Below are 53,102 nucleotides of genomic sequence, written 5' to 3' on the forward strand. Positions count from 1 at the left end.
TCCTAATCTTAAACTCCCTAATTTAGAATCTTATCCTGATTACAAAGAATCTTTAAAAGAAAAAGAATGTCTTACTTATAAACTAGGAGAAGCTTTTATTAAAGCAAGTAAAACTTGGTATAAGGGTGGATATGTTAAACTATGGTTCAAAGTTAGGAGATTGAAAAGAGGAATTTATACAAAAAGGATATAAGATGATATTTTTACATCGCCAAAATAATTTAGAGTTTCCTATTGAAAATTATGGTATAGAAATTGATTTGAGATACAATGGAAATTTAGTATTAAACCATGATCTATTAGAAAAAAATTCTTTATATCCCCTTTTTGAAGAAAAAATTCAATTTATGACAAATATTCCTATTATTTGTAATATAAAAGAATCAGGATTAGAAGAAAAGGTTATAGAATTACTCAGTGATCATTTTGAATATTATTTTTTAGACTCTCAAATTCCAGATATTTTAAGATTATCAAAAAATGGATATCAAGGTAAATTTATCATTAGAATTTCGGATGTTGAGTTTTATAATGAAAGACTTATGGGGGTTGCTAAACCTAAATATGTTTGGGTAGATTATTCACAATTTTCTAATTTTGATATTCAAAATTATCAAGAATTTATTTACAGTATTAAACCAAAGCTAGGGCAGGTTGAGCCCATATTGGTTTCTCCAGAGCTGTATGATTTATCATATATAGAGTTTATAGAGCCTATTCAAAGTATTCTACCAAAAGGGTTTTCTGTATGTACCAAAAAACCTGAATTATGGAGTTTTTATGTTTAATTTAAAAAATATAGCAGAAAAATATAAGCTTGTTATGGTTGATATTGATAATACTTTATTTAATTATACTTTTGCACACAAAAATGCCTTAGAAGCTGTAATGGATCAATATGGTTTTACACTGCAAGAGTATAATCTAGCAAAAATGATGATTGAAAAAAGAAATTTGTCAGCAAACCATCATAAAAAAGAATTATATTTCAAAATCATTTGCGAGAATAAAAATATTCATTTTTCAAAAGCTAGTGAAATGTTTAATCTTTACACTTCCGCTTTTATAAAAAATTTAAAAGTAGATAAAACAATGTCTGATTTTTTATTTTATGTAAAAAAATTAAATAAAAAAGTTATAGCTATTACTAATTTTTATTTTATAGAGCAAATTTATAAGTTAAAGTGCGCAAATCTTATAAATATGATCGATTATGTAGTATGCTCTGAAGAATTTGAGCTTGAAAAACCAAATAAAGCTCTTATCAACAGAGCCTTGGAGTTATATAAAGATTTGATCGACGAGGAAGAAATTGTAATGATCGGAGATTCTGTTGTAGATAACTTTTTGGGGAGGGGGTGTAGGATAAATTACTATCCTTATAATTGCTCTAAATTATTGATTTCTATTTCTGGAAAAAGCGGAAGCGGAAAAACCACTTTAAGTAAAGCTATTGATGAAATATATGAAAGTTTTATTATTAGCACGGATGGCTATCACAAATATGAAAGACATTCTAAAATGTGGGAGAGGATCACGCATTATAATCCAAAAGCAAATAATCTTGTTCAATTGGCTATGGATATAAAACATATTTATCAAGATATCGGAAATAAGTTGCATATACCAATATATGATCATAAAAGTGGAGTGATTATTAAATCTAATGAGATTAAAGTTAAAGATTTGGATATAGTAATTATAGAAGGTTTACATACTTTATATCAAGAGGTAATAGGTGATTTTGTAAAGATAAAAATATATATCGATTCAGATGAAGCAGATAATCAAAAAATCAATAGGGATAGCAAGGAAAGAAACTACGAATACTCAAAAATTATTAGTACTATACAAAAACGAGAAGAGGACTATAAGAAGTATCTCGAAAAACAAAAGGATAATGCTAACTTTTTGATTTTAATTAGAGAGGGTATTTTTAAAATTCAATTAAAAGATATACTATTAAACGATTATTTACAAAAAGAATATACAGGTAAATATGAAGATTTAATTTGCACTGTCAAAGATATTTTTAGTTTAATTTTAAGAAATCGGTGGATAATAAAAAATGATTAATGATAGAGAAAGACTAGATAGTTGTATTAAAGATTATCAAAAGCTATGTAAGATTTTTGGAAATATTTTAGATGCACCATCAAAGGGTGGAAATATTTCTATCAAAGATAATGAATATTTCATTATTAAAGCTTCGGGTGAAGATTTAAAAAAAGAACATAAGATTTCTATTTTTAAAAATAATGTTAATTCTTTTTGTTATTATAAAGATTATTCTATGGATATTATAAAGCCATCTATGGAAATTAAAATGCATTGGGTATTTAAAAATAAATATGTAGCGCATTATCATCCTGTTTATATTTTACCTTATTTGTGTGCTAAAGAATATAATTTTACAAATTACAATGTGATTGATTTTGTTTTACCTGGAAATGATTTATGTGAAGCGCTGAGTAAAAGTTATTCTTATCAAGCAAAAGGTATAATATTGCTACGAAATCATGGTGTTGTTATTTATGCAGAACAAATTCAGGATATATCGGAGTTGTATAATCAATTAAAAAATGATTTTTTTGAGGAAAATGATTTTGTATATACTCCAGATGATGCAGTTGATAAGACTAATGGGGAGTTGTGGTTATTTAGAAACGCAATTGAAAATATTGCCTTAAAGAAACAAATCAACTTAGCCCCATTAAAAGCAAATGAAATTTATAAATTATTAAATTTGCCTGATGAAAAATATAGAAAAAAAATTATGGAAAGTGAGAGTTAGAATGAATATTATTATACCTGCAACTGGAATAGGCAAGAGATTTAAAGAAGCTGGATATAAAGAATTAAAACCTTTTATTAAAGTTATGAAAGATAAACTCATTCTAGATTATGTGATTGAGTGTTTTGATGTTCAAAATGATATTTTTTATTTTATTGTCCAAGAGTGTGAGAAAAGTAAATTTGAAGATTTTGTTTTATCTAGAAAAATTAAAGCAAAAATTATTATTTATAAAGGGGAAAAACTAGGACCTGCTGGAAGTTTATATGGTGTGGTGTCGCAGTTGCAAGATATGCTTGATGAGGAAGTTATTGTTAGTTATTGTGATTTTGGACAAGAATGGAATTATAAAGATTTTCTGCAATTTGTGCAAGAAAACCTAGATGCTCAAGCTATAATTCCTTGTTATACTGGTTATCATCCTCATTTATTGCCTTTAGAAAATGTGTATGCAGCATGCAAGGTGTATGATAATACTTATAAAGTTTATGAAGTTATAGAAAAATATAATTCTAAGAATAAATTTGAAGAATATCATTCTTCTGGTATTTATTATTTTAGAACTTTAAAGTTAGCTATTGAAGCAATAAAAAAACAAATAGAAGCCAAAGATATGATTTCTGGAGAATATTATGTGTCTATAACTAATAATTATCTAGAAAATGTTTTATGCTATCCTTTTATAGAAAAATTTTATCAATTTGGTACTCCAAAAGACTTTGAATATGTAAAAGAAAAACTTAATTCGCAAGATGTTAATAATGAAAAAGTAAAAATACAAAATACTATCATATTATCTGCTGGTAGAGGAGAGAGATTTTTAAATCTTAATTTTAACCAGCCAAAACCATTTTTACCTCTTGGTAATTCGACTATCGTAGAAAATATAATTAATACTTTAAAAAATGTCGAGACTAATATCATATGTGTTGGTGCACAAGATCATGAAAAATATTGGGAAAATATATCCAAAGAGGTAAGATTTGTCAAGCCAAATAAAATTGGTGCAGCATATTCTTATAAAGAGTCTTGTGGAGATTTAAAAGGTGATGTGTTGATTCTTCCTTGCGATTTAATTGCGAAACATATTAATGAGGAATTTAAAAGCTTGCAAAAAGAATGCGAAATTATTATATTTGTTACGCAAGCTTCTAGATATAATATGAATAATCCACATTATTTTACTTGGGTAAATGGAAAAGATGGCAAGGTAGATACTATATCTGTTAAAAATAGATCAAATGATACAGACTTAGTAATGATAGGAAGCTTTTATTTTAAAGAAAATTCTTTATTGTTAGAATATATAAATAAAATATTTCAAGAAGATATAAAAACTAATGGCGAATTCTATATAGATAATGTGTTTGAATTATTAATTAAAACACATAAGGTGGGCTATATAATTGTTGATAATTATTTTTCTTTTGGAACTCCAGATGAATATTTAGAAAATGGGTATTGGTTTGGTCTATTGGAAAATGAGGTGAAAAATGCTTTCTGAATATGTTAGTATAGAAATTTATGAAAATATATTATATTGCAAAAGATCTTTTTGTAATAGTTTTGCAATTCATGAAGAAATAATAAATATATATAAAAAAGTTAAACATGAATGGGGGGGGGGGATTGGATAGGACAAAAAAATATTAAGTTGGATTTTGGCATTGGCAAAGGTAATATTATTTTTTTTGAGGGAATAAGCTCTAATGTTAATATTCAAATCAAGGGAAATAATAATATTATTTTTATAGGCAATAGAGTTCGTAATGCGCATGTAGAAATTTTTTCCAACTCGGTTGTATCCATTGGATCTGGAACTACTTTTAATGGATGTCATTTGAGAGTGTGTGAGTGTAAAAATATATTTATAGGGTGTGATTGTATGTTTTCTTCAGGAATTCTAGCTACGACTACAGATCATCATTTAATTTTTGATTGCTATACTAAAATAAGAACAAATAAAGCAAAAAGTATTTATATAGGAGATCATGTTTGGATTGGACAAAATGTAAGAATAAATAAAGGTACAAAAATATTTTCTGGGAGTATTATAGGAGCACATGCTGTTTTATCATCTAAAGTAATTTATTCTAATTCGGCTTATGCTGGGAATCCCGCTAAATTAGTTAAGGAAAATATATTTTGGGATAGAAAAACTATGGACGTATTTAATGTTAATGGAAAAATTATCCAAGAAAATAATAAATATTTTAATGATAATTTTATATTTACGTATGACAAAAATGTTTTTATAGATTTTGATGAAATTGAAATAAAATTAACAAAAAATATTTTATCGTTGCAAGATAAATTGGTATATATACTACAATGTAATTTTCATAAAAACAAAAATCGTTTTTCTTTAAAAGTATTTAACTCTATAGAAGTATTAAAATCTCGTATTCAAAACCAACTTTCTTATAAATTAGGTAAAGCTATGATAATAAATTCTAAATCTATACTAGGTTATATGGGATTGCCTTTTGTATTATCTTATATAACATATAAACATAAACAAGAACAAAAAATCTATCAAGAAAAAATAAAAAAGGATCCTTCTTTAAAATTGCCTCCATTAGAAGATTATCCTGATTATAAAGAAGCTTTAAAACTTAAAAATCATCTTTCTTACAAACTAGGAGAAGCTTTTATAAAAGCAAGTAAAACTTGGTATAAGGGTGGATATGTTAAGTTGTGGTTTGAGGTTAGGAAGCTAAAGGGGGAGAGGAAGTAACCCTCTATCACCTAAAGAGCATTTTATTTTGAAGGCTGTGGGCATATAAAAAAGAATTTCTATGTCCAAACATAATTGATTCTATGTTATGAATAAAATGCAATTGCCCAAAAAGCGTGTTAATATTATCAAAGAATCTTTGACATTGCATAAATAGTGGCGGTTTCGCTGCGTAGAATGTTGGAGTGGATAGTGGTGTATTTGGGGTTATTCTTTAGAAGTTCTCTTTCTTGTGGGCTAAAGCCACCTTCAGCACCAACTAAAATGGGAATTTCTAGGCTACTCTCTAGCGCTTTTCCGCCAAAGTCTAAAACTCCAGTATTAGGATATTTTCCCAAAACTTCTTGTAGGTTTTCTAGCATTTCAATTTCTAAGAGTGTGATTCGACCGCATTGCATACAAGAATTTTCTAGAATCTTTTGAATCCGCTCCAAGTTTAACTTGAAATTTTTTTGCGAGTATTGTGCATAAAAAAAGCTAATTTTAGAAATGTTAAGCTCATTAAGAAAGGGCAGTGTTTTTTCGATAATTTTGGGATCAATCATTGCCCAGATTAGATGCCCTTTGGGTGGATTTTGAGGCGGTGTTTCAAGCTTAGATTCTAGCCTTAGGGTGGCATATTTTTTGCTTAGTTCAGCAATGCTGTAAGTGTAGCAATAATAGTCCCTAAGATTTCGTAGTTGCAATGATTCTGTTTTTTTAGCACGCCTTGAGTGAAAAAGGTGATGATAAGCCTCCCCTTCTAATATCAAGGATTCATTACCAGCATCTTTGTGGATAATAAATTGCATTTTAACTCCAAAGAATAAAAATCAATCCAAAGGCACAAAAATCAAAAAGGTATTTTAGCCTTGCCCATTTAAAAAAGGATTCTCTAATAGCGGAGTTAGATTCTACTCTAGTCATTTTTTGTTTTTTGTGGCGTTTGATTTCGGCGACAAAAACAATCAACCACAAAATAACCATGGCAAGGATTTTTAGAGTTAGGATAAATCCAAGGGTTGCCCAAATGACAAGTCCGCTAAAAAGACTCGCACTTAAAAAAAGATAATATGCAGGAGTGGCGATTGCAAGGATTTTTAGCTTTTTGGTGTGTGAGGGGTAGAAAAAAAGCGCATAAAGATTGATAATAGGGAATAAAAATAAAGGCAAACAAAGCCATAAATGGTAAGTTAGAAGTTCAGCGATGATTGATTCCAAAGAGAGCCTTTTTGTAAAATTTTGGAAATTGTAGCAATAAAAGCATGGCTTGTAAAGTCATATAGGCTTTAGAATTTGGGCTAGATTTAGTTTGTAAGATAGGGGAGAATCTTGCTCCATTCTTTTAGGAGCAAGGGGAGAGTGTATTTTGCATTAGCGGGGCTACTTGAGGGCAAGGCAATGTGTGGGAGCGGGATAAAATGGCAAGAATGGGGGAGGCAGAAAAATTGGCAATAGAGTTGAGAAGCCTTTTGCCCATTGGTAAAAATGGCTTGTATTTGCGTATTTAAAATGAGTTGATGAATAGGGTTTGGTTGGAGCATTTTTAAGGTGCTATCGCTAGAGTTTTGGATATGGCAGATTTTTGCAATATCAAAGAGTGCAATATGGTGGATTTTGAGAAAAGCCACTTTGTCTTCTTTGGGTTTATTTTGAAGGGGAAAATCAAATAAGTTTTCTAGGATTTTCCAAAAACGATTTTGTTTGTGTGCGTAATAAAAAGATTCTTGCCTAGAGGTGATAGAAGGAAAAGACCCAAGAATCAAAACTTTAGAATCTTGGAAAATAATTGGCTTAAAAGGGTGGCAAAAGGCTTTAGAATTGATCATAGAGTAGCTTGGTTGCCATAGAAAAAGATACAATAACAATAAGGGGTTTGATGATTTTGATTCCATATTTGATAGCTGCTCTTGAGCCAAGATTTGCTCCGATAAACTGCCCCATTGCCATAACAAGCCCGATTCCAAAGAGCATATTTCCGCCAATGGCAAAAAATATCAAAGAAGCAAGGTTGGTTGAAAAATTATAGAGTTTTGCTTCAGCTAGGGCTTTAGTAATCCCAAGTCCTCCTAGTGCAATGAGGGCTAACATTAAAAACGATCCTGTGCCTGGACCAAAAAATCCATCATAAAATCCTATTCCTGCAAGGGCTAAAAAAAGGTAGGCTTTGTGGATTTGTGTGGCTCTTTGATCTTCGCTAATTTTTGGAGAAAAGAGAAAGTAAAAGCCAAAAATCATAATCAAAAAAGGCAAGAATTTGGAGAGAAAATCGGTGTTAATAAACTGCACAGAAATAGTTCCTAGACTTGAAAAAATAAAGACTAAAATAGCAAAGGGAAGGCATTTTTTTAAGTTTAAATAGCCTTTTTTGTAAAAATGTCTTGTCGCAGAGAAACTTCCAAATGAGCTTTGGAGTTTATTGGTTGCAAGTGATTCTAGGGGTGAGGCCCCAGAGAGTAGAAGCGCAGGTAGGGTGATCATTCCTCCACCTCCAGCAATTGAATCAATAAAACCTGCTAAAAATGCAGCAAGAAAGAGCAATATAAGAGTGCTTATTTCAAATTCCATACAAATGCCTTAAAAATTTTTAGCGAAATTATAATCCCAAAAAGTTTTTTTATCCCTTATTTGGCTTTAAACATTGAGAGCAAAAACTAGGGAATTATTGGGGATTTTTATATTCTTTATTTTTATAAAAACAGCTTTAGCTATAATTTCAAAAAAATAATAAGGCAAAAAATGACTTATGATGTGATTGTAATTGGTGGTGGGCATGCTGGTATTGAAGCCTCTATCGCCTCAGCAAAGCGAGGTTGTAAAACTTTGCTTTTGACAATGCTTGTAGAGCAAATTGGCGCAGCAAGTTGTAATCCTGCTGTAGGTGGGCTTGGAAAGGGGCATTTGGTAAAGGAAGTGGATGCATTAGGTGGGGTAATGGGCTATATCACTGATAAAAGTGGGATACAATTTCGTACTCTTAATGCTTCAAAAGGTCCTGCGGTGCGTGGGACTAGAGCGCAAATTGATATGGATAGATATAAAATTATCGCGCGTGAAATTTGCTATCAAACTAAAAATCTTGAAGTCTCACAACAAATTGTAGAATCGCTATTGCTAGAAAACAATTGTGTAGTAGGGGTTAAAACTAATGTTGGAAAAGTCTATCACTCCAAAAAAGTGATTTTAACCACAGGAACTTTTTTGCGTGGAAAGATTCATATTGGCGAGAATATCTCTAATAATGGTAGAGCGGGAGAACCACCCGCAATGGAGCTTGGAGAATGTTTAAGGGAATTAGGACTTGAAGTGGGGAGGCTAAAAACTGGAACTTGTGCTAGAATTAAAGCAAGCAGTATAAACTTTGAAGCCCTAGAGAAGCACTATGGCGATATGCCACCCCCGTTTTTTAGCAAACAAACTCAAAAAGAATTAGGAAATAAAGAGTTTTCTCCCACTCAACTCCCTTGCTATGTAACTTATACTAACGCCAAAACTCACGAAATTATCAGAAATAATTTTCATAGAGCACCAATGTTTATAGGGCAAATTGAAGGGATTGGACCGCGTTATTGCCCAAGCATTGAAGATAAGGTGAATCGCTTTAGTGATAAAGAGCGTCATCAGCTTTTTTTAGAGCCACAAACGCTAGAGGCTAATGAATATTACATTAATGGCTTGACAACTTCATTGCCTTTTGATGTGCAAGAAGAGATGATTCATAGTATTGAAGGCTTAGAAAATGCAGAAATTGTGCGTTATGGCTATGCTATTGAATATGATTATATTAATCCCACAGAATTAAAGCACACGCTAGAGACTAAAAAAATTAAGAATCTCTATTGTGCAGGGCAGATTAATGGCACCACAGGCTATGAAGAGGCAGCAGCGCAAGGTATTTTTGCAGGGATTAATGCTAGTCTTAGTGTTCAAGGAAAAGAAGAAATCACGCTAAAGCGCAATGAGGCTTATATTGGCGTGATGATTGATGATTTGGTAACAAAAGGAACCAAAGAACCTTATAGAATGTTTAGTTCAAGGGCAGAATATAGGTTGCTTTTGCGTGAGGGAAATGCAATCTTTAGGCTTGGAGAATTGGCTTATGAGCTAGGCTTAATGCAAGAAGAAGAATATCAGGCTTTATTGCAAGATAAAAGCGATATTCAAAAAGGTTTGCAATGGTTAGATTCTACTGCACTTACACCTACTCAAGAGATTTTGGCATTTTTGGATTCTATTCAAGAAGAAAAAATTAGCGATAAGACAACTTGGAGAACAATCGTGGGGCGTAGGAGTTTTGATTTGCCTAAGCTTTTGAAGCTTGGAGAGATTGTCCAGACGCCTTTTGCAAAGTTTTCACATCGTGCTTTAGAAGAAATTTTGGTGGAAGCAAAATATGCAAATTATATCCAAAAGCAACAAAGCCTTATTGATAATATGGATAAAATGCTAAACATTAAGATTCCAGCTGATTTTAGCTTTGATATGATTCCTGGATTAAGCTTGGAAGTGGTGGAAAAACTCAAAAAATTCACTCCCAAAAGTCTTTTTGAAGCAAGTGAGATCAGTGGAGTAACTCCTGCTAGTTTGGAAGTCTTGCAACTCTATATTCATTTGCATCACAAGAAAAAAGCCCTAGAATAGGCTAAGGAAAATAACTAAACTTTATTTTAGTGAGATTGCGTTAGAATCTCATCTTAAATTATCTTTAGGTGTAAAATATGAAAACCACAAAAAGCCTTTTTAAGACATTTTTGATTGTTATGATCTTGTCTTTTTTGTCATCTTCTGTGAGCTTAGCTCAAGAAACAAAGGGAGAAGAATCGCGTTTAGATTCTTATAACAAACTCCGAAAAGTGATTGGAACGGTGGAGAAATATTATGTTGATAAATTGACTTTAGAACAGATTGTTGATAAAGCAATTGATGGTCTATTATCAAACCTTGATGCGCATTCCGCATATTTGGATGAGAAAAAGTTTGAAGAGCTTAAGATTCAGACTAATGGGGAATTTGGTGGTATTGGAATTACCATTGCGCTCAAAGAGGGTGCTTTGACAATTATCGCCCCTATTGAGGGAACTCCAGGTGATAAAGCAGGATTAAAAAGCGGAGATATTATTTTAAAGATTGATAATGAAAGCACTCTGAATATGAGTATTGATGATGCGGTTAATCGTATGCGAGGCAAACCAAATACAAAAGTGCAACTTACAATTGTAAGGAAAAATAATCCAAAACCATTGATTTTTGACATTACAAGAGATAATATCAAAGTAGAAAGCGTTTATGTAAGAGGGATTGAAAATACCGATTATGTTTATGTGAGAGTTACTTCCTTTGATAAAAATGTAAGCCAAAGAGTGGAGGATGAGCTTAGGAAGTTTAAAAAAGTTGATGGAATTGTGTTGGATTTGAGAAATAATCCTGGAGGGCTTTTAAATCAAGCTGTGGAATTGAGTGATTTATTCTTAGAAAATGGTGTGATTGTTTCCCAAAAAGGTCGCATTGAAGATGAGGATATCGTGTATAAAGCTAATAAAAGAACGCCTTATGCAAAAGTGCCTTTGGTGGTGTTGATTAACAATGGAAGCGCAAGTGCTAGTGAAATTGTTGCAGGAGCGATTCAAGACAATAAGCGCGGGGTGCTTGTTGGGGAAACAACTTTTGGAAAAGGTAGTGTGCAAGTGATTTTGCCAACAGAAGAAAAAGAAGCTTTGCGCTTAACTATTGCGCGTTATTATTTGCCAAGTGGAAGAACGATTCAAGCAGTTGGTGTAACACCAGATGTGGAAGTAGGACCAGGGGCTGTCCCAGTGGATAATGATCGCATTAGCATCAAGGAAGCTAATTTACAAAAGCATTTAGAGGGTGAGTTGCAAAAGGTCGGTAGCAAAGAAAGCAAATCTAAAAAGAAAGAAGATAAAAATATTATCACACAAGAAACTATTTTTTCAGACATTCAGTTAAAAAGTGCCATTGATGCACTTAAAGTTTTTAAAGTAGTTGATTAAAGGAGAAAATATGCAAGTAGAACAAAAAGAAATGATGTATGAGGGCAAAGGAAAGAAACTTTATAAGACTAGTGATGCAAATTTAGTGATTGCAGAGTTTAAAGATGATTTAACGGCTTTTAATGCAGAAAAAAAGGGCAGTGAAGAAGGGAAAGGGAGTTTGAATTGTAAGATTTCAACAGAAATTTTTAAATTACTCCAAAAAAATGGAATTAAAACGCATTATGTAGAGACTTTGGGTGATAATTTAATGCTTTGCAAAAAAGTGCAGATTATTCCTATTGAAGTGGTAGTAAGAAATATTGCCACAGGATCTTTAAGCAAAAGATTAGGGATTAAAGAGGGAGAGAAACTGCCCTTTGTGCTTGTAGAATTTTATTACAAAGATGATGCATTGGGTGATCCACTTATTAATGATGAACACGCCTTGATTTTAAATTGTGTCAAGAGTGTGGAATCGCTAGAAACTTTGCGAAAAATAGGGCGTGAGGTTAATGAAATTCTGCGTGAGTTTTTTGATTCTAAGAATTTACTTTTGGTGGATTTTAAGCTTGAATTTGGCGTGGATAATGAGGGGAATATTTTATTGGCTGATGAAATTACGCCTGATTCTTGTCGTTTTTGGGATAAAGATACAAAAGAAAAATTAGACAAAGACCGCTTTAGACAAGATTTAGGAAGCGTTAAAATGGCATATGAAGAAGTTTTAAAGCGAATTTTATCTTAAGGTGATAATATGAAAGTAGAAGTGATTGTATCATTAAAAGAAGGGGTGCTTGATCCTCAAGGCAAGGCGATTTGCCACGCTTTATCATCATTGGGGTATGAGAGTGTAAAAAATGCAAATGTAGGCAAAGTGATTACCTTGGAGATGGTAGGAGAAGATAAAGAAAAGGTTTATAAGGAAGTGGAGGCAATGTGTGAATCGCTTCTTGCAAATGTAGTGATAGAAGACTACAAAATTAAAATGTAAATAAAGAGATCTAATGAGTGTTGCTATCTTACAATTTTTAGGAACAAATTGCGAATATGATATGCAGTATGCCTTTTCTTTGTTGAAAGTGCCAACGCAAATAGTTTGGCACCAAGAAACTAAATTACCAAGTGAAACTAAGCTTGTTGTGATACCTGGTGGATTTAGCTATGGGGATTATCTGCGAAGTGGTGCGATTGCAAGGTTTGCGCCTATTATGCAAGCTGTGGTGGAATTTGCCAAAAAAGGTGGTTATGTGCTTGGAATCTGCAATGGATTCCAAATACTTCTTGAGAGTGGATTATTGCCTGGTGCAATGAAACGCAATGAAAACTTACATTTTGCTTCCAAAGATGTTTGCTTAAGAGTTGTGAATAATAACAATATTTTTTTAAGCAAATTTCAAAAAGATGATTTGTTGCAAGTGCCTATTGCTAATGCTGATGGTAATTATTACATTGATAAAGAGGGCTTAAAAACGCTAGAGCAAAAAGATCAAATTTTATTAGAATATGTTGGTTATAACAATGGTTCTTTGAGAAATATTGCAGGAATCTGTAACGAACAAAAAAATGTTTTTGGGCTAATGCCACACCCAGAACGATGTGTAGAGAAAATTTTGGGTGGTGATGTTGGATTAAAAATGTTAGAAGGTTTTTTAGAGATTCTATGAGATTTTTACTTTTTTTCTTTTGCATTATTGGGCTTTTTGCACAGGAAACTTCTATGTTTCCACAGGATTCTGATGCCTATACTCAGCCTATGCAAAACCAAAATTCTCCCCAAGGTTTCTTACCTGCTACTCCTGCGCCCATTGAAAAAGAATCATCTTTAAACACTCCCTTGGTGCAAGAAAAAGATTTAAAAAATCCCTTTGAAAAATCGCCACCACAAGAGGATTTAATTCCTTTAGAAAATAGCGATTCTAATCAAGCTCCAAATTCTATTCAAGAGAATTATCAAGGCACCTTAACGCCTAAAAATGTTTATTTGAGTCTTGTTAGCCCACTTCAAAATGTTTTGTATGTCAAGCAAATTATTCCTATTGAAGTAAAGCTTCTAATTTTTGGTGAATATTCCAAGATTACTACAAATTTTATTGCCAAAGATTCAAGTGTTAGCGTGTTAAATCCAGAGGAAAATTGGATTTTAAATCAAGATTCAAGCTTAAGGAATACCTTTTATTTTAGGATTGAACAGGTGAATTTTACGATTCCTAAAATAGAAGCTATAATTCAAACTAGCGAGGGAGTATTAAGGGAATCTGCAGAAACTATTGTTGGTAAAGCTGTGCCTTTAGAGCGAAAGGGTAGCTACTCACAAGTGGTTGCTAATGATCTTAGGATTGTCGATACTAAAATCACAAGCTATGATTCACAAAGTAATTTAGCAGTTTTTCAGCTACAAAGCACGATGGGGAATTTATTTGATTTCCATTTGGAGACTTACGCACAGCAGGGAATTGAGAGTAAAAAGGGAGATTATAAAGAATCAGAGATTTTTTATTATGCAGTAGTGCCTAAGAGCTTGGATAAAATATCTTTTGATTATTTTAATGTGCAAAGTGCCAAATATGTAGAATTACACATTGATAATTTTTCACAAGACGATCGTGTTAGCACACAGAGCGATATTAGACCTAAAAATACTCTGCAAATTTATAAAATTCTAGCTACAATTTTTCTTATTATTGTCTTTTTGGGATTGTATTTGTATTATCGCAAAAAGCTGTTTTTGGTTTTGGGAGCTATTGTTTTGGCTGTTTTGATTTATTTATTGTCTATTAAAACTTCTGCTACTTTAAAGACAGATGTAGAAATTAGGATTCAGCCGACTTTTAATTCAACGATTATTTTAACAACACAAAATCCTATGGAGGTAAAGATTCTTTCAGATAAATATGGCTATTACAAAATATTGCTTGAAGATGATCGTATTGGATGGGTGAGAAAAGATGGTATCCAAAATTAGAGCTTTTAGTGCAGTGATTTATACTATGGTGGTAATACCCTTTAGTATTGCCTTGATGTATTGCTTCCAGAAATCTCATAGAAAGATACGCATAGCAACTGCTAAAGCTTTTATGAAGCTCTTTGGAGTAAGGGTGCAGGTGTTTGGAGAGATAGACAAGGAAGCAAGAATTTTGGTGATGAATCACCAAAGCTTTATGGATGTGATTTATCTAGAAGCAACACATCCTAATAACTTGTGTTGGATTGCCAAAAAAGAGCTTGGCAAACCTTTTTTGTATGGTCATGCTCTAAAAGCTCCTAAGATGATTTTGATTGATCGAGAGAGTAAAAAAGAGATGGTGTATCTACTTAAAGAAGCTAAAGATAGGTTGCAAAATGAGAGAACTCTGTGTATTTTCCCAGAGGGCACTCGATCATTAGGTGGTGAGAAATTTTTGCCTTTTAAAAGTGGTGCCAAAGTGCTTACAGAGCATTTTGGGCTTAGAGTGCAACCAGTGGTTTTTTGTGGAACAAGAAAATGTTTGGATATAGGTGCGATGCGTTTTGATAATGAAGCTTTTATAGTGAAATATTTGCCTTCTTTTGTGCCAGAAGGTGAGGATTGGTTTGTGGAGTTAAAAGAAAAAATGCAAAAGGAATACACTAGCCTTTATTCTCAACTTTTTGCATCGCCAAACTCGTAGATTGCCTAAGTAGAGTGGGCTTTATGCTGTAATTTATTTCAAAATGGATAAGTAAAAAATGGAAAAAACAAGAAAAAAAACAAACAATGGATTTGCCGAATTTGGACTTAAGAGTAAAGTTTTAAAAGGAATTGATGAAGCAGGATTTAAAGAGCCAAGCCCTATTCAAAAAGAAGTTATTCCGGTAATTTTAGATGGGCTTGATGTGATTGCACAGGCGCAAACAGGGACAGGAAAAACAGCGGCTTTTGCTTTGCCTTTGGTTAATGATTTAAGACATGATGGCAGTGTTGAGGCTTTGATTGTTGCGCCTACAAGGGAGCTTGTAATGCAAATTGGCGATGAGGTTTTTAAGCTTGGGAAATACAATAAAGTCCGCACAGTATCGCTTTTTGGTGGGCAACCTATCCGCCGTCAAATTGAGCTTTTAGAAAAGAAACCTCAAATAATCATTGCAACACCAGGGAGATTATTAGATCATTTGCGCAATGGGCGTTTAAAGGATTTTGATCCAAAAGTGGTGGTGCTTGATGAATCAGATGAAATGTTAGATATGGGCTTTTTAGATGATATTGAAGAGATTTTTACTTATCTGCCAAGCGATCGCCAAACTCTGCTTTTTTCAGCGACGATGCCAACACCTATTAAGCATTTGGCGCAAAAGATTCTGCATAATCCAAAGCTGATTAAGGTTACTCCAAGCGATACGACTAATCAAGACATTTCGCAGCGATATTACATTATCAATGAGCAAGAGCGTGAAGATGCGATTGTGCGTTTGATTGATAGTGAGATGCCAAGCAAAGCTATTATTTTTACTCGTATGAAAAAAGAAGCAGATTTGCTTTGTGAAAGGCTTGTTAGCCGTGGTTATAAGGCGGGAGCTTTGCATGGAGATATGGAGCAAAGAGAGAGGCAAAGGGCTATTAAAGCATTTAAAGATTCAAGTATTAATGTTTTGGTGGCTACAGATATTGCAGCGCGTGGGCTTGATATTAGTGGAGTAAGCCATGTGTTTAATTTCCATATTCCACTCAATCCAGAATCATATGTGCATCGCATAGGCAGGACAGGGAGAGCAGGCAAAAAAGGTGTTGCTATTACATTGGCAACACCTTTGGAGTTTAAAGAGTTGCGCAGAATCAAAGAAAACACAAAGGCTAAAATTGAGCTTTATGAGATTCCAGACTTACAAGATACGATTGACAAAAAAGATTCTAGTCTTTTAGAAAATATCCTAAAATGTGAAATCACCGATGAAGCTTTGAAGTTTTATGAGCAGATTCGCGCAAATGCAGATATGACGCAATTAGTATGTAAGCTACTTTCTATGGTGCTAAAAGAAAATAAAATTATAGGTCCCAATAAGATTGGGCTAGACAAAGAGGGCTTAAGTCGCTTCCAAAAGCAACTTCAAAGTGATGAAAAAAAATACTCTAGCAAAAAAGGTGCGCATTCTCCCAGAAATATTTCTAGTAAAAAAAGCTTCAGTGAAAAAGAACGCCCAAAGAATCAAGGAAGAAAAGGCGCCACAAAAAGCAAAAAAAACTCCAAATCAACTCGCTCAAAAAGGAGATAAATTATGGAATTTCAACCTTATCCTTTTGAAAAACTTAATGCTCTTATTAAGGATATTCCACAAAAAGAGGGCAGAATCTCACTAACTATTGGAGAACCGCAGTTTAAGACACCTGAATTTATTTGCCAAACCCTAAGCCAAAAGGCTGCCTTGCTAAATAAATATCCAAAAACTAGCGGAGAAGAATCGCTTAAAGAAGCTTTGCTTGGATTTGCGCAAAGGCGTTTTGGGATTGATTTGCCTTTAGAATCGCTGATACCGACTTTTGGAACTAGAGAAGTGTTGTTTAATTTTCCGCAATTCTATCTTTTTAGTAAAAAAAATAAGGTTATGGCATACCCAAATCCTTTTTATCAAATTTATGAGGGTGCTGCAATTGCTTCAAGGGCAAAAGTGATTCATATGAATCTCACAAAAGAGAATAATTTTAAGCCAAAATTGAGTGCTAAAGAAATGCAAGAATGTGATTTGGTTATTCTTAATTCGCCAAACAATCCAACAGGTAGCACTCTAAGCTTAGAAGAGCTAAAAAAATGGGTGGAATGGGCTTTGGAATATGACTTTTTGTTGCTCAATGATGAGTGCTATAGCGAGATTTATATGGATTCTAAACCCGCTTCAATTTTAGAGGCAAGTTATGCAGCAGGAAATTATTCTTTTAAAAATATTTTGGCGCTTAATTCCATATCCAAACGCTCTAGTGCCCCTGGACTTAGAAGTGGCTTTATTGCCGGAGATAGTCAAATTTTAAAACAATATGCACAATATCGCACTTATGTTGGCTGTGCCTCTCCACTGCCTTTGCAAGAAGCCGCTAGAGTTGCGTGGAGTGATGATGAGCATACTTTGTATTCAAGAGAGCAATATGCAAAAAATTTGCAACTAGCAAAAGAGATTTTGGGGGTGGAAGTTCCAAGTTCGACCTTTTATGTATGGCTTTTTGTGGGCGATGATTTGGAATTTGCGCGTAATTTACTAGAGAAAGAAAATATCGTGGTATTGCCAGGAAGTTTTTTGTCAAGAGAAAATGGCATAAATCCAGGGCGTGGATATGTGAGATTGGCTTTAGTTTATGAGCAAGAGATTATCAAAGATGCACTTTTAAGGATAAAGAAGTGGCTTTAAAGATTCCCAAATTTATACATTTTATCGGAATTGGTGGAATTGGAATCTCGGCTTTAGCAAAATTCTTACACGCGCAAGGCGTGAAGGTTAGCGGATCGGATATGTGTGAGGGCTGTGTAACAAAGGAATTAAGGACAATGGGGATTTCTCTTAGTATTCCGCACTCCAAAGAATCAATCACTTGCCAAGATTTGGTGATTCACTCTGCGATTATTAAGTCTGATAATGTTGAAGTAATTGAAGCTAAAAAAAAGGGCATTGCAGTGCTTTCGCGCAAAGAAGCCTTAAATTTAATTTTAAAAGATAAGCAGGTTTATGCAGTCGCTGGTGCGCATGGCAAAAGCACCACAACAGCAATTTTGAGTGCGATTTTGCAAGAGAGCAGTGCATTAATTGGGGCAGAGAGCAAAGAGTTTGGCTCTAATACACGCGCCTTAAAGACTAATAAAGTGGTGTTTGAAGCTGATGAATCAGATAAAAGCTTTTTGGAGTGCAATCCTTATTGTGCGATTGTAACTAATGCAGAACCTGAACATATGGAGACTTATGGGCATAATTTAGAAGTGTTTTATCAAGCCTATAGGGATTTTTTGGAATTAGCAAAATATCGTGTGATTAATGCTGAAGATGAGTTTTTAAAAACACTTAAATGTGAATGTGTGAGACTTTATCCTTCAAAAGATATTGAAAATATTGAATATTTCTTAAAAGAAGGGGAGCCAAAAACGCGTTTTAGATTAAAAAATAGTGGTAAAGATTTAGGAGTTTTTGAAGTTTATGGGCTTGGAGAACATGTCGCACTTGATGCAGCCTTGGCAATTTTAGCAGCATTAGAATGTATGGAAGTGGAGCAAATCCGCCAAAATATTCAAAATTTTTGTGGAATCAAAAAGAGATTTGATATTTTAAGCAAGGGCAAATGCTTAATTGTCGATGATTATGCGCATCACCCAACAGAAATTAAAGCCACTCTAAAGTCGCTAAAAAAATATCAAGAATTAACTCAATATCAGCAGATTTGCGGAATCTGGCAACCCCATAAATATTCACGCATCTTGGATAATTTAGAGGAATTTGTAGAGTGTTTTAGCGGAATAGATAAACTAGTTATTCTCCCAGTTTATGCTGCTGGGGAATCAAAGCAAGAGATTGATTTTGATAGGCTTTTTGCTAAGTATCAGCCTATTTTTGCGGATTTAGTTAAAAGAGAAGAGGATTCTTTGGTGCTTTATTGTAATGGAGCAGAGATTGATAGGATAGAGAGTGGGATTGCAGTGGGGTTTAATGCTGGGGATTTGACTTATCAGCTTCGAGGAGGTTTTTAGTGGTGCATTATTGGCTCATTGTTATTGCCGCTGTAGTTGTTTTGGCATTGCTAGTTCAGCTTTTGGTACAATACAATCTAATTGAAAAAAAGAGTAAAATTATCGTGGGTGCTATGCTTTTGATTTTTGCGCTTGGAATTGGCATTTTTACTCTTTTTCAAGAAAAGGCTAATGGAGAACTAACAGAACTTGCAAAGCTATTTCTGCAAGGAAAAAAGCTGGTGTGTGTGGTAGGGACAGAGACTTTAGAAGTTGATAACAATACATTTAATTTTATTAGTGGCACATTAACCTTAATGGGGAAAGAGGAAAGTGGGTATTTTAGAACGACAATTCCACTAAAAGCTTGTGAGCTTAAAAAATGAATAATTTAGTTAGAAAGCTAGATTTAGAAGACTATTTAAAGAATTATGAGAGCTTTTTATCTCGTCCCAAAGATTTGTTTTTAGAAGGTGATAGTAAAATTCATTTTAATTTCATTAGGGAGTTAGAGCAGGTTGTTTTTACTCCACCCAAAGAAGTTAAGAATCTTGATATACAATTAGCACTTTTAAAGAAATTTGGCTATTTAAAACTAGATGAAATTTTTGAATTTATTAAAATAATTCGCTATTTTAACTACCTTAAAAGTTTGAAATTAGAGGGGATTTTAGGGAATTGGTTTGAAGGGATTGTTATTCCACAGCCTATTTTGGAGGTTGCCAAGTCTTTTTTGGAAAATGGTGAGCTAAAAAGTGGGATTTATTTGGAGCTTGATTCTATTTTAGAAAGTCTTGCGCGGATTAAAAGAGAGATTGCTCAACAATTAAATCAAATCCTAAATCATAATAAACTTGCAGCCTATCTTGTAGATAGGCAAATACATTTTGTGAATGAAGAAGAATGTTTGTTGCTTAAGGCAGGATTCCATCATGTTCTCTCTGGACAAATTATTAATCGATCAAGTACTGGATTTTTCTATGTTTTGCCTCAAAGTATTGCAAATTTAAAAAGCAAAAGCAATGAGCTACAAAACAAAAAAGAAGAGCAATTGTTTTATATTTGTAGGGAAATTTCAACACTTTTTACCAAGAATCTTGCATTTTTAAAATTTATTAATAAAGAATTTGATCGTTTTGATTCTTATCAAGCGCGTTTAAATTTCGCAAAATCAAAAGGATTAGAGTTTTTAGCACCCAAGCCCAATGGAAGAAAGATTATTTTAAGTGAGTTTAAGCATCCAGCATTAAAGAAACCAAAATCTATCAATCTCTCTTTTGATGGGCAAATTTTGATGGTTACAGGGGTGAATGCTGGAGGGAAAACAATGCTTTTGAAATCCGTGATGAGTGCGGTTTTTCTCTCCAAATATTTGATTCCACTCCCTATTAATGCAGCAAAATCAAGCATTGATTCTTTTAAATTTATTGAATTAATTTTAGAAGATCCACAAAATAGTAAAAATGATATTTCTACCTTTGGGGGTAGAATGTTGCAGTTTTCAGAGATTTTAAACCAAAGAGATGGGATTATTGGTGTGGATGAAATTGAGCTTGGGACAGATAGTGATGAAGCAGCTAGTTTGTTTAAGGTACTACTAGAAAATTTGATTCTCAAAAATAATAAAATCATTGTAACTACCCACCATAAGCGTCTTGCTGCACTAATGGCAGGGAATCCTAAGGTGCAACTTTTAGCAGCTTTGTTTGATGAAAAAAATCAAATGCCAACTTTTAGCTTTCTTAATGGTACTATTGGCAAAAGCTATGCCTTTGAAACAGCGGTGCGCTATGGGATTCCAAAGACGCTTGTGAATGAGGCGAGAATCCTTTATGGAGAGGACAAAGAAAAACTTAATGAATTAATTGAAAATTCTTCACGCTTAGAAATGAAATTACAACAAGAGATTAAACAAACAGAACTCAAAAGGGAAGAATTAGAGCAAAAAATCAATCATTTAAAATCCAAAGAAGAAGCCTTAGAGCAGTCTTATAAAGCAAAATTTGCACTCTTGGAGCAGACTTATCAAGAGGCAATTAATGCTGCAAAACAAGCAAGCAAAATGCATAATCAAGCCGAGATTCATCGCCAAATGAACGAGGCTAACAAGATTTTAAGACAGGCAAAAAAACAAGAAGAACAAAGAGAGAAGCCAAAGATTCAAGTTTTTAAAGTTGGAAATAGGGTAAAATATCGCCAATCAAGGGGTGCAATTGTGAGTATTCAAAGGGATAGTGCAATGGTGCAGCTTGATGATGGATTTAAACTTAGAGTGCCTTTAGGTGAGTTAAAATTAAGCGGCAATCCCCCAGAGATTCCGCAAGTTAAATTTAATGTGCAATCCCCTAAAAATGCCAATGTGGTTTTGGATTTGCATGGAATGAGGGCAGAAGAAGCTTTAGAAAAACTTGATGAATTTATTTCAAATAGCCTTATTGCTGGATTTGATGAGGTTTTAGTCTATCATGGAATCGGCACTGGAAGACTTTCAAGTGTGGTGAGAGACTTTTTAGAAAAGCATCCAAAAGTTGTGGAATTTACAGATGCACCGCCAAAGTCTGGTGGATTTGGTGCAAAAATTGTGAAATTATAAGAAATTATAAGGAGTTAAAATGAAAAAAATTTTATTTTTAATTGGTGTTATTTTTGTGGCTTTTGTAGCAACAGGTTGTGATAAATCTGATTATCAGCATCCTATGCATCGCAGTGGAGGGAAGTAAGATTTTTCCTAGCCTCTTTGGTAAATATGCTTAGATTCTAAGCTCTTTTGCTAGGAATTTTCCCGTATGACTGCCTGTTTTTTTGTATCTTTTAGCAATATGTTCTGGAGATCCGCTATCAACTATGTTTCCTCCACCACTTCCGCCTTCAGGTCCTACATCAATAATAAAATCGGCATTTTTAATCATATCTAGGTTATGTTCAATTACAATTACACTATTGCCTAAATCAGTAAGGTGATGCAAGACATGCACGAGTCTATCAACATCAGCAAAGTGCAGTCCTGTAGTTGGTTCATCTAAAATATAGAGTGTTTTGCCGGTGTCTTTGCGACTTAGCTCTTTAGCAAGTTTGATTCTTTGAGCCTCCCCGCCACTTAGTGTTGTGGCATTTTGCCCTAGCGTGATATAGCCTAACCCGACATCTTTAAGTGTTCTTAGTTTTTGGTAGATTTTTGGAATCTTAGCAAAAAACTCACACGCTTCATCAACACTCATCTCTAGAACTTGAGCAATATTTTTTCCTTTGTATTCTACTTCTAGAGTTTGTGTATTATAGCGCGTTCCTTGACAAGAATCGCATTTGACTAAAATATCTGGCAAAAAGTGCATTTCAATTTTGATTTCCCCTTCTCCTTGACATTTTTCACATCTTCCGCCTTTGACATTAAAGCTAAAGCGACTAATATTATAGTTGCGGATTTGTGCTTCTTTGGTTTGTGCAAAGATTTGGCGAATCTCATCCATTGCACCTGTATAAGTTACGGGATTTGAGCGCGGTGTGCGCCCAATTGGGCTTTGATCAAGGTAGATGACTTTGTCAAGCTTTTCTAAGCCTATAATCTCCACACCATCAACTTTTTTGACTTTTTTGCGATTGTTGAGTAGTTCTTGCGCAACTGGAAGCAGAGTTTGAAGCACTAGAGAACTTTTGCCACTTCCACTTACACCTGTAATGCAAACAAAGTTTTTAAGTGGCATTTCAACATTGAGATTGTGAATATTATTGATATTAACATTTTTAATAGTAAGCCAATCTTCTTGATTGCGGCGGATAAAATATTCGATTCTCTTTGTGCCATTGAGATATTGAGCAGTTTGGGTGGAGCTTGAGAGAAGTTGTGTGAGATTTCCGCTGAAGACAACTTCTCCGCCATATTTCCCTGCACCTGGACCTATATCCACAATGAAATCGGCGTGTTCTATGGTTTCTTTATCGTGTTCTACAACGATAACCGAATTTCCCTTTTGTTGCAAACTTCTTAGGGTTTTGATGAGTTTTAAAGTGTCTCGTTCGTGCAAACCAATACTTGGTTCATCAAGCACATACATTACACCTGTTAGACCACTCCCAATCTGGCTTGCGATTCTAATTCTTTGTGATTCTCCTCCGCTAATGCTTCTTGCATCACGCCCCAAACTAAGATATCCTAGCCCAACATCATAAAGAAAATAAAGTCTCTCACAAATTTCTTTTAAAATGGGTGCGGCAATCATTGCTTGTTGGTTATCAAAATAATCAAAGTTTTGAGCATTGGCAAAGAATCCATAGCATTCGCTAATTGGCATATCTAAAATATCTCCAATAGTTTTGTTAGCGACTTTGACAGCAAGACTTTGGGGGAGAAGCCGATGCCCTAAGCAATCCTCACAAACCTTTTCGCTCATATAATCACTTAAGTCTTTATTGTCTTTAAACATATCATAAGCAATCGCTAAAATCCCACTCCAAGGTCGCTTAAGCTTAGTGCTTTTCCAAGTGAATTCTATATCTTGGCTATTGCCATATAAAATGAGCTTTTTTTGGTGTTCTTGCAAATCTTCAAAAGAAGCTTTAGAATCAATCCCATTGGCTTGACACATTGCTTTAAAAAGCTCATTATAATAACTTTTATTAAAGCCATAAATGATTTTGATTCCGCCTGATTCTAAAGGCAGGGAGCTATCAAGGATTTTTTTGACATCAATGCTATATCGGATTCCAAGTCCATCGCATTTTGGACAAGCACCTTTGGGGGAATTAAATGAAAAACTAAGAGGTTCTAGTGGATTAAAAGAAACTTTGCAATCAAAACAAGCTAAGTGCTCACTAAAATGGATTAACTGATTTTTACTTTCTCCCAAAATCTCTATTTCTACCTCACCATAAGATTCTTTAAGGGCTTTTTCAATGCTTTGAGCAATTCTTTCTTTATTTTCAGGTTTAATTGTGATTCTATCAATCACGACTTTGATGGTGTGTTTTTTTGTTTTGGAGAGTTCAATATTTTCATCTAACCTTGCTAAAACTCCATCAATCTGCACTCGCACATAGCCTTTTTGTCGCAATGATTCTAGTTTATCTGTAAAAGTTCCCTTTTTTTCGCGAATGAGTGGAGATAGGATTAGCACTTTTGAATCTTCGGGGATTTTGAGGGCTTGAGCGATAATATCACTAGCACTCATTTGAGAGATAGGCTTTCCACATAAATGGCAGTGTTGAATCCCAACGCGCGCATAAAGCAAACGCAAATAGTCATAAATTTCTGTAATAGTTCCAACCGTGGAGCGAGGATTTTTGCTAGTGGTTTTTTGATCAATAGCAATGGCAGGAGTTAATCCCTCTATTTTATCCACATCGGGTTTGCCAATTTTATCCAAAAATTGCCTTGCGTAGCTTGAGAGTGATTCAATATAGCGTCTTTGTCCTTCTGCATAGAGCGTATCAAAGGCTAGGGTGCTTTTGCCACTTCCACTAAGTCCAGTAAGCACTACTAGCTTATTTTTAGGGATATTAAGGTGGATATTTTTGAGATTATTTTCTTTGGCGTTAGTAATAATGATATGATCTAGTGATGATGCATTTTGTGGATTCAAAGTTTTTCCTTATGAAATGAAATAACCAAATATTATACCAAAAACATTTTTTAAATTCACATTGTAAAAGTTAATCATCACTGCTAATAATGTGGTTTGAAATTTAGTAATTTTTGCAGGGGTGATTTTGGAGTAAAAGCAATAAAGATTATCCTTGAATACTTAATAGCTATATTATTTTATTTTTATTGTATCAATAAACTTTAGTGTATTAATATAAACTTTGTTGATTTTTTGGAAGCTCTGTGTTATAATTCCACTAAATTTTTAAAAAAGGATTAAAAATGGCAAAACATACCTTTCAGACTGAAGTGAATCAGCTTTTAGATTTAATGATTCATTCCCTTTATTCCAATAAAGAAATCTTTTTGCGTGAGCTTGTGAGCAATGCCTCTGATGCGCTTGATAAGCTTCAATATCTTACGCTAACGGATGAGAAATTAAAGACTTTAGATTTTCAACCTAAAATTGAAATTAGCTTTGATGCAGAGAAAAATACCCTAACTATTAGCGATAATGGGATTGGTATGAATGAGCAGGATTTGATTGAGAATCTAGGGACAATTGCAAAGAGTGGGACAAAAAATTTCCTTTCTAAATTAAGCGGTGATAAGAAAAAAGATTCAGCACTTATTGGGCAATTTGGGGTTGGATTTTATGCAGCATTTATGGTAGCAAGTAAAATCATTGTAACCACCAAAAAAGCAGGAGAATCTCAAGCTTATGCGTGGATTAGTGATGGAAGTGGAGAATTTGAGATTGAAAAATGCGAAAAAGAAGGGCAAGGAAGTGAGATTAAACTTTATTTAAAAGAAGATGAAAAAGAATTTACAAGTCGCTGGAGAATTGAAGAGATTATCAAAAAATATTCCGATCATATTCCATTCCCAATTTTCTTACACTACACTGAAACAAAAAGTGAAGGTGAAGGGGATTCAAAAAAAGAAATTAAAGAAGAAAAATGTGATCAAATCAATAAAGCTTCAGCGCTTTGGAGAGTAGCTAAAAAAGATCTTAAAGATGAAGAATATAAAGAGTTTTATAAAAGCTTGAGCTATGATTCAAATGAACCTTTGGCTTGGATTCACACTAAAGTTGAAGGAAGTTTAGAATACACTACACTTTTTTATATCCCTCAAACAGCACCTTTTGACCTTTATCGCGTGGATTATAAAAGTGGTGTAAAGCTTTATGTTAAACGCGTGTTTATTACAGATGATGATAAAGAGCTTTTACCGCCTTATTTGCGTTTTGTTAGAGGTATTATTGATAGTGAGGATTTACCTTTGAATGTTAGTCGTGAGATTTTGCAACAAAATAGAATCTTAGCTACAATCAAATCAGCTTCAACAAAGAAAATTATTAGTGAGATTGAATCGCTCCAAAAAGATGAGGAAAAATATGCAAAATTTTATAAAGAATTTGGAAGATGCCTAAAAGAAGGTGTTTATAGTGATTTTGAAAATAAAGAGAAATTGTTAGAACTTTTGCGATTCCAATCAAATAAAAGTGAAGGAAAAGAAATTTCCTTTAAAGCTTATAAAGAGCGAATGAAAGAGGGGCAAAAAGCGATTTATTATTTGCAAGGGGAGGATTTAGAATTGCTTAAAAATTCTCCACTTTTAGAAAGCTATCAAAAGCAAGATATAGAAGTTTTATTTTTTGCAGAAGAGATTGATGGATTTGTAATGCCAATGGTAAATGAGTTTGATAAGACTCCATTGCGTTCTATTACCTCTAAAGAGGCTTTGGAAGATTTAGGCACACAAGAAGTGGATAAAGAAACACAAGAAAAATATAAAACTATTTTAGAAGAGTTTAAAAAAGTGCTAGGCGATGAGGTTAAAGAAGTGCGCTTAAGCAATAGGCTTGTGGATGCGCCTTCTTGTGTGGTGGCTGATCCTGATGACCCAAGTGCTGCAATGATGAAAATGATGAAGCAAATGGGCGCAATGGGTATGGGCACAGAGATGGCAGAGCCTAAACCTATTTTAGAGCTTAATCCAAACCATACGATTTTAACTAAATTGCTTTTGAATAATGATTCTGCAAAGATTGCAGAAATTGCACATTTATTATTAGAAGAAGCAAAACTACTAGAAGGCGGAAAACTTAAAGATGTGAATAGTTTTGCAAAAAGATTAAATACACTTTTGGAAAAAACACTTTAGTTTTTAAAGATTCCTTTGTGGAATCTTTAGAATTTTCTTATGTTATATTGTTTTTTATGTTGAGATTGTAAAAAATTCTCTTATGTCGCACTCAAATAGGCGTGAAAGTCTAAATAGATGCAATAAGTTAAAATGTTTTCCATGTGCATTGTTTTCCATATTTGCATAAAAGCCACCTGAAGCCTGTCCAATTGATAGTGCAACTTCAAGTTGACTCATACCTTTTTCTAACCTCTTCTGTTTGATATTTTTGGCAATGTTATTAAAAAAATTTTTTTCTTCTTCGGGTGCTGTAATGTCTGGCAATTTTAACATAATATTATTCCTATAGAAAAGTTTTCTATAAGTTTATTTGCATTACAATATTATTTCAATTTTCTATAAGAATTATTTCTATAGGAGTTATAAGAGGTTTGTATGTTTTGTGTATTTGGAAATATTTTAAAAACTTTTGCATTCATTATGCTCTTTGCGAATTATTGTTTTGCTGAAGTTAGAGAGGATATATGTGTTCAATATGAAATCCGAGAATCTTTTAACTCTGGTTGGTCCAAAAAATATAAGGTTGAAGGTATTTTTTATGATGGAAGTGAATTGAATTTTAAGTTGGGAACCTTAGAGTTTAATAGTTTTGATAGTTATTTAGCTGTCTTTTGGGATAGAGATGAGGTAAGTCTTATACAATTAGAAAGTAAATATTATGGGAGTATTATCGGAGATAATTATGGGATTGATCAAAGAGGAATTAAGTGGAAAATATCTGATGGTTATATGTGTTATTGATTTTATATAGGAGGAATATATGCTGTTGATAATTGGTGTTGTAAGTGGGATTGTATATTTGGTTACAAGAGATATTTGCTATGATATGGGGGTAACTGGTTATTGGATGCTTCCAAATAGTCATGTCGGTTTAATTTTTTTAATTAATAGATTTTTTAAGTGGGTTGCTATCATAAGCATTATTGTTTTTATTTTTCAGTTGATATTTTAAGGTAGTAGCATGTTGATTATTGTGATTTTGTTTTGTTCTTTTATTTGGTTGTTTTTAGCAGAAGCAGAAGAGTGGGTGCGTTGTAAAGAGCCACCATTTTGTCCTGTAATATTTTTTGTTAGATTTATTTGTGGATTTGTGGTTATTGCGGGAATAATAAAATTGATTATTGGGGCTTTCTCATAAATAGAAATATTTTGTTATAGAGTTTTTGGCTTGACTTTTTGGCTCTTAAAGATTATAATTTCAATCCTTTTTATTTGTCGGGGCGTAGCGCAGTCTGGTTAGCGCACTTGGTTTGGGACCAAGGGGTCGAAGGTTCGAATCCTTTCGCCCCGACCACTTCTTTTTAAAACTTATTATCAATGGTGGGCGTAGCTCAGTCGGTTAGAGCATCAGATTGTGGTCCTGAGGGTCGTGGGTTCGATTCCCATCGCCCACCCCATTGTTTTCTTAATTTTATCTTTGAAATAATTTCACAGAGCTTATGTTATCTGTCTTTAAAGTTTTATATTTTATAATATCTTTATAGTTTTTAAAAAGTGTGGCAATGTTTCAAAGAGATGTGTTTTACATTGCAGGATATGATCCTCGCAGTTATCGTTATTATTATGCTTTATTAAAAGAGAATCTTGTAAAGCAAAACTCCATTAGCCATTTTGGGTTAGAAATTTCTCCCTGCCATTTAACTCACAATAAGGAAGTTTTTTGTCAAATTACCTCACAAGAATCTCAAACAAATTACCATTTTTTAACTTGGGATAAGGTTGTCAGAAAATATTGGTCAAAGACTTTGTGGAACTTTGTTTGTGATTTTATTTATTTTTTAAAAGCTTATATTTTTTCTGGAATTGTTAAGACTTTTACTCAAAAATCAAGAACGCAGCTTTTAGCTGGATTTTATCCGATTGTTTATTTTATAGGTAGCTATGTTTTATGCTTCGTGGTTGCTTATGGTCTGTTTGTTTGGATAAAAGAGTGGAATTTATATGTGGCTATAGCTATGATTCTGGCTTGTTTGTGGATTGGAACAAAGGGGATTTTGTGGTGTGGCAAGAGATTTGCGGTTTTTTGGTTGTCTAATATTTATGTATTTTGTGCTAAATATGCTACAGGCAAGATTAATGAAATTCCAAATCTTACTTTGGAATTTAGCCAAAGAATTTTAAAAGCTCTTAGAGAGAATCAAAAAACAACTCATTATGAAGTGATTTTATGTGCACATAGTGTAGGAACTATTTTGGCAATAAGTGTCATCGCCAAAGTCGCAGAAGTTGCTAAAAATGAGAATTTGAATCTAAAAAATTTTAAGGTTTTAATGCTTGGGCAGTGTATTCCGCTTGTTAGTTTTCAAAAGTATTGTGAAGCCTTTAGGAGAGAAATGGAAGTGGCAGGAAATGTGGGAGTATTTTGGTGCGATTATACTTCAAAGATTGATGGAGCTTGTTTTGCAATGCTTGATTATTATAAGGCTTCAGGGCTAAGCGTGAAATCTCCACCACTTTATCTCTCGCCACGCTTTCATAAACTTTTTACGCCCATAACCTATAAGAAGATTCGGTATAATTGGTATTTGGCGCATTTTTTGTATTTGCATGCAACAGAGATTGATGGCAAATACAATTATTTTAATTTTATTAGTGGAGTAAAAACTTTAGAACAAAAGGTAAAGGAGTAGTTATGGGGCAGTGTCCATTTTTTCCAAAACCACACAAAACTAAGGCTTCCTTATTGACAACTTTTCTCTTAAAAAGACGTTCATGGCTTGATGGATTGTATGAAAGAAGCTATAAGATGAAATCAGGCAGAGTGAAAATGCCAGGCTTTGATTTATATATTGCAAATCACCCACAAGATGTGAGACGCATTATGGTAGATGAAGTAAGAGAATTCCCTAAAAGTAATTTGTTGCACGAGTTATTAAGTCCTTTGCTTGGTGAGAGTATTTTTACAACTAACGGGGAAGTTTGGAAAAAACAAAGGGAGCTTTTAAGACCCTCTTTTGAACAAGCAAGAATCACTAAAGTATTTGGTTTAATGAGTGATGCAGTTAGTGATTTGATGGCTAAATTTAGGGCTTATCCAGATAAAGCGGTGATTGAAGTTGATGAGCTAATGACTTTTGTAACAGCTGATGTGATTTTTCGCACCATTATGTCCCAAAAGCTTGATGAGGCTAAGGGCAAACAGGTTTTAGAAGCTTTTGTGACTTTTCAAGAAGAAACTATTCATACAGCTATTAAAAAAATGTTTTGCATTCCAAAATGGTTAGTGAATCTTTTTGGAGAGAGAAAGCGCGTTAAAGCTGGAGAGATTATTAGAAAAGTTTTAAGTGATATTATTAAACCGCGTTATGATTCTTTTCATAAAGGAGAGATAGGGGAATATCAAGATATTCTCTCTTCGCTTTTAGCGGTAATTGAAGTAGAAAGTGGCAAGCCTTTTAGTTTTGAGGAGATTTTAGATCAAGTGGCTATGCTTTTTTTAGCAGGACATGAAACTACAGCTAGTTCATTGACTTGGACACTTTATATTCTAAGTTTATCACCAAAAGAACAAGAAACCGCCTATCAAGAGATTATTAATGTGGCAGGCAAGGAAGATTTTAATATTGGGCATTTAAGAAAAATGAAATATTTAACCAATGTTTTTAAAGAGTCATTGCGACTTTATCCGCCAGTTGGATTTTTTGCAAGAACAGCTAAAAAAGAGACAGAGATTCGTAATAAATTAGTTCAAAATGGATCAGGAGTTGTAGTGGCTCCTTGGCTTATCCAAAGACATAGTGATTATTGGGAGAATCCTCACGAGTTTGATCCTACGCGCTTTGAGAGAGAGATTAAAAAAGACACTTATTTACCTTTTGGAATGGGGGAGAGAATTTGCATTGGACAAGGCTTTGCTATGCAAGAAGCCATTTTGATTTTGGCAAATATTTTAAGGGAATATAGACTAGAATTACAAGAAAATTTTGTGCCAGATGTTGTAGGAAGGCTTACGATTCGATCGGCAAATGGAATGAATATTAAATTTATCAAAAGAGAAAATTAGCTAAAAATGAAAGAAAAGTTAGCAGGAACATTGCTTTTGTGTGCTTTAGTGCCTTTGATGATTATTGGCTATTTACTCATAGTGTTTGTTGGAACATTTGGTAAAGTTAGCCGCGTGCGTCAAGGTGTTAGGGCATTAGATCATTTTGTTAATGCAACACTTTTTAATGGCTATGCTTGGGAGTCAGTTTCTTCTCACGCGTGGAGAGAAAGAGATAAGAAGTGGGCTAAGATTGTGATTAAAATCACAGATTTTTTTCAAAAAGATCATTGCAAAAGAGCAAATTCAAGAGAGCAGCCAATCATTGATTTAATGTTGCGAAAGCGTCTAAATGAACAAACTATTGGAAGACAATTATAAAGAGTAGCAATGCAAGTTTATCTTTTTACTGGGGCAGCTGGATTTATTGGATCGCATACCGCGTATTGTTTTTTAAAAGAGAGTGATTGTAAAATTGTAATTTTAGATAATCTTTGCACGGGATTTAGCGAGAATGTGGAGTTTTTGCAAAAGAAATTTCCCAATAGAGTGGAGTTTATTAGCGGAGATTTTGGTGATAAAGTTATTTTAGGGAAAATTTTTTCTCAACAAAAAATTGATGCTATTATCCATTTTGCTGGGAGTTTAGTCGTTTCTGAATCAGTTTTTGATCCTTTGAAGTATTATCAAAACAATGTTGCTAATACTCTTAATCTTTTGGAAATGGTTGCAAAATTTAAGATTAATGAGTTTTTATTTAGTTCAACTGCAGCAGTTTATGGAGAGTCAAACACAACACAGAAAATAATAGAAACTGCACAAACTGCTCCGATTAATCCTTATGGAGAATCAAAGCTTGTGGTTGAAAAGATTTTGCGAGATTTTGAAGTGGCAAATCCAGAATTTAAGAGCGTGATATTGCGATATTTTAATGTTGCAGGTGCTTTGAGTGAGGGAGGACTTGGGCAAAGAAGCAAGAATGCCACTCATTTAATTAAAGTAGCGTGTGAGTGCGCTTGTGGAAAGCGTGATAAAATGGGGATTTTTGGTGAGGATTATGCAACAAAAGATGGGACTTGCATTCGTGATTATATTCATATTGATGATTTAGCAAAAGCACATTTTGAGTGTCTTAAAACTTTACAAAAAGAGAGGGTTTCGCAAACTTATAATGTGGGGTATGGAGTTGGATTTAGTGTTAAAGAAGTCATTGAGTGTGTAAAAAAGGTCAGTGGAATAGATTTTAAAGTTGAGATTGAACCAAGAAGAGCAGGAGATCCTGCAATGCTTGTGAGTGATAATGATAAAATTCTAACTCACACGGAATGGAGACCAAAATATAATAATTTAGATCTTATTTGTAAAAATGCGTATGAGTGGGAAAGGAAAATGGATTAGTTAGCTTAAGTTGCCATAAAAGCTTCCATTAATCTGCACCTTATCAATAAGAAAACTTCTAAAGCGTTCAAAAAGGGTTTGATTAATTTTGTATTTTTTTGCCGCTTTCCAAAATTTATTAAGCGATTCTTGATAGGTTAGTCCTTGGATATTATAAAAAGCATTTCCACAAACTTTTGTAGGGCACTTATGAAGAATACTTGAAAGTCCTGTTGTGCTGTTAATAACTACGCAACCAAGAGCATTTTTTAATAGAGTTGGAAGATGGATATCGTGAATGTAAATCACTCTTTGACTTACATTGTATTTGCGTGTTTGTCTTTTGATGAATTTTTTATAGTTTTTATAGCCTCTATCCATTGGATGGTGTTTGATGACTAGAAAATGTTGTTTTTTGGAATATTTTGCAAAAGATCGGATAGAGTTTTTGATAAAATTCTCAATTCGTCTGCCTTCAAAATGATTTTTGATTTGCGTATCATTATAGACTTGCAAGACAACAACAAAATAGTTTTTCTTAGAATCTAAAATAAAATCTCTATCTTCCTTTTGGCTAAAGCGATACCAATGTTTTCTAAAAAGCGATAAAAACCAAGGAAACATTTCTGTAAAGCTCAAGCTCCTATGGTGGAGTTTGTTGTTAAAATACCAGCCTAATAAAAAAGCCCCAAACCAATAAAGAAAGGAAAACCAAGCCATATTTCTAAAGCTATGTTGGACATTTTTTTCTTCTTGAGCGGGTTTGTTTTTGTAAGTAAGGTAGAAATTTGAATCTTTAGGTAAAGTGGAATTGGCATTGACACCATCTTTTTCAAAAGTGATGAAATTAGGTCGGATATAACCTTCTTCAAAAATATAAGTTTGGAGATTGAGCGATTGGGCAACTTTTACTCCAATTTTATGAATAGGGCGACAATCATTAAACATAATCACGCAATCAATACGATAGGTTTTGCAAAATTCTTGTAAAAAAGTTTCAAGGTTAGCTAGGGAACCACGATAGGATTTAGCCTTAAAGGGATAAAAAAGAAAATCTCCTCCATTAAAATTAATTTTGTAAATTTGATTTTTTGAGGACAATAGCTTGGCAAAATGATAAAAAAAGGGTCCAACAGGACCTTGCAAGAGGAGAATTTTGCGATTCTGAAATTGTTGTATGACCTCTTTTAGCTGCATGAATTAATTATTTGTTAATATCTAAAACTACGCTTGTAGCAATAGCAATTTGATAAAGAATTTGCGCTAAGACACTTGTGATTTGCAATCCTCTACCTGTTTCAATGGCAGGTAAGACAAGCAAGGAATCGCCTGGTTTGAGACTTGGCGCACTTGCAAAGGAATACCAGCTTGAATCATAGCGTTCTGCTTTTCCATTGGCGCGAATGACAAGAATACGCTTTTTATTAGCTCTTTCTGTGAAATCTCCAGCAAGCTTAATATAATAGTTAAGATTTTTGTCTTCTTCATAGATAAAAGCACCAGGCAATGCCACTTCTCCTTGCACCAAGACAAGATTGTTTTTAGTTGGGATATTAATAACATCCCCTTCTTCAAGAACCGTAGTGGCATAGGCACTTTTGTTTTCAAGCACAATTTGACCCTTTGGTGTGAGACTTTTTGCGCGCTCAATAAATTCAAGCACCATTTTAGATTGACTTGCACGCATAGAAGCTTCTTGGGCGGTTACAGATGAGGAGGTGAGTGCTAGAGTTTCTAGTTCTTTTAATTGAGCTTCAATGAGTTTTTTCTGCGTTTGGGAAACACTTTGGCGGAAGACTTGAATAGCATCTAGATTAGATTGTGGGTTGGGTTTGATTTTAAGTGCAACTTCTGCAAGGGTAGTGCCCTTTTTGACAACCATTGAGTGCATTCCATTATGCTCACCTTGAATTTCAATGGTAATATTTTCTGCGCTATAATCAGGGCGAAACTCTACTTCATCGCCGACTTTTAAAGCAACACTTGCAAATTCTTTTTGCTTGTAAGAGTTAATATCGATTTTATTGTTAGCAAGATAGGAACGCACAATTGCATTAGTTACAATAGGTTTTGCTCCAGAGATTCTTGCAAGATCTTCTAGGGTTTTAATATCATCTTTTAATTCAAATCTAAAAGGTTTCTGCACATCACCTTGGACAAAAACATAGCTTTCAAGATTTTTTACTAAAATTACATCGCCCGTTCTAAAAGGAAAAAGTTTCATTTTTCCACTAAAGAGAAAATCATACAAATCCACTTGTAAAGCCACTTTATTATCCCTTAGAATCTCAATATTTCTAAAACTTCCATAATCCAGATTAATTCCAGAGGCTTTGTCTAAATATTGAATAATGGAATCAGAGCTTAGTCCTTGATAGAGTCCGGGTTTATTAACACTTCCAGTTACAAAAACCGAGACATTTTGATAAACATTCATATCAGCATAAACAAATACATTTTTTTTGTAAATCTTAGAAATACCTTGTTTTAATACTCTAACAAGATCTCCATTGCGCACTCCAAGCAAATTGATTGCGCCTACTCCAGGCACAAAAACATTGCCTTGTGAATCCACCATTAATTCTTGTTGAAATTCAACTGCCCCCCACATTCTAAAGTTAATCTTATCGCCAATGGCAATTTTGTAATCAGGATTATAAAGGGATTGAGAGGCTTTAGTAAAGTTTCCATTAAAGAGATTTGCACCAAATACAGGTGGGAGAATGGGGATTTGAGCAGTCTGCATCGTTTGCGTGGAAGCATTAGGTGTGGTACTGGGATTTGAGATTTGCAAATCCATTGGAGTATTTTGAGTGGCAGAAGTGCTGGGAATACCCGTGATAGAAGAAATATCAACTCCATAAGCAAAATGTGTCGCAAAAATAGTTATTAATAAGATTTGGAATAATTTTTTCATTAGTATCTGTGCTCCTCTATAATCATGGTAATTAGTTTAACGACTCCATATATCACTGAAAGAATGACAAAAATAGTGATAATATTATACAGTGTTCTTGGGTAGGTTGGGGATTCTGGTTTGTTTGCCCCTTGAATCACAACAAGCTGTTTGATTTTACGGCTTGATTCGATTCGTGTGGTTTCTATGGAGGTTAGCGCCACTGTGTAAGCATCTTGTGCAAATTGTGCTTCAATGGTTAGATCTTGAAACTTTGCGGCAAGATCGTTTAATCTTTTGCTACTTTTGGTGGAAACAATCTTGGAAGTTTCTTTATCAAGTTGCTCCTTTAGTGCATCAATTTCTGATTTTAACATCACGATTTGAGGGGCATCTTCGTTAAGATAGCTACGCATTGTGGCAAGTTCGGTTTCTTTGGTGGAAATTTGACTTTCAATCGTGTTAGTAAGGCTTGCTTTAGCTTCAGCTTGTTTTAGGGGATCAAAAACTCCATAACGCGCTTGGAAAGCTAAAAGATTGTTTTTGGCATTTTGCAATCGTTCTTTGGCTTTCAGTAATTCTTTTTCGGCAAATGCCATTTGCTCTCTAGCAGCCTTATGAGAAACTTCATTTACAAAGCGTTCGGATTCTTTTAAGATTGCATTAGCAATCATTTCTGAATCTTGGGGAGTGAAACCTTCAACTTCAACTTTTAAGAGTCCAGAAACATCATCAAAGATGATTTTAACTCGATTTTGATAAAACTTAAGAAAATCTTCTTGACTTGATTGTTGTGTGAGTGCAAAAAAAGGATCTTTCTTTTGTGCTTGGTAGAGAAGTTTTAAATGCACTTCTTTATCTAGAATCTTTAGCATATCTAGTGAGTGAATGTATTCTTGCAAAAAGAGCACATCTTCTCTAGCACCCGTGTTAATTCCTACAAGTGAAGCCAAACCACTCACAGGAGAAATATCATTGCTCATTGAGCGCACACTTAAAATCATGGAGCTCACATACCTATCTGCAGCAAAGAATAAATAATATAAAATCACTGGAATCATAAGAATATATACGATTTTAAAGCTTTTTAGATAGGTTGAAATTTTTTGTGCCTTTGGCTTTTGAAACAAGATTTTTAATTTTTCCATTTATTTTCCTTGATAGGCTTTAATGCCTTCTTCCACATCATCATAAATTGTTACCACTCCATTGTCAAGATGAATGATTTTATCGCACCATTTGCGAATCTCTGAAAGACTATGAGAAACAAGAATGACCTTAGATTTGCTGAGTTTTTCTTGATAAAGCTTCTCACTCTTTTTTTTGAAGGCTGGATCACCAACGGCTCCTGCTTCATCAATGAGATAATAATCAAAATCAAATGCCATACTCATCCCAAAAGAAACTCTAGCTCTCATCCCCGATGAAAGCACATTAACAGGCTCATCAAAGAATTTTCCAAGCTCGGCAAATTCTTCTACAAAGGCAATTTTTTCTTTGAGTGCTTCACCTTTGTAGCCATAAACGCGTGTAAGGAATTTAATATTATCTCTTGCAGTGAGTGTGCCTTGAAAAAATGCGCCAAGCCCAATAGGGAAAGAGATTTTTCTATCAGTGATTACCTTGCCCTTATCAGGCATATCCATACCCCCTAGGATTCGCATTAAAGTGGATTTACCTGCGCCATTTCTGCCCATTAATCCAATGCTACAATTATCAGGGAAAGTGAAGTTTAGATCTTTAAAGACATAATGTCTTTTGCCACTATTAAGCGGGTAGGATTTGGTGAGATTTTTAAGCTGTATCATCGGATTTGTCCTAGATATTTGTAGCGGAAATAATAAAACCAAAGCCCAATAAAAAGCAAAATAATGCCAAATGAAAAGGGATAGGTAAAATTAATACCTTCAATCTTTGGATAACCATCAAAATAATTTTCTCTTAAAAGCTCAAGAAATTGTAAAACAGGGTTATAAAGCAGGAATTCTACAATATGATCAGGAAGAATCCACAAAGGATATAAAACAGCCGATCCAAAATACAAGATATTTATTCCATAGTTAATAAAAATTTGCGCGTATTCTAACTCGCTATTTAAAAAAGCCAAGCAAACCCCTAGAGAAAAGCCTAAAAAAGCCAATCCCAAAAAGGCAATAAAAACTTCCAAAAAATGAATGGGGAGAATCGGCAAATCCAAAAACCAGCCAAATAGCACCATAAAAAGAATAAAAACAGAAAAATAAATCCCCATTTCTAAAAGTGCTCTAGCTATGAAAATATGAATGGGTTTAACAGGTTTGTAAGCAATGAGTGCGCGATTGGCTTGCACTCCAGCCATAATCTGTGTTACGATATTTCTAAACATAAAAAAGGGCACAAATCCTGTTACTAAAAACATTTCAATGGGGACTTGTGGAATAGATCTTGCGCGAATGAGAGTAAAAATAACAAGAAAAAAGAGGATATGTGTCATAGGCTCACCAATAACCCAAAAATACCCTAATCTTCGGTTTTTTCCAAAACGCGTTTTTAGTTCTCTAAAAAATAACGCCTCAATAACATCTCTCATTTTACTCTAGCCACTTTTAAATTATTTTTTGTTTTTTTGGAATTTAAAATTAAGTATTTTATCTTTTATTTACTTGTATAATGATAAATTTTAAAACTTTGATGGGAGAGAATTTTGATTTAGCAATGATAAGACAAATTTTATTTTTAGCTTGGGTTAGCATTTTTGCTTTTGGGGCGGAGTTTGAAGGGATTGGGGATTTAGAGTTTTTGCCACAAAAAAATCTAAAAATTCTTGTTTTGGATGAAAAAATGAGGGTTAAAAAAGTGCTTAATCTTGATAGTAAAGAATCAAAGCATATTACCTTAGAGGTAGAAAAAGATGAGAAAATTTATTTGACGATTATTCATAAAGATTCAAACCAAGAAGATTCAAATCAGAGCAAAAAACAAGCAACAGAGAATCAAAACAAAAACAAGTTAGCTAAGGCTTTAAAAGAAGAGGCGACTATAACTAATGCATCTCCTAATATAGAAAAGAGTGCATATGAAGGGAGGTTTGAGAGAAATCGCTTTATGGGAGGGATTTTGGGGTTTGAGCCAGATGGATTTAATTATATTTTACCTGCCAATATTAGCACCTCAAAAGAACCCAATCAAGGCAAACAAACCGAGACAAAATTTCAAATTAGCATTAAAAAGCGATTGTATAATGATTTGGTGTTTAAGGATTTGGATTTGTATTTTGCCTATACGCAGCAGAGTTTTTGGCAGCTTTATGATTCAGATAATTCTAAGCCTTTTAGGGAAAGTAATTATGCGCCAAGTTTGTATTTGAGCTATCCATTAAAGGCGCATGATTTATTTTTTGAGCGAGTTAATTTTGGTTATTTGCACCAAAGCAATGGTGGAGATTTAGAGCATTCTAGAAGTTGGGATCGAATCTTTATAGAAGGGATTTATAGTTATGAGAATTTTGCCTTATCGCTTAGGGCTTGGTATAGAATCCCAGAAGATCCTAATAAAGATGATAATAGAGATATTACAAAATATTTGGGATATGGAGAGCTTAGTGTGGGGTATTTGTGGAAAAAGCATTTGGTGAGTGCGACTTTGAGAAATAATCTAAGAAGCGATAATCGTGGTTCTATTTTGCTGGATTATTCCTATCCTATTTACAAGAATCTTTATTTTTATTTGCAGTTTTTTAATGGTTATGGTGAGAGTTTAAGGGATTATAATAATTCGATTAATCGCATTGGAGTAGGAATCTTATTTAATCGCTAAAAGGCGTAAGAACCTTTGGGCTTTTCTTGAAAGGAGAGAGTAAAGGCGTTTTTTTAGGGCATAGAAACGATTGTTTTGGAGCTTTTGTTTCTCTTCTTCTAGGGCATCAATAAGGGCAAGTGGGTGGCATAGTTGTAGTGTTTTTGGGTGAATATAGCGAGGATAGAGGATATAAGCACCGGCAATGAGCTCATCAAGGGTTAGCTTCCTTGTGCGTCTAGGGCAAGTTTGTTTGTCAATAGTCAATCCCCAACCTGTATAAAAGGGCATTCCATAAGTAATCACCCTTTTGCCATATAGCAGGGCTTCAAATCCACTTAAAGAAGTGAGCGTATGCACTTCATCAACAGCTTCTAAGCAAGAAGGTAAGCTAATGTCAATTAGAATCTCATCGCAATATTGTAGCGCGATAGAAGAGGGGATATTTCCGATTCGATTTCCGCTTAGCACATCAGGATGAGGTTTGTAGAGAATATAGGCTTTTGGATTTTTTTCTCGCACTTCTTTGAGTAGTGATAAATTAGTGCGTCCTTTAGCACCATAGATGATAGAGGCATCATCTTCCACTTGCCCAGTGATTAGAATCTTGAGTTGATTTGGGGGGAGATTGAGGAATTTATGAGGATTGGTATTGTATTTAGAGATTTTGCTTGTAAGAATCTTATCTTTTAAAATTTTTGCTTCTTCAAGCAGAGTTTGGCTAAAGTTGGCGTGATTTAGAATAGTTTCTAAATCGCTTTTGGTAGTGGCATCAAAGTAGATTCCGCATTCATCAAAGACTTGAGAAAAAGGGCGTGTGAGATCAGAGCCTAATGAAATGGAGCGAATGAAGCCATCTTCTACGCGTGTGAGTGGGATTGAATGTTCTTTGGCAAAGGTTTCGATTTCGCTAAAGGATTTTCGCCCCCAAATGAAAATTTTGCAGTTTTGTTTAAGGGCTTCTTGGAGTAAGCCTTTTTTGAATGCAACTTTAAGATGAGAGCTAAAAAGGGGATTAATAAAAATAATATTTTTGGGATTAAAATTTGGCATAAAGGGTGGGATAAATGTATGCTTCCAAGTGGAGAATCCAAACATAAAGGCTTTTTTGTTGGTTTTTATATAGTAATGTTTGTAGCAAATAAGGGTTTGCAAGGTATCTAAAATATCGCTTTTTCTTTCGTAAAAGGGATTATAATAATGAGAATAAAGAATATAACTTGCTGCAAAAACTTCTTCTAATTTTAATTTACGTTTGCGTCTAGGACAAGTTTGTTTGTCAATAGTTAATCCCCAACCGGCATAAAAGGGCATTCCATAGCATACGCATTCACAGCCTACTAGCAGGGCTTCAAATCCCATTTGAGAAGTTTTGGTATAGACTTTTTTAAAGTGCTTTAGTAAGGATATGGGGTTAAAATCTTCATAGATAAGTTTGATTTGTGCGGGAATCTCGCTTGGATTGAAGTCAGATTTTTTGCGACCGCTTAGCACATCAGGGTGAATTTTGAGATAAATTTCACAATTGGGGTTTTCTGTGAGTGCATCTTGGATGATTTGGGAGGTGGTGAATGCATTGGCATTGCCATAAATTAGGCTAGAATCATTTTGAGTTTGAGAGATGATGAGGATTCTTGTGGGAGTGGAATTTGTGGGAGCAAAATAATTTTGTGGAACATCTGGAGCGTGATTGTATTTAGAAATGTGGTGGGTGGTGATGAGATTAATGGCTTCTTTAGCGGTTTTTAGCAGGGTAGGATTGGTATTAAAATCATAGGTGTTTAGGATATTTTCTAGTTGGCTTTTGGTAGTAGAATCATAATAGATTCCAAGATTATCTTGTACGATTGAGAAGCTTGGAGAACCCTCTATGCCCAAGCCAAAAGAGCGGATAAAGCCATCTTCAAGCAAGAGATAGCTACCACCAAATTTTTTGGCAAGAAAAAGAGCATTTTTACCGGATTTTTTACGCCCCCAGCCTTTGAAGCATTTTGTTGAGAAAAGTTGTCGGATATTGTAAAGATAGAATGTCATTATTTTTTTACTTATAAGTATTTATGATTTTTAATATGTGTTCCAAGCGGACTTGCCAAGTATGATATTTGGCGATATATTTAGCACCCTCTTCAATTTTTTGCAATTCTTCTTTGGTCGGACCATATTTACATAATCTCAAGAGTAGTTCGTCTAATTCGGAAATATCTTGTATAGCAAAACAATAGTCTTTAAAATATTTTTCTACTGCAGGAGTGTTGTTTGTAATGGCAATCCCACCACAGGCAATAATTTCAATGAGTCTTCTTGAAAACATTGTAGGCGAGTTTTCAATTGTATTGACATTAAGGGAAATTAGATAATCTTTATAGATTTGAGCTGTTTCTTGATTGGGGATTGCAGGAAGAATATGGGTGTTACTTAAAGTGGGAAAACGATAATTGTCTGAAGTTCTTTTGCAGTTTCTATCAAAAATAGTTAGTCCGCAAATTTTACTACAGGCATTAAACATAGCATTTTGCCATAATCTGCGCTTTTCATGGATATGCTTAGAATAACTTCCCACAAAGTTTGCACTATTGAATTGAAAGTTAAAACCTGTAAAGTTATGAAATTTGGGTTGGATAGCAAAGGGTAAAACATCTACGCACTTTGCTTTTTTGGCAATTTGTTTGTATTTTTCTATGCAATTTTCATCAACAGTAAAGATATAGTCGCAATGTTTTGCACTATTTATAAAACGATCAAAGTGGATACCATCTTCCTTATTCCAAAAAATACATGGAATATTTTTTTGTTGAAAATACTTTATTGCTTTTATTAAAGCATTGTTATTTCTGGGAAATAAGAAGTTCAAAATATAATTTAAAAACTTAAATTTGAAGTTATATTTTGGCGAATATGAAGCAATTTTATATCTCCAGCTATCTTTATGCCCCATCCATGCCGATTCAATAAACAAAAAATCAATTTTGTAGTTTTTAAGCAAGGATTTATAATTTGTAGGTGTTATATCAAGTATTTTTGCCTCATGCAAAAGAGCCTCTTTTGTTAATGTGTCTGCTATTAAAGCTATAGTTAATTGTTGCATTGGTATCCTAAATTTTTGAGTATGTTTATAAATTTTATGTAATTATAAATAAAAATTTATTAAAATACCTAGGTGTATTTCATATTTTGGCTTTTTAAAGGGGTTTTTTGTGAGAGTTTTGGTTGTTTTTGGCACAAGACCAGAAGCCATAAAAGTGGCTCCTGTAATAAAAAGGATTCAACAAGGAGTTGGGATTGAGCTTGGGGTTTGTGTTACTGCACAACATAGAGAGATGTTGGATCAGATTTTAGAAGTATTTGAAATAACTCCTGATTACGATTTAAATATTATGAAGCCTAATCAGGATCTGTATGATCTCACTTCAACAATGCTTTTAGGGTTAAGAGAGGTTTATAATTGCTTTAAGCCAGATATCATATTGGTTCATGGTGATACTACAACAGCTTTTGTTGGCGCTTTGGCAGCTTTTTATAGCAGAATTAAAGTGGGACATGTGGAAGCTGGACTTAGGACTTATAACATCTATAATCCTTGGCCAGAAGAGGCAAATAGGCAAATTGTGGGGGTTTTATCTAGTGTTCATTTTGCTCCAACAACTAAAAGTGCTGAATATCTTATAAAAGAAGGGAAGAATAAAAAGAATATTTTTGTAACTGGTAATACAGTTATTGATGCGTTATTTTATATGGTAGAAAAAATAAAAAATGATTCAGCATTTAGAACAAAAATTTTATCTTCCATTGAAAATGAATATAAAATAAGCAACGATAGAAAATTTATTTTAGTTACAGGGCATCGTAGGGAAAATTTTGGTGAAGGTTTTTTACAGATTTGCGAAGCATTGAAAGCGATCGCAATTGCTAATCCAGATATCGATATTGTATATCCAGTGCATTTAAATCCCAATGTGCAAAAACCAGTAAAATCGCTTCTTTCGAATATAAATAATATTTACCTTATAAGTCCACTTAGATATGAAGAGTTTGTTTATCTTATGTCGGAATCTTATTTTATCATTACAGATTCTGGTGGAATACAAGAAGAGGCTCCAAGCCTTGGAAAACCCATATTGGTAATGCGTGAAACAACGGAAAGACCAGAAGCGGTTGAGGTTGGGGTAGTGAAGTTAGTAGGCATAAAAAAAGACAATATTATTAAGGAAGCTCAAAAGCTGATTGATGATACAAATGAATATAAAAAGATGTGTCAATCATGTAATCCTTATGGCGATGGAAAGGCGTGTGAGAGAATTGTAGATATATTATTAAAGGGAGAATATGAATAATTTTAATAAAATATGCGTAATAGGGCTTGGTTATATAGGATTGCCTACAGCAGCTGTTTTTGCTAGTAGGAAGGTTAAGGTTGTAGGTGTTGATATAAATAAACATGCGGTAGATACTATAAATCAAGGTAAAATCCATATAGTTGAGCCAGATTTGGATATTTTAGTCCATTCAGTAGTAAACGACGGGTTTCTTAAGGCTTCAATGCTGCCTGAAGAAGCCGATGCTTTTATTATTGCCGTGCCAACTCCATTTAAAGGAGATAATCATGAGCCAAATTTGGACTATATTAAAGCCGCATCAAAATCAGTAGCAAAAGTCTTAAAAAAGGGGAATTTGGTGATTTTAGAATCAACATCCCCAGTGGGTGCTACAGAGCAGATGGCTAGATGGATTGCAGAAGAGAGGGTGGATTTGACTTTCCCACATCAGTGTGGTGAAACATCAGATATTAAAATAGCACATTGTCCAGAGAGGGTTCTTCCTGGACAGGTTATAAGAGAATTGATAGAGAATGACAGAATCATTGGAGGGATGACAAAAAAATGCACAGAGCATGCAGTGGATTTGTATAAAATTGTTGTAAAAGGTGAATGTATTAAGACAGATGCTAGAACTGCAGAAATGGCAAAGCTTACCGAAAATTCTTTTAGGGATGTAAATATTGCTTTTGCCAATGAATTATCCATCTTGTGCGACAAATTAAATATAAATGTCTGGGAGCTTATAAAACTTGCCAATCGCCATCCTAGAGTAAATATTTTGCAGCCAGGGTGCGGAGTTGGCGGACATTGTATAGCCGTAGATCCGTGGTTTATCGTGCATCAAAATCCAGATGAAGCTAAAATCATCAAAACAGCTAGAGAAGTCAATGATGATAAACCAAATTTTGTCATAAAAAAAATCAAAGAAAGAGTGAAAGGCATATCGCAGTCTAAAATTGCTTGCCTAGGATTGGCATTTAAACCAGATATTGATGACTTAAGGGAGTCTCCAGCACTAGATATTGTTGCTAGACTTGCAAATGAAAAGTATCAGATATTGGCTGTAGAACCAAATATAAAAGAACTTCCATTAAGACTGCAAGATAAAAATGTAAGTCTGGTCTGTCTAAATCAGGCATTAGAGGAAGCAGATATTGTTGTTATGTTAGTTAAGCATAGAGAGTTTGCGGGTATTCAGAATACTGTTTTTCAGAGAAAAAATATCTTAAGTTTTGTGGAAAATTATGAAGCAGAATGATCTTGTTGATTTTTGGAATCGGAGACATGAAAAGCTTGGCTTGTATTCAGGTGGTGATAAGGGTATAAGTGACTTTGAGAATTTTGAATTTTATATTCATAGATTGTCGATCGCATTAAAGTTAATTGGTAAGTATAATATTTGGAAGAGACCATTAGATATTTTAGATGCTGGATGTGGAAAAGGGTTTTTTTCTAATGGATTTCTATCTGCTGGATATTCTGTTGCTGGGATAGATAGCAGTTTATCAGCAATTAACTTCTGTAAGGATAAATATCCACAAATTTTCTTTCAGCAATGTGAGCTTAATAATTTTTTTCTACCCAAGTCTTTTGATGTTATTGTATGTATAGATGTAATGTTTCATATAGTAGAGAATATCTTATGGGAGAATTCTGTTAAGAATTTAGCGTATCACGCAAAAAATAATTCAATTATTATTATTTCTGATTTTGTAGATGCGGTCGATGATGAAAATGAAATAGGTGACAAGGTGAAGTATATTAAATATCGCAATAAGAAAAAATATACTAGGGTATTAGAAGCATTTGGTTTTTTGTTGCAAGAAGTGATTCCGTATAATATTTTATCTAATAAAAATAGTTTTATGATTTTTCAAAGAAAAGGTTGATTGTTATGAGAATTGTTGATATTATAAATTATTTTAAAAATAATAACTTTGGCAATATAGTGAATTTAACTAAAGATGCTAATATTGAAAAGTATTGCAGAATTTCAGATGAATTTGTTTTGCCATATAGTGATAATTTAAAGGACGTAACAAATAATTCAATAATATTGGTTAATCTTGCTGATATGATTGACCTAGGAAAAGTATTTGAATTGAATTCAGCCGCAATTTGTTTTTGTAGCACAGAGGACTTTAAAGCAAATACAAATATATCTAATTTGTTTGGTCGATATAAATTAGAAATTATTGGGATACAGAATACCAATCTTGACTTATTAGCTATTCTGGCAAAAAAAAATATTAATATTCAATATAATGATGAAAAAATAATACTTAATTTTAGATGCGAAATCTTATCTAAAGAACTAGAAGATTATAAAGGCTCTAGATTAAAATATAAACGATTATACGAAAAATGCTTTAAAGAACTAGAAGATTATAAAACAACATATGAAGAACAAATAAAATCTAATGAAATCTTATCCAAAGAACTAGAAGATTATAAAACAACATATGAAGAACAAATAAAATCTAATGAAATCTTATCCAAAGAACTAGAAGATTATAAAACAACATATGAAGAACAAATAAAATCTAATGAAATCTTATCCAAAGAACTAGAAGATTATAAAGGCTCTAGATTAAAATATAAACGATTATACGAAAAATGCTTTAAAGAACTAGAAGATTATAAAGGCTCTAGATTAAAATATAAACGTCTAGCCAGTTTTTATGAATTTAAATATAATCAACTAAGAAAGCAAAAAGTAGTTAGCCTAATTTTAAAGGCAAAAAAAATATTTAAGTTTCGAAAAGATGATGCTACCCCAAAGCAGATAGTCTCAGAAGCAAAAACTGAAGATTTGTATAAATCGATTTATACAAATACAAAACTAACCAATTTTGTTAAATGTAATCAAAATAAGCCAATTATTTTGTTGTATGGAGATGTAAATCTTAATGTTGTTGATGGTTCTTCAATATGGCTATCGTCCATTTTTAATTTATCTATTTTAGATGCAAATGTGATTGTATTTTCTAAGGCGAATATCAAAAATGACTTGATAGTTTCCAATTTTATGGCTAGAGGAGAGAATAATTATCTGGTTCTTGAACCAAAGGATTTAAATTTAAAAGAAGAATTGTCAATAGCCGAAATATCTCAAATATTAAATTATATCGATTATATTACCCCAAATATTCAACTTTTAGTTGCTAGGGGAATGGCAATTATTCAAGAGCTTGTTAAGAATAATAATTTTAAATATAGATTGGTTCCGTATTTGACTGATTTTTATACTTTAAATCAAGAGGGTATACAACTAAAAGAATCTGCACATTACTCATTGAAAGCTATTAATCGTCATGTTAAGTTTTGGTTGTGGCAAACTCAAGAAATGAAAGAGTATCTCGAAAAAAATATAGGAGTTAATTTTGACAATAGTTATTATTTTCCCCCAGTTGTTTTTTCTGAAAGTAAAAAACAAAATTATATTAAAGAAAAATCTGATGAAATTGTTATAGGCTATGGTGGAAAAATTCAGCCTGAATGGGGTGTTTTAGAATTGATTTTAAAAGTCAAAGAGTTAAATGAGAAAGGCAAAAGAATAAAGTTACTGATTGTGTCTAGCAAAATTAGCGCAAGAAGCGATTTTGGAAATTATCCTGAGTTTGTTGAAAAAATTAAAAAGTGTTTAACTTATGATTTTGTTGAATATTGCTCGAATTTAAATCGTGAGCAAACATTACAAAAGTTATCTTCTGTGGATTATCTTTATGGATTTAGGCCTAGATATTTTGAACAACATACTTTGGAGATTTCAACAAAGGTTTTAGAATCATTGGTTTTGGAGAAGCCTATAATTTGCTATCCAAGCAGAATTAATAAGAAACTTTTTGGTGATCAATATCCGTATTTTATTGATGAAATTGATAAGTTAGAGGGTGTTATAGAAAATAAGACTCCAATTAAAATCGATTACAAAGCATTAGTTTCTCCATATTTGTTTGAAAATCGTAAGAATTTTTTTAAAGACAAGCTTGGCGATGTAAAAAATAAAAAAATTACAATTGCAAGTCATGACTATAAATTTATAGACCATTTTTATTCCTATTTAAAATCTTTGGGGTTTAAAGTTGATAAAGATTTATGGGAGTGGGGAGATAACAAATATTTGGATAGAAGTGAATATTGCATACAAAATTCAGATGTAATATTTTGCGAATGGGGTTTAGCTAATGCTGTTTGGTATTCAAGAAATATTGCAAAATGTAATAAGCTTTTAGTTCGCATTCATGCGCAAGAAGTGAGACAAAAGGCTATGAAATTTGGACGCCAACTTAATATAGAAAATGTCGATAAAATTGTTTTTGTATCAGATAGGATTAGAAAATTAGCATTGGATATTTTTGGTTGGACAAAGGAAGGTACTTGTATTATCCCGAATTATGTACTAACTGATGATTTTGAGTGTAATAATTTACAAAAAAAAATTGGTTTCAATTTTGGTATGGTTGGTATTACACCACAAAGTAAGCGCTTGGATAGAGCTTTGGATTTATTAGAAAATATATTAGAAATATATCCTGAAGCTAAATTGTATATCAAAGGTATGAGGCCCGAACAATATGAGTGGATGCATGCCCCAGGAAGAATTCAAGAGCTTGAATATTATTATAAACAATACGATCGAATTGAAAAAAATATTAGGTTAAAAAATGCAGTGATATTTGATGGATATGATAACAATATGCCTGAGTGGTATCAAAAAATAGATTTTATTTTATCACCTAGTGATTTTGAATCGTTTCACTATGCATTAGCTGATGGTGTTGCATCTGGATGTATTCCTGTAATATGGAATTGGGAAGAATCTGACATTATTTATAAAAAAGATTGGACAATTAATAACACACAAGAAGCTTTATGTTATATTCAAGAAACAATGCATAACAAAGACAAAATAAATCAAATACGCATGGAAAATAGAAATTTTATAATTAATAAATATGGCTATGAAAAAATATATCATCAGCTTTTAGAGTTATTTGATGATTTTAAATGAGTCTCTAATTTTATGTTGTGCTGAACTATAGCAATTTGGCAAAACATATATTGAGAGGAGGTTTTAATGAGTGAAGAGTTGATGGAAGTTTTTTTCCCAGAGTTATATCAAGATATAAGTATTGATGTTCTAAAGAAGCAATACTCAAAGGTAAAAAAAGGATATTTGAAAGGTCATAGTGGTAATAAAATACCGGATTTTTTGGTTGTATCTGAGGGGGATTGGGATAAGACTTTCTTTATGGATTCGACGGATGCATGGCATTTTCATACATTGTCTAGATCTTTGGTTTTATTACTGCATAGTAAGATTATAACAAGAGAATCTAGAGAATTAGTTTTTAAGCATGTGCAAAATTGGTGCACATGGAACGAGAAGGCTAATCAAAAACATGAACAGGTATGGTCTGGACATACAGTTGCATTAAGGTTGGATTTTTTGTTGCTTTGTTATTGCTTGGCAGATAAAAATCAGGTGCCATTTTGGCTCTATTCCTCTATAACAAAACATGTTGAATACTTATTGAATGATGAAAATTATGATGGCAATTGGAATCATGGGTTAGATCAAAATATTGTCCTGTTAAAAGCTGAATTTATCTTAAAAAGCTGGGGTATTCAAGACAAGATTGTTCGTAGGATAATGGAGAACTTTAATTTTGCTTTTGATGAAGAGGGTGTAACTAATGAGCAAGCTATACTATATCATCATTACAACATGGTTAGGTTTTCTTATGTTTTAAACCTATTTAATTTTATGGGTGTATGCGAGAGTGTAGGTTTGGGAGAAGTTATAAAAAAAGCAAGCATATTTTTAAAATACTCGCTAGTTCCTAATGGGAAGTATCTTCCGTTAGGAGATACCCCTTACATTATCCCAAATTTTAATTTAATAGGCAGTGATTTAAATGAGCATTATAATGCTATTATGATGGATAAATCTTATCCCTTAACAAAAGTTTATAAGAGAGGATATGTTTTTGGGAGAAGCTCTTGGGAGCAAACTGCTTCGCAGTATTCTATCAGGTTTGGTCCAGCTCGAATTATTCACGGACACAATGATCATATGAGCTTAACATATTTTTCTAAAAACAGAATGATTTTGATGGATGGTGGATTTGGGGGATATCAAAAAACTCCTTATAGAAATTTCTTGCAAAGTCCATTATCTCATAATGTTGTTTTTATAGAGAAAGCAGAGAAATTTTTATGGAATAGTGAAACCCATTTAATGACAAATTTGTCTTATAAAGACAAATGCTATTATGTATTATTGGATGAACCATATGAAAATGTAAAGCGTTTTCGAGCTATCTTTGTTGATATAAAAAAAGACATTTTTTTTATTGTTGATAAAGTGATTTCTGCTAAAGAAGAAAAATTTACCCAGAATTGGAATTTTCCAGGCAATTGCATTTTTAGTATTGAAAAAGATTATATAAAAATAATGGATGATAGCAGTATATATAAGATGTATTATCATATTGCTTTAAATGATGAGCTGGAGGTTTCTGAATTGAAATTCCATAGGAATAAAAATGGATTAAAAATTCTTGGTGGGATTGTTGGGGAGAATAATGAAAAGTATATTGCGGTAAAAAATCTCAGAACACATAAAACTGGGAAAAATATATTTTTTTCTAATGTGTTTTCTTTAGCAGGTGATATTTCTGTGATAGATGAAAATGATTTTAGTTTAATGTATTATGACCGGTTTTATGTTTGTATAGCTAAATCCACATTAGATTTATTTTGCTCTATTATTGACAATAAAACAAATATTGCTTTGGGAAATGAAAATAATGATATAATAAGGCATGAAATACCCATTGCAGCAACATCCAAATACTTATTATTAAAAATAAATCTTATTAAAAAGAATGATGAGTTTTGTTTGTATTATTATGTAACTTCAATTAAGAAGGTTAAATTGCGCTTTGGAAAATATTATTTTGTTGAAAACAGAGGTAGCGAAAAGATAATATTTATGCTCCCTTCTCTATCCAATGGAGATATTGAAATAGAATTAATTGAAATGGAAAAAATTACCTCAAAAGGAGAAAGTTAAAGTTATGTTTTGGAAAGAAGATGATTTGATAGATGTTGCTATAGGAAAAATGGCAACGCAGAGTTCTGTATGTAAAATGTCCAAAGACAATGATGCTTGTAGAGCAGTTAATCCATATATTTATGAGCAAAATTTACCATATGCTTGTTATACAGCCTTAGAAAGAGATCCATGGTGGAAGATAGATTTAGGTAGTGAAGAAAAAATAGAAATTATTAAAATAGAAAGCAATATATTAATGCCGAAAATGATTAATTTCATAGAAGTGCGCTATTCTTTTGATAATAAAGAGTGGTATCTCATGAGCAACGATTTGTTTGTGTGGGATGATGAGGTTAATATATTAACAATCCAAGTATTTGGAAGAACAAAAGCAAGATATATCAAATTGAGTCTGCTCGGTGATTTTTCTTTGGCATTAAAACGAGTGCAAATTTTTGCAAAAAAGATTGAAACTCAAGAAAAAAATGGAGTAATTATACCAGTCAGACAAGATGGGTTTGGGGCAAGAATGTTTGCCTTTATTAATGCGAAGTATTTGGCTGATAAAGCAAATTTAAAGTTTGCGTTTTGGTGGCCCTCATTTAGAAGGCAAGATGATAATTCAATGTTTGTTGATACTGAGGAGAATATTTTTGATGAAGATTATATAAAAAAATTTTCTTGCACCAATCGTAAATTAGAATGTTTGCAATCTTTAAATATTGTGAGAATTGCTGGATTAAAAAATAGAGAATATGGCACGATGCTTGGTTGGTGGAGAAACGGAACATTAAATTCGAGTATTGTTCCGGATATTGATATGGATGATTACAAAAAAGAATTTGCTAACATCTGGAATAGCATAGAATTTACACCCAGAATAAAATTTATTTTGAGTATGGTTGATGATATTGGAGATGATTTTATTGGGATCCATATTAGAGGGGGGGATAATGTATTAGTCTCAGGTTATCGAAAGGTAGTTTTTAAGCCACTTATTATGAGCAGATTTTTTCCTTTGGAAATTGTTGATAATTTAATTAATTTGGCAATAAAGAATGCTAAGAAAGTTGTTTTATTTAGTCAAGACAGTAAAACAATAAAAAAAATCCAAGAAAATTTTAATGTCTTTTCTAAACAGCAAGTGTTTTTGACTGAATATTTTTGCCGTGAAGGCATAAAATTAAACCAAATGGAAAAAACAATATTTGATTTAAAGTTGTTATCAAAGCTCACAAGAGTATATAGCACAAATTCATCACTTTATATGAAGTTAGCATCCTTAATAGGTAAAAAATGCGAGTTTAAAAGTTTTGGCGATATATTTTCTACCCAAGATCAAATAGATATCATTTTGAATTCAAATATTGTTTATAATAATTTTTATAAATCATATTCCTTTGCGTATTGTTATTATATTACAATGAATGATAAGCAGTATTCTTATGAGCAAAAAAAGATGTTTTTAGAAAAAGCTATCCAGTACGATGAAGAAAATAATGCTTTTAGAATCATGTTGATTGATTTAATGCTTAAGAATGGATTTTGTGAAGAAGCAGATAGATATATTGGGGCATTAAGAAAAGATAGGTGGAATGAATTTATGGAAAATTTGCTTTGTAAAATTCCAGCAGAAACTATAGAAGGATATAGAAGGCAACCTCTTGCATATTTGGATCAGATTATGTTTCTTGCTAAATATGAAAATAGTACTTATAGTCACATAGATTATTTGTGTCAGGTTTTGAGAGGAAAGGGCGCATTATGAGAGTAGCTTTGCATTTTGTTGGGCATTTAAGGACTTTTAGGGAAACATACCCAAAGCTTATGGAAAATGTCATTAATCCTAATGTTTTAAGGGGTTGTGAGATAAGTGTTTTTATGCATACTTGGGATGTTTGGAGCACAACTAATTATGTAACATCGAGATATAGATTCTATTGCAATTTGGATTTAAATGAAAAAAAAATAGATGATGAAGATGTTAAGTGGCTTAATCAAATTTATGGTTTAAAAGCAATTAAAATTGAGAAACAAAATAAGAATATTCATAGTGATGTTAGAAAGATAAAAGATGAGCTTATGGATGTAAGGGGTTATTCCTTAGCAGAAGTATGTCGTTTAAGAGAAGAATATTCGAAAGAAAATAATATAAAATACGATTTTTTTATGTTTATGAGACCTGATATATTATGTGTTCAACCATTAATTCTCAGTAATTATATCGATAAGGTGCTTAAAGATGGATTTTTTACTCTAGCGGCTAGTAATGTCTTTAGAAGACAGACTGCTTTTGGGAATAGTGTAATATCTGATCCTAGATTTTACGATGAATGTGATCTGATTTGGATAAGTAATTATGGTGATGCAGATTTTTGGGGAAGATTTGCTTCATCAAGCCATAGATTCAATAGAAATGATCTATCGATGAATGTTCCAATTATGATAGATTATAGGCTTGGCAGAGATTTTTTTATCTTACGCTCTACTTCAACAAAAGAAGATTATATTCCTTTTAGGGAAATTGATGATAAGGAATACAAGAAGCTTTGTGATAATTTGGAAAGAAATGAGCTAGTCACAAAAGAATTAACTTCTAAAACTCAACAACTCATCCAAACTAAGAATCAACTTGATACCATTAAAGTTCAATTAGATTCCACTAAGAATCAACTCAATTCTGCTCAAAAAGAATTAGATTCCACTAAACAACAACTTGATTCTAAAGTTAAAGAACTCTCTTCTCT

Annotated in this window: 46 protein-coding genes, 2 tRNA genes and 1 pseudogene; 36 read left to right on the forward strand and 13 right to left on the reverse strand. The window is 33.1% G+C overall.

Going from position 1 to position 53,102, the window contains the following annotated elements:
• The 6 genes and pseudogenes from CCY98_RS08540 to CCY98_RS07155 form a co-directional block, all read left to right on the forward strand.
• A pseudogene (locus CCY98_RS08540) lies at positions 1-193 on the forward strand (alpha-2,3-sialyltransferase); the annotation flags it as partial.
• Position 194: 1 nt separating this feature from the next.
• Positions 195-788: a hypothetical protein gene (locus tag CCY98_RS07135; protein WP_112057872.1), complete on the forward strand. Its 594-nt coding sequence runs from the start codon at positions 195-197 to the stop codon at positions 786-788.
• Positions 781-2,076: an HAD-IA family hydrolase gene (locus CCY98_RS07140; protein WP_112057873.1), complete on the forward strand. Its 1,296-nt coding sequence runs from the start codon at positions 781-783 to the stop codon at positions 2,074-2,076. Before CCY98_RS07135 ends, CCY98_RS07140 begins: the two co-directional genes overlap by 8 nt.
• Positions 2,069-2,794, forward strand: a complete 726-nt coding sequence (locus CCY98_RS07145; protein ID WP_112057874.1) for a class II aldolase/adducin family protein — start codon at positions 2,069-2,071, stop codon at positions 2,792-2,794. Before CCY98_RS07140 ends, CCY98_RS07145 begins: the two co-directional genes overlap by 8 nt.
• Before the next feature lies 1 nt (position 2,795).
• Positions 2,796-4,298, forward strand: coding sequence for a sugar phosphate nucleotidyltransferase (locus CCY98_RS07150; RefSeq protein ID WP_112057910.1), 1,503 nt, complete (start codon positions 2,796-2,798; stop codon positions 4,296-4,298).
• A 111-nt stretch (positions 4,299-4,409) separates the two neighbouring features.
• Positions 4,410-5,531 carry an acyltransferase gene (locus CCY98_RS07155; RefSeq protein ID WP_112057875.1) on the forward strand — a complete coding sequence of 374 codons (1,122 nt, stop codon included), beginning with the start codon at positions 4,410-4,412 and terminating at the stop codon, positions 5,529-5,531.
• A gap of 128 nt (positions 5,532-5,659) precedes the next feature.
• On the opposite strand, the gene CCY98_RS07160 is transcribed toward CCY98_RS07155, so the two are convergent.
• The 4 genes from CCY98_RS07160 to CCY98_RS07175 all read right to left on the reverse strand — a co-directional run bounded on the left by CCY98_RS07160 (position 5,660) and on the right by CCY98_RS07175 (position 8,078).
• Positions 5,660-6,322 (reverse strand): 16S rRNA (uracil(1498)-N(3))-methyltransferase, encoded by a 663-nt coding sequence (locus CCY98_RS07160; RefSeq protein ID WP_112057876.1) that lies wholly within the window; start codon positions 6,320-6,322, stop codon positions 5,660-5,662.
• A gap of 1 nt (position 6,323) precedes the next feature.
• Positions 6,324-6,731 carry a hypothetical protein gene (locus CCY98_RS07165; protein ID WP_112057877.1) on the reverse strand — a complete coding sequence of 136 codons (408 nt, stop codon included), beginning with the start codon at positions 6,729-6,731 and terminating at the stop codon, positions 6,324-6,326.
• Positions 6,732-6,817: 86 nt separating this feature from the next.
• Positions 6,818-7,339, reverse strand: coding sequence for a DNA-deoxyinosine glycosylase (locus CCY98_RS07170; RefSeq protein WP_112057878.1), 522 nt, complete (start codon positions 7,337-7,339; stop codon positions 6,818-6,820).
• Entirely contained in the window at positions 7,326-8,078 is a 753-nt protein-coding gene (locus tag CCY98_RS07175; RefSeq protein ID WP_112057879.1) for a TSUP family transporter, read from the reverse strand. The genes CCY98_RS07170 and CCY98_RS07175 overlap by 14 nt, the downstream gene beginning before the upstream one ends.
• Before the next feature lie 171 nt (positions 8,079-8,249).
• Between CCY98_RS07175 and mnmG the strand changes: the two genes are divergently transcribed.
• The 12 genes from mnmG (at position 8,250) to CCY98_RS07235 (ending at position 21,751) form a co-directional block, all read left to right on the forward strand.
• On the forward strand, positions 8,250-10,151 hold the full coding sequence (gene mnmG / locus CCY98_RS07180) for a tRNA uridine-5-carboxymethylaminomethyl(34) synthesis enzyme MnmG (RefSeq protein WP_112057880.1): 1,902 nt from the start codon (positions 8,250-8,252) through the stop codon (positions 10,149-10,151).
• Positions 10,152-10,228: 77 nt separating this feature from the next.
• On the forward strand, positions 10,229-11,521 hold the full coding sequence (locus tag CCY98_RS07185) for a S41 family peptidase (protein ID WP_112057881.1): 1,293 nt from the start codon (positions 10,229-10,231) through the stop codon (positions 11,519-11,521).
• A 10-nt stretch (positions 11,522-11,531) separates the two neighbouring features.
• On the forward strand, positions 11,532-12,248 hold the full coding sequence (purC, locus tag CCY98_RS07190; RefSeq protein ID WP_112057882.1) for a phosphoribosylaminoimidazolesuccinocarboxamide synthase: 717 nt from the start codon (positions 11,532-11,534) through the stop codon (positions 12,246-12,248).
• A 9-nt stretch (positions 12,249-12,257) separates the two neighbouring features.
• Positions 12,258-12,494 carry a phosphoribosylformylglycinamidine synthase subunit PurS gene (gene purS / locus CCY98_RS07195; RefSeq protein ID WP_112057883.1) on the forward strand — a complete coding sequence of 79 codons (237 nt, stop codon included), beginning with the start codon at positions 12,258-12,260 and terminating at the stop codon, positions 12,492-12,494.
• 13 nt (positions 12,495-12,507) lie between these two features.
• Positions 12,508-13,167 carry a phosphoribosylformylglycinamidine synthase subunit PurQ gene (purQ, locus tag CCY98_RS07200; protein ID WP_112057884.1) on the forward strand — a complete coding sequence of 220 codons (660 nt, stop codon included), beginning with the start codon at positions 12,508-12,510 and terminating at the stop codon, positions 13,165-13,167.
• Positions 13,164-14,465, forward strand: a complete 1,302-nt coding sequence (locus CCY98_RS07205) for an SH3 domain-containing protein (protein ID WP_258439785.1) — start codon at positions 13,164-13,166, stop codon at positions 14,463-14,465. The genes purQ and CCY98_RS07205 overlap by 4 nt, the downstream gene beginning before the upstream one ends.
• Entirely contained in the window at positions 14,449-15,150 is a 702-nt protein-coding gene (locus CCY98_RS07210; protein WP_112057885.1) for a lysophospholipid acyltransferase family protein, read from the forward strand. Before CCY98_RS07205 ends, CCY98_RS07210 begins: the two co-directional genes overlap by 17 nt.
• A 58-nt stretch (positions 15,151-15,208) precedes the next feature.
• A complete protein-coding gene (locus tag CCY98_RS07215) occupies positions 15,209-16,729 on the forward strand; it encodes a DEAD/DEAH box helicase (protein WP_112057886.1) in 1,521 nt (506 codons plus the stop codon).
• A 3-nt stretch (positions 16,730-16,732) separates the two neighbouring features.
• Positions 16,733-17,854, forward strand: a complete 1,122-nt coding sequence (locus tag CCY98_RS07220; RefSeq protein WP_112057887.1) for a succinyldiaminopimelate transaminase — start codon at positions 16,733-16,735, stop codon at positions 17,852-17,854.
• A complete protein-coding gene (murC, locus tag CCY98_RS07225; RefSeq protein ID WP_112057888.1) occupies positions 17,845-19,179 on the forward strand; it encodes a UDP-N-acetylmuramate--L-alanine ligase in 1,335 nt (444 codons plus the stop codon). Before CCY98_RS07220 ends, murC begins: the two co-directional genes overlap by 10 nt.
• Positions 19,179-19,544: a hypothetical protein gene (locus CCY98_RS07230; protein ID WP_112057889.1), complete on the forward strand. Its 366-nt coding sequence runs from the start codon at positions 19,179-19,181 to the stop codon at positions 19,542-19,544. Before murC ends, CCY98_RS07230 begins: the two co-directional genes overlap by 1 nt.
• Positions 19,541-21,751, forward strand: coding sequence for an endonuclease MutS2 (locus CCY98_RS07235; RefSeq protein ID WP_112057890.1), 2,211 nt, complete (start codon positions 19,541-19,543; stop codon positions 21,749-21,751). Before CCY98_RS07230 ends, CCY98_RS07235 begins: the two co-directional genes overlap by 4 nt.
• 157 nt (positions 21,752-21,908) lie before the next feature.
• On the opposite strand, the gene uvrA is transcribed toward CCY98_RS07235, so the two are convergent.
• Entirely contained in the window at positions 21,909-24,734 is a 2,826-nt protein-coding gene (gene uvrA / locus CCY98_RS07240) for an excinuclease ABC subunit UvrA (RefSeq protein WP_112057891.1), read from the reverse strand.
• A gap of 284 nt (positions 24,735-25,018) precedes the next feature.
• Between uvrA and htpG the strand changes: the two genes are divergently transcribed.
• A complete protein-coding gene (gene htpG, locus CCY98_RS07245) occupies positions 25,019-26,905 on the forward strand; it encodes a molecular chaperone HtpG (RefSeq protein WP_112057892.1) in 1,887 nt (628 codons plus the stop codon).
• Positions 26,906-26,959: 54 nt separating this feature from the next.
• On the opposite strand, the gene CCY98_RS07250 is transcribed toward htpG, so the two are convergent.
• Positions 26,960-27,220 (reverse strand): helix-turn-helix transcriptional regulator, encoded by a 261-nt coding sequence (locus CCY98_RS07250; RefSeq protein ID WP_006656029.1) that lies wholly within the window; start codon positions 27,218-27,220, stop codon positions 26,960-26,962.
• 102 nt (positions 27,221-27,322) lie between these two features.
• Here CCY98_RS07250 and CCY98_RS07255 point away from each other — a divergent pair, with 102 nt between their 5' ends.
• The 9 genes from CCY98_RS07255 to galE all read left to right on the forward strand — a co-directional run bounded on the left by CCY98_RS07255 (position 27,323) and on the right by galE (position 32,327).
• Positions 27,323-27,688 (forward strand): hypothetical protein, encoded by a 366-nt coding sequence (locus tag CCY98_RS07255; protein WP_006656028.1) that lies wholly within the window; start codon positions 27,323-27,325, stop codon positions 27,686-27,688.
• Between the two features lie 19 nt (positions 27,689-27,707).
• On the forward strand, positions 27,708-27,899 hold the full coding sequence (locus CCY98_RS07260) for a hypothetical protein (RefSeq protein ID WP_034556379.1): 192 nt from the start codon (positions 27,708-27,710) through the stop codon (positions 27,897-27,899).
• A 9-nt stretch (positions 27,900-27,908) separates the two neighbouring features.
• Positions 27,909-28,085 (forward strand): hypothetical protein, encoded by a 177-nt coding sequence (locus CCY98_RS08490; RefSeq protein WP_006656027.1) that lies wholly within the window; start codon positions 27,909-27,911, stop codon positions 28,083-28,085.
• Positions 28,086-28,163: 78 nt separating this feature from the next.
• Positions 28,164-28,241, forward strand: a tRNA-Pro gene (locus CCY98_RS07265).
• Between the two features lie 26 nt (positions 28,242-28,267).
• A tRNA-His gene (locus CCY98_RS07270) sits at positions 28,268-28,344 on the forward strand.
• Between the two features lie 105 nt (positions 28,345-28,449).
• Positions 28,450-29,577: a hypothetical protein gene (locus tag CCY98_RS07275; RefSeq protein ID WP_112057893.1), complete on the forward strand. Its 1,128-nt coding sequence runs from the start codon at positions 28,450-28,452 to the stop codon at positions 29,575-29,577.
• 2 nt (positions 29,578-29,579) lie between these two features.
• Entirely contained in the window at positions 29,580-30,950 is a 1,371-nt protein-coding gene (locus CCY98_RS07280; RefSeq protein WP_112057894.1) for a cytochrome P450, read from the forward strand.
• A 6-nt stretch (positions 30,951-30,956) separates the two neighbouring features.
• Positions 30,957-31,310 (forward strand): hypothetical protein, encoded by a 354-nt coding sequence (locus CCY98_RS07285; protein WP_112057895.1) that lies wholly within the window; start codon positions 30,957-30,959, stop codon positions 31,308-31,310.
• Between the two features lie 9 nt (positions 31,311-31,319).
• Positions 31,320-32,327 carry a UDP-glucose 4-epimerase GalE gene (gene galE, locus CCY98_RS07290; RefSeq protein WP_112057896.1) on the forward strand — a complete coding sequence of 336 codons (1,008 nt, stop codon included), beginning with the start codon at positions 31,320-31,322 and terminating at the stop codon, positions 32,325-32,327.
• Here the strand turns inward: galE and CCY98_RS07295 are convergent, their stop codons facing one another.
• Genes CCY98_RS07295 through CCY98_RS07315 form a run of 5 tightly spaced genes read right to left on the reverse strand, consistent with a single transcriptional unit; the run spans position 32,328 to position 37,771 of the window.
• Entirely contained in the window at positions 32,328-33,503 is a 1,176-nt protein-coding gene (locus CCY98_RS07295) for a capsular biosynthesis protein (protein ID WP_112057897.1), read from the reverse strand.
• A gap of 7 nt (positions 33,504-33,510) precedes the next feature.
• Positions 33,511-35,223, reverse strand: coding sequence for a polysaccharide biosynthesis/export family protein (locus CCY98_RS07300; protein WP_112057898.1), 1,713 nt, complete (start codon positions 35,221-35,223; stop codon positions 33,511-33,513).
• On the reverse strand, positions 35,223-36,350 hold the full coding sequence (locus CCY98_RS07305; protein WP_112057899.1) for a capsule biosynthesis protein: 1,128 nt from the start codon (positions 36,348-36,350) through the stop codon (positions 35,223-35,225). Before CCY98_RS07305 ends, CCY98_RS07300 begins: the two co-directional genes overlap by 1 nt.
• On the reverse strand, positions 36,351-37,010 hold the full coding sequence (locus CCY98_RS07310) for an ABC transporter ATP-binding protein (protein WP_112057900.1): 660 nt from the start codon (positions 37,008-37,010) through the stop codon (positions 36,351-36,353). It lies immediately after the preceding gene.
• Positions 37,007-37,771, reverse strand: a complete 765-nt coding sequence (locus CCY98_RS07315) for an ABC transporter permease (protein WP_112057901.1) — start codon at positions 37,769-37,771, stop codon at positions 37,007-37,009. The genes CCY98_RS07310 and CCY98_RS07315 overlap by 4 nt, the downstream gene beginning before the upstream one ends.
• Before the next feature lie 125 nt (positions 37,772-37,896).
• On the opposite strand from CCY98_RS07315, the gene CCY98_RS07320 reads away from it, so the two are divergent.
• On the forward strand, positions 37,897-38,997 hold the full coding sequence (locus CCY98_RS07320) for a phospholipase A (protein WP_258439801.1): 1,101 nt from the start codon (positions 37,897-37,899) through the stop codon (positions 38,995-38,997).
• Here CCY98_RS07320 and CCY98_RS07325 read toward each other — a convergent pair.
• Positions 38,983-41,010 (reverse strand): capsular polysaccharide biosynthesis protein, encoded by a 2,028-nt coding sequence (locus tag CCY98_RS07325; RefSeq protein ID WP_112057902.1) that lies wholly within the window; start codon positions 41,008-41,010, stop codon positions 38,983-38,985. The two genes, CCY98_RS07320 and CCY98_RS07325, sit on opposite strands and share 15 nt — an antisense overlap.
• 7 nt (positions 41,011-41,017) lie before the next feature.
• Entirely contained in the window at positions 41,018-42,061 is a 1,044-nt protein-coding gene (locus CCY98_RS07330; RefSeq protein ID WP_112057903.1) for a glycosyltransferase, read from the reverse strand.
• 109 nt (positions 42,062-42,170) lie between these two features.
• On the opposite strand from CCY98_RS07330, the gene wecB reads away from it, so the two are divergent.
• The 7 genes from wecB to CCY98_RS07365 all read left to right on the forward strand — a co-directional run.
• The gene (wecB, locus tag CCY98_RS07335) at positions 42,171-43,307 is read left to right on the forward strand and encodes a UDP-N-acetylglucosamine 2-epimerase (non-hydrolyzing) (protein ID WP_112057904.1); all 1,137 of its coding nucleotides are present in this window, start codon (positions 42,171-42,173) and stop codon (positions 43,305-43,307) included.
• Positions 43,300-44,550 (forward strand): UDP-N-acetyl-D-mannosamine dehydrogenase, encoded by a 1,251-nt coding sequence (gene wecC / locus CCY98_RS07340; protein ID WP_112057905.1) that lies wholly within the window; start codon positions 43,300-43,302, stop codon positions 44,548-44,550. The genes wecB and wecC overlap by 8 nt, the downstream gene beginning before the upstream one ends.
• A complete protein-coding gene (locus tag CCY98_RS07345; protein ID WP_112057906.1) occupies positions 44,537-45,181 on the forward strand; it encodes a class I SAM-dependent methyltransferase in 645 nt (214 codons plus the stop codon). The genes wecC and CCY98_RS07345 overlap by 14 nt, the downstream gene beginning before the upstream one ends.
• Positions 45,182-45,186: 5 nt before the next feature.
• On the forward strand, positions 45,187-48,306 hold the full coding sequence (locus CCY98_RS07350) for a hypothetical protein (protein WP_112057907.1): 3,120 nt from the start codon (positions 45,187-45,189) through the stop codon (positions 48,304-48,306).
• Positions 48,307-48,372: 66 nt separating this feature from the next.
• Positions 48,373-50,373, forward strand: coding sequence for a heparinase II/III family protein (locus CCY98_RS07355; protein ID WP_112057908.1), 2,001 nt, complete (start codon positions 48,373-48,375; stop codon positions 50,371-50,373).
• A gap of 4 nt (positions 50,374-50,377) precedes the next feature.
• Complete coding sequence (locus CCY98_RS07360; RefSeq protein WP_146743787.1) at positions 50,378-52,123, forward strand: hypothetical protein; 1,746 nt, start codon at positions 50,378-50,380, stop codon at positions 52,121-52,123.
• The coding region (locus CCY98_RS07365; protein ID WP_181566568.1) for a hypothetical protein at positions 52,120-53,102 on the forward strand (983 nt) is incomplete at its 3' end. The genes CCY98_RS07360 and CCY98_RS07365, both read left to right, overlap by 4 nt.

The organism is Helicobacter sp. 11-8110, assembly GCF_003288905.1.
GTDB classification, from domain to species: Bacteria; Campylobacterota; Campylobacteria; order Campylobacterales; family Helicobacteraceae; genus Helicobacter_D; species Helicobacter_D colisuis.

Excerpts from the sequence above, each read along its gene's own strand:
- CCY98_RS07135 (WP_112057872.1), top strand. The coding sequence starts at position 195 with ATGATATTTTTACATCGCCAAAATAATTTAGAGTTTCCTATTGAAAAT.
- CCY98_RS07140 (WP_112057873.1), top strand. The coding sequence starts at position 781 with ATGTTTAATTTAAAAAATATAGCAGAAAAATATAAGCTTGTTATGGTT.
- CCY98_RS07145 (WP_112057874.1), top strand. The coding sequence starts at position 2,069 with ATGATTAATGATAGAGAAAGACTAGATAGTTGTATTAAAGATTATCAA.
- CCY98_RS07150 (WP_112057910.1), top strand. The coding sequence starts at position 2,796 with ATGAATATTATTATACCTGCAACTGGAATAGGCAAGAGATTTAAAGAA.
- CCY98_RS07155 (WP_112057875.1), top strand. The coding sequence starts at position 4,410 with ATGGGGGGGGGGGATTGGATAGGACAAAAAAATATTAAGTTGGATTTT.
- CCY98_RS07160 (WP_112057876.1), bottom strand. The coding sequence starts at position 6,322 with ATGCAATTTATTATCCACAAAGATGCTGGTAATGAATCCTTGATATTA.
- CCY98_RS07170 (WP_112057878.1), bottom strand. The coding sequence starts at position 7,339 with ATGATCAATTCTAAAGCCTTTTGCCACCCTTTTAAGCCAATTATTTTC.
- CCY98_RS07175 (WP_112057879.1), bottom strand. The coding sequence starts at position 8,078 with ATGGAATTTGAAATAAGCACTCTTATATTGCTCTTTCTTGCTGCATTT.
- mnmG (WP_112057880.1), top strand. The coding sequence starts at position 8,250 with ATGACTTATGATGTGATTGTAATTGGTGGTGGGCATGCTGGTATTGAA.
- CCY98_RS07185 (WP_112057881.1), top strand. The coding sequence starts at position 10,229 with ATGAAAACCACAAAAAGCCTTTTTAAGACATTTTTGATTGTTATGATC.
- purC (WP_112057882.1), top strand. The coding sequence starts at position 11,532 with ATGCAAGTAGAACAAAAAGAAATGATGTATGAGGGCAAAGGAAAGAAA.
- purS (WP_112057883.1), top strand. The coding sequence starts at position 12,258 with ATGAAAGTAGAAGTGATTGTATCATTAAAAGAAGGGGTGCTTGATCCT.
- purQ (WP_112057884.1), top strand. The coding sequence starts at position 12,508 with ATGAGTGTTGCTATCTTACAATTTTTAGGAACAAATTGCGAATATGAT.
- CCY98_RS07205 (WP_258439785.1), top strand. The coding sequence starts at position 13,164 with ATGAGATTTTTACTTTTTTTCTTTTGCATTATTGGGCTTTTTGCACAG.
- CCY98_RS07210 (WP_112057885.1), top strand. The coding sequence starts at position 14,449 with ATGGTATCCAAAATTAGAGCTTTTAGTGCAGTGATTTATACTATGGTG.
- CCY98_RS07215 (WP_112057886.1), top strand. The coding sequence starts at position 15,209 with ATGGAAAAAACAAGAAAAAAAACAAACAATGGATTTGCCGAATTTGGA.
- CCY98_RS07220 (WP_112057887.1), top strand. The coding sequence starts at position 16,733 with ATGGAATTTCAACCTTATCCTTTTGAAAAACTTAATGCTCTTATTAAG.
- CCY98_RS07235 (WP_112057890.1), top strand. The coding sequence starts at position 19,541 with ATGAATAATTTAGTTAGAAAGCTAGATTTAGAAGACTATTTAAAGAAT.
- htpG (WP_112057892.1), top strand. The coding sequence starts at position 25,019 with ATGGCAAAACATACCTTTCAGACTGAAGTGAATCAGCTTTTAGATTTA.
- CCY98_RS07250 (WP_006656029.1), bottom strand. The coding sequence starts at position 27,220 with ATGTTAAAATTGCCAGACATTACAGCACCCGAAGAAGAAAAAAATTTT.
- CCY98_RS07255 (WP_006656028.1), top strand. The coding sequence starts at position 27,323 with ATGTTTTGTGTATTTGGAAATATTTTAAAAACTTTTGCATTCATTATG.
- CCY98_RS07260 (WP_034556379.1), top strand. The coding sequence starts at position 27,708 with ATGCTGTTGATAATTGGTGTTGTAAGTGGGATTGTATATTTGGTTACA.
- CCY98_RS08490 (WP_006656027.1), top strand. The coding sequence starts at position 27,909 with ATGTTGATTATTGTGATTTTGTTTTGTTCTTTTATTTGGTTGTTTTTA.
- CCY98_RS07275 (WP_112057893.1), top strand. The coding sequence starts at position 28,450 with ATGTTTCAAAGAGATGTGTTTTACATTGCAGGATATGATCCTCGCAGT.
- CCY98_RS07280 (WP_112057894.1), top strand. The coding sequence starts at position 29,580 with ATGGGGCAGTGTCCATTTTTTCCAAAACCACACAAAACTAAGGCTTCC.
- CCY98_RS07285 (WP_112057895.1), top strand. The coding sequence starts at position 30,957 with ATGAAAGAAAAGTTAGCAGGAACATTGCTTTTGTGTGCTTTAGTGCCT.
- galE (WP_112057896.1), top strand. The coding sequence starts at position 31,320 with ATGCAAGTTTATCTTTTTACTGGGGCAGCTGGATTTATTGGATCGCAT.
- CCY98_RS07295 (WP_112057897.1), bottom strand. The coding sequence starts at position 33,503 with ATGCAGCTAAAAGAGGTCATACAACAATTTCAGAATCGCAAAATTCTC.
- CCY98_RS07300 (WP_112057898.1), bottom strand. The coding sequence starts at position 35,223 with ATGAAAAAATTATTCCAAATCTTATTAATAACTATTTTTGCGACACAT.
- CCY98_RS07305 (WP_112057899.1), bottom strand. The coding sequence starts at position 36,350 with ATGGAAAAATTAAAAATCTTGTTTCAAAAGCCAAAGGCACAAAAAATT.
- CCY98_RS07310 (WP_112057900.1), bottom strand. The coding sequence starts at position 37,010 with ATGATACAGCTTAAAAATCTCACCAAATCCTACCCGCTTAATAGTGGC.
- CCY98_RS07315 (WP_112057901.1), bottom strand. The coding sequence starts at position 37,771 with ATGAGAGATGTTATTGAGGCGTTATTTTTTAGAGAACTAAAAACGCGT.
- CCY98_RS07320 (WP_258439801.1), top strand. The coding sequence starts at position 37,897 with ATGATAAGACAAATTTTATTTTTAGCTTGGGTTAGCATTTTTGCTTTT.
- CCY98_RS07325 (WP_112057902.1), bottom strand. The coding sequence starts at position 41,010 with ATGACATTCTATCTTTACAATATCCGACAACTTTTCTCAACAAAATGC.
- CCY98_RS07330 (WP_112057903.1), bottom strand. The coding sequence starts at position 42,061 with ATGCAACAATTAACTATAGCTTTAATAGCAGACACATTAACAAAAGAG.
- wecC (WP_112057905.1), top strand. The coding sequence starts at position 43,300 with ATGAATAATTTTAATAAAATATGCGTAATAGGGCTTGGTTATATAGGA.
- CCY98_RS07345 (WP_112057906.1), top strand. The coding sequence starts at position 44,537 with ATGAAGCAGAATGATCTTGTTGATTTTTGGAATCGGAGACATGAAAAG.
- CCY98_RS07350 (WP_112057907.1), top strand. The coding sequence starts at position 45,187 with ATGAGAATTGTTGATATTATAAATTATTTTAAAAATAATAACTTTGGC.
- CCY98_RS07355 (WP_112057908.1), top strand. The coding sequence starts at position 48,373 with ATGAGTGAAGAGTTGATGGAAGTTTTTTTCCCAGAGTTATATCAAGAT.
- CCY98_RS07360 (WP_146743787.1), top strand. The coding sequence starts at position 50,378 with ATGTTTTGGAAAGAAGATGATTTGATAGATGTTGCTATAGGAAAAATG.